The sequence below is a fragment of the Streptodolium elevatio genome (assembly GCF_040649515.1).
Lineage (GTDB): Bacteria > Actinomycetota > Actinomycetes > Streptomycetales > Streptomycetaceae > Yinghuangia > Yinghuangia elevatio.
In genome coordinates this window covers 1-56835 of record NZ_JBEZFP010000045.1, presented here as the reverse complement: position 1 = coordinate 56835, position 56835 = coordinate 1, and the positions used below count along the sequence as shown (strand labels likewise).

Annotated in this window: 54 protein-coding genes and 2 pseudogenes (1 of these 56 only partly in view); 37 read left to right on the top strand and 19 right to left on the bottom strand. The window is 70.6% G+C overall.

The genetic code is table 11. The annotated features are described in order from the left end of the window. On the top strand, positions 1-285 hold the 3' portion of the coding sequence (locus AB0C36_RS18955) for a TetR/AcrR family transcriptional regulator (RefSeq protein ID WP_358355445.1). Its footprint begins 294 nt before the window's first position; only the last 285 of its 579 coding nucleotides appear in the window; its start codon lies beyond the left edge, outside the window; it ends in the stop codon at positions 283-285. 125 nt (positions 286-410) lie between these two features. Here AB0C36_RS18955 and AB0C36_RS18950 read toward each other — a convergent pair whose 3' ends face one another. After that, the gene (locus AB0C36_RS18950) at positions 411-2657 is read right to left on the bottom strand and encodes a glycoside hydrolase family 3 C-terminal domain-containing protein (protein ID WP_358355454.1); all 2247 of its coding nucleotides are present in this window, start codon (positions 2655-2657) and stop codon (positions 411-413) included. A gap of 341 nt (positions 2658-2998) precedes the next feature. Between AB0C36_RS18950 and AB0C36_RS18945 the strand changes: the two genes are divergently transcribed. Genes AB0C36_RS18945 through AB0C36_RS18930 form a run of 4 tightly spaced genes read left to right on the top strand, consistent with a single transcriptional unit; the run spans position 2999 to position 8188 of the window. Continuing rightward, complete coding sequence (locus AB0C36_RS18945; RefSeq protein WP_358355443.1) at positions 2999-4531, top strand: ABC transporter substrate-binding protein; 1533 nt, start codon at positions 2999-3001, stop codon at positions 4529-4531. Between the two features lie 21 nt (positions 4532-4552). After that, positions 4553-5497, top strand: coding sequence for an ABC transporter permease (locus tag AB0C36_RS18940; protein WP_358355441.1), 945 nt, complete (start codon positions 4553-4555; stop codon positions 5495-5497). Beyond that, positions 5494-7335 carry a dipeptide/oligopeptide/nickel ABC transporter permease/ATP-binding protein gene (locus tag AB0C36_RS18935; RefSeq protein ID WP_358355439.1) on the top strand — a complete coding sequence of 614 codons (1842 nt, stop codon included), beginning with the start codon at positions 5494-5496 and terminating at the stop codon, positions 7333-7335. Before AB0C36_RS18940 ends, AB0C36_RS18935 begins: the two co-directional genes overlap by 4 nt. 55 nt (positions 7336-7390) lie before the next feature. Continuing rightward, positions 7391-8188 (top strand): ABC transporter ATP-binding protein, encoded by a 798-nt coding sequence (locus AB0C36_RS18930; RefSeq protein WP_358355437.1) that lies wholly within the window; start codon positions 7391-7393, stop codon positions 8186-8188. On the opposite strand, the gene AB0C36_RS18925 is transcribed toward AB0C36_RS18930, so the two are convergent. After that, complete coding sequence (locus AB0C36_RS18925; protein ID WP_358355452.1) at positions 8103-8600, bottom strand: toxin TcdB middle/C-terminal domain-containing protein; 498 nt, start codon at positions 8598-8600, stop codon at positions 8103-8105. The two genes, AB0C36_RS18930 and AB0C36_RS18925, sit on opposite strands and share 86 nt — an antisense overlap. Before the next feature lie 267 nt (positions 8601-8867). After that, positions 8868-11057, bottom strand: a complete 2190-nt coding sequence (katG, locus tag AB0C36_RS18920) for a catalase/peroxidase HPI (RefSeq protein WP_358355435.1) — start codon at positions 11055-11057, stop codon at positions 8868-8870. Positions 11058-11951: 894 nt separating this feature from the next. On the opposite strand from katG, the gene AB0C36_RS18915 reads away from it, so the two are divergent. Further along, complete coding sequence (locus tag AB0C36_RS18915; protein WP_358355433.1) at positions 11952-12212, top strand: hypothetical protein; 261 nt, start codon at positions 11952-11954, stop codon at positions 12210-12212. 821 nt (positions 12213-13033) lie between these two features. On the opposite strand, the gene AB0C36_RS18910 is transcribed toward AB0C36_RS18915, so the two are convergent. Then, entirely contained in the window at positions 13034-14125 is a 1092-nt protein-coding gene (locus AB0C36_RS18910; RefSeq protein ID WP_358355432.1) for a serine hydrolase domain-containing protein, read from the bottom strand. A gap of 116 nt (positions 14126-14241) precedes the next feature. Between AB0C36_RS18910 and AB0C36_RS18905 the strand changes: the two genes are divergently transcribed. The 3 genes from AB0C36_RS18905 (at position 14242) to AB0C36_RS18895 (ending at position 17857) form a co-directional block, all read left to right on the top strand. Beyond that, entirely contained in the window at positions 14242-14898 is a 657-nt protein-coding gene (locus AB0C36_RS18905; RefSeq protein WP_358355430.1) for a response regulator transcription factor, read from the top strand. Further along, positions 14895-16067: a sensor histidine kinase gene (locus tag AB0C36_RS18900; protein WP_358355429.1), complete on the top strand. Its 1173-nt coding sequence runs from the start codon at positions 14895-14897 to the stop codon at positions 16065-16067. Before AB0C36_RS18905 ends, AB0C36_RS18900 begins: the two co-directional genes overlap by 4 nt. Positions 16068-16546: 479 nt before the next feature. Further along, entirely contained in the window at positions 16547-17857 is a 1311-nt protein-coding gene (locus AB0C36_RS18895) for a serine hydrolase domain-containing protein (protein ID WP_358355427.1), read from the top strand. 229 nt (positions 17858-18086) lie between these two features. On the opposite strand, the gene AB0C36_RS18890 is transcribed toward AB0C36_RS18895, so the two are convergent. From AB0C36_RS18890 to AB0C36_RS18880, 3 genes are all read right to left on the bottom strand, one after another. Beyond that, on the bottom strand, positions 18087-18209 hold the full coding sequence (locus AB0C36_RS18890; protein ID WP_358355425.1) for a hypothetical protein: 123 nt from the start codon (positions 18207-18209) through the stop codon (positions 18087-18089). A gap of 170 nt (positions 18210-18379) precedes the next feature. Then, positions 18380-18850 (bottom strand): hypothetical protein, encoded by a 471-nt coding sequence (locus tag AB0C36_RS18885; protein WP_358355424.1) that lies wholly within the window; start codon positions 18848-18850, stop codon positions 18380-18382. A 203-nt stretch (positions 18851-19053) separates the two neighbouring features. Next, a complete protein-coding gene (locus AB0C36_RS18880) occupies positions 19054-20265 on the bottom strand; it encodes an FAD-dependent monooxygenase (RefSeq protein WP_358355422.1) in 1212 nt (403 codons plus the stop codon). A gap of 178 nt (positions 20266-20443) precedes the next feature. On the opposite strand from AB0C36_RS18880, the gene AB0C36_RS18875 reads away from it, so the two are divergent. Beyond that, the gene (locus tag AB0C36_RS18875; RefSeq protein ID WP_358355420.1) at positions 20444-21481 is read left to right on the top strand and encodes a TetR/AcrR family transcriptional regulator C-terminal domain-containing protein; all 1038 of its coding nucleotides are present in this window, start codon (positions 20444-20446) and stop codon (positions 21479-21481) included. 541 nt (positions 21482-22022) lie between these two features. Continuing rightward, positions 22023-22223 (top strand): annotated as a pseudogene (locus AB0C36_RS18865) (hypothetical protein); the annotation flags it as partial. Between the two features lie 16 nt (positions 22224-22239). Here the strand turns inward: AB0C36_RS18865 and AB0C36_RS18860 are convergent. Together AB0C36_RS18860 and AB0C36_RS18855 are read right to left on the bottom strand one after the other, a co-directional pair. Then, entirely contained in the window at positions 22240-23229 is a 990-nt protein-coding gene (locus AB0C36_RS18860) for an L-threonylcarbamoyladenylate synthase (RefSeq protein WP_358355418.1), read from the bottom strand. A gap of 1389 nt (positions 23230-24618) precedes the next feature. Continuing rightward, a complete protein-coding gene (locus AB0C36_RS18855; protein WP_358355417.1) occupies positions 24619-25212 on the bottom strand; it encodes a hypothetical protein in 594 nt (197 codons plus the stop codon). Positions 25213-25455: 243 nt separating this feature from the next. Here AB0C36_RS18855 and AB0C36_RS18850 point away from each other — a divergent pair, with 243 nt between their 5' ends. The 5 genes from AB0C36_RS18850 to AB0C36_RS18830 all read left to right on the top strand — a co-directional run bounded on the left by AB0C36_RS18850 (position 25456) and on the right by AB0C36_RS18830 (position 32337). After that, the gene (locus tag AB0C36_RS18850) at positions 25456-26205 is read left to right on the top strand and encodes an outer membrane protein assembly factor BamB family protein (RefSeq protein WP_358355415.1); all 750 of its coding nucleotides are present in this window, start codon (positions 25456-25458) and stop codon (positions 26203-26205) included. Further along, positions 26189-26725 (top strand): NADH-quinone oxidoreductase subunit E, encoded by a 537-nt coding sequence (locus tag AB0C36_RS18845; protein WP_358355414.1) that lies wholly within the window; start codon positions 26189-26191, stop codon positions 26723-26725. Before AB0C36_RS18850 ends, AB0C36_RS18845 begins: the two co-directional genes overlap by 17 nt. Further along, a complete protein-coding gene (locus tag AB0C36_RS18840; RefSeq protein WP_358355413.1) occupies positions 26726-28864 on the top strand; it encodes a bifunctional polysaccharide deacetylase/glycosyltransferase family 2 protein in 2139 nt (712 codons plus the stop codon). It begins immediately after the preceding gene. Positions 28865-29159: 295 nt separating this feature from the next. After that, entirely contained in the window at positions 29160-29927 is a 768-nt protein-coding gene (locus AB0C36_RS18835) for an LPXTG cell wall anchor domain-containing protein (protein ID WP_358355411.1), read from the top strand. A 268-nt stretch (positions 29928-30195) separates the two neighbouring features. After that, positions 30196-32337 carry a PIG-L family deacetylase gene (locus AB0C36_RS18830; RefSeq protein WP_358355410.1) on the top strand — a complete coding sequence of 714 codons (2142 nt, stop codon included), beginning with the start codon at positions 30196-30198 and terminating at the stop codon, positions 32335-32337. Between the two features lie 164 nt (positions 32338-32501). Here AB0C36_RS18830 and AB0C36_RS18825 read toward each other — a convergent pair whose 3' ends face one another. Next, positions 32502-32972, bottom strand: a complete 471-nt coding sequence (locus AB0C36_RS18825) for a GNAT family N-acetyltransferase (RefSeq protein ID WP_358355450.1) — start codon at positions 32970-32972, stop codon at positions 32502-32504. A 103-nt stretch (positions 32973-33075) separates the two neighbouring features. Between AB0C36_RS18825 and AB0C36_RS18820 the strand changes: the two are divergent. After that, a pseudogene (locus tag AB0C36_RS18820) lies at positions 33076-33192 on the top strand (methyltransferase domain-containing protein); the annotation flags it as partial. Positions 33193-33219: 27 nt separating this feature from the next. Here the strand turns inward: AB0C36_RS18820 and AB0C36_RS18815 are convergent. Together AB0C36_RS18815 and AB0C36_RS18810 are read right to left on the bottom strand one after the other, a co-directional pair. After that, a complete protein-coding gene (locus AB0C36_RS18815) occupies positions 33220-33576 on the bottom strand; it encodes an ArsR/SmtB family transcription factor (RefSeq protein ID WP_358355409.1) in 357 nt (118 codons plus the stop codon). Between the two features lie 278 nt (positions 33577-33854). After that, on the bottom strand, positions 33855-34265 hold the full coding sequence (locus AB0C36_RS18810) for an arsenate reductase ArsC (protein ID WP_358355407.1): 411 nt from the start codon (positions 34263-34265) through the stop codon (positions 33855-33857). A 148-nt stretch (positions 34266-34413) separates the two neighbouring features. Between AB0C36_RS18810 and AB0C36_RS18805 the strand changes: the two genes are divergently transcribed. Then, positions 34414-34728 (top strand): ArsR/SmtB family transcription factor, encoded by a 315-nt coding sequence (locus AB0C36_RS18805; protein WP_358355405.1) that lies wholly within the window; start codon positions 34414-34416, stop codon positions 34726-34728. Beyond that, the gene (arsB, locus tag AB0C36_RS18800; protein ID WP_358355403.1) at positions 34725-35828 is read left to right on the top strand and encodes an ACR3 family arsenite efflux transporter; all 1104 of its coding nucleotides are present in this window, start codon (positions 34725-34727) and stop codon (positions 35826-35828) included. Before AB0C36_RS18805 ends, arsB begins: the two co-directional genes overlap by 4 nt. A gap of 52 nt (positions 35829-35880) precedes the next feature. On the opposite strand, the gene AB0C36_RS18795 is transcribed toward arsB, so the two are convergent. Further along, on the bottom strand, positions 35881-36255 hold the full coding sequence (locus tag AB0C36_RS18795; RefSeq protein WP_358355401.1) for an ArsR/SmtB family transcription factor: 375 nt from the start codon (positions 36253-36255) through the stop codon (positions 35881-35883). A gap of 273 nt (positions 36256-36528) precedes the next feature. Here AB0C36_RS18795 and AB0C36_RS18790 point away from each other — a divergent pair, with 273 nt between their 5' ends. From AB0C36_RS18790 to AB0C36_RS18775, 4 genes are all read left to right on the top strand, one after another. After that, positions 36529-37020 (top strand): ArsI/CadI family heavy metal resistance metalloenzyme, encoded by a 492-nt coding sequence (locus AB0C36_RS18790; protein ID WP_358355399.1) that lies wholly within the window; start codon positions 36529-36531, stop codon positions 37018-37020. Between the two features lie 720 nt (positions 37021-37740). After that, positions 37741-39093 (top strand): glycosyltransferase family 2 protein, encoded by a 1353-nt coding sequence (locus AB0C36_RS18785; protein ID WP_358355397.1) that lies wholly within the window; start codon positions 37741-37743, stop codon positions 39091-39093. 1 nt (position 39094) lies between these two features. Then, on the top strand, positions 39095-39250 hold the full coding sequence (locus AB0C36_RS18780) for a hypothetical protein (RefSeq protein ID WP_358355395.1): 156 nt from the start codon (positions 39095-39097) through the stop codon (positions 39248-39250). A 74-nt stretch (positions 39251-39324) separates the two neighbouring features. Further along, complete coding sequence (locus AB0C36_RS18775) at positions 39325-40062, top strand: polysaccharide deacetylase family protein (protein ID WP_358355394.1); 738 nt, start codon at positions 39325-39327, stop codon at positions 40060-40062. A gap of 69 nt (positions 40063-40131) precedes the next feature. On the opposite strand, the gene AB0C36_RS18770 is transcribed toward AB0C36_RS18775, so the two are convergent. Further along, positions 40132-41010 carry a DUF72 domain-containing protein gene (locus AB0C36_RS18770; RefSeq protein WP_358355392.1) on the bottom strand — a complete coding sequence of 293 codons (879 nt, stop codon included), beginning with the start codon at positions 41008-41010 and terminating at the stop codon, positions 40132-40134. On the opposite strand from AB0C36_RS18770, the gene AB0C36_RS18765 reads away from it, so the two are divergent. The 7 genes from AB0C36_RS18765 (at position 41009) to AB0C36_RS18735 (ending at position 47703) form a co-directional block, all read left to right on the top strand. After that, the gene (locus tag AB0C36_RS18765) at positions 41009-41149 is read left to right on the top strand and encodes a hypothetical protein (RefSeq protein WP_358355391.1); all 141 of its coding nucleotides are present in this window, start codon (positions 41009-41011) and stop codon (positions 41147-41149) included. The genes AB0C36_RS18770 and AB0C36_RS18765 overlap by 2 nt on opposite strands. 497 nt (positions 41150-41646) lie before the next feature. Next, on the top strand, positions 41647-43218 hold the full coding sequence (locus AB0C36_RS18760; RefSeq protein WP_358355390.1) for a hypothetical protein: 1572 nt from the start codon (positions 41647-41649) through the stop codon (positions 43216-43218). Positions 43219-43314: 96 nt separating this feature from the next. Continuing rightward, positions 43315-44304, top strand: a complete 990-nt coding sequence (locus tag AB0C36_RS18755) for an SDR family NAD(P)-dependent oxidoreductase (RefSeq protein WP_358355388.1) — start codon at positions 43315-43317, stop codon at positions 44302-44304. A gap of 190 nt (positions 44305-44494) precedes the next feature. Then, positions 44495-45334 (top strand): DUF4397 domain-containing protein, encoded by an 840-nt coding sequence (locus tag AB0C36_RS18750; RefSeq protein ID WP_435839072.1) that lies wholly within the window; start codon positions 44495-44497, stop codon positions 45332-45334. A 101-nt stretch (positions 45335-45435) separates the two neighbouring features. Then, on the top strand, positions 45436-46275 hold the full coding sequence (locus AB0C36_RS18745; protein WP_358355387.1) for a class F sortase: 840 nt from the start codon (positions 45436-45438) through the stop codon (positions 46273-46275). Then, the gene (locus AB0C36_RS18740; RefSeq protein WP_358355385.1) at positions 46272-46874 is read left to right on the top strand and encodes an RNA polymerase sigma factor; all 603 of its coding nucleotides are present in this window, start codon (positions 46272-46274) and stop codon (positions 46872-46874) included. The genes AB0C36_RS18745 and AB0C36_RS18740 overlap by 4 nt, the downstream gene beginning before the upstream one ends. Beyond that, complete coding sequence (locus tag AB0C36_RS18735; RefSeq protein WP_358355383.1) at positions 46861-47703, top strand: anti-sigma factor; 843 nt, start codon at positions 46861-46863, stop codon at positions 47701-47703. Before AB0C36_RS18740 ends, AB0C36_RS18735 begins: the two co-directional genes overlap by 14 nt. A gap of 64 nt (positions 47704-47767) precedes the next feature. On the opposite strand, the gene AB0C36_RS18730 is transcribed toward AB0C36_RS18735, so the two are convergent. From AB0C36_RS18730 to AB0C36_RS18715, 4 genes are read right to left on the bottom strand one after another with little or no spacing between them, the layout of a single operon-like run. Further along, on the bottom strand, positions 47768-48205 hold the full coding sequence (locus tag AB0C36_RS18730; RefSeq protein ID WP_358355381.1) for an SRPBCC family protein: 438 nt from the start codon (positions 48203-48205) through the stop codon (positions 47768-47770). Positions 48206-48247: 42 nt separating this feature from the next. Then, entirely contained in the window at positions 48248-48979 is a 732-nt protein-coding gene (locus AB0C36_RS18725) for a DUF1365 domain-containing protein (RefSeq protein WP_358355380.1), read from the bottom strand. Continuing rightward, entirely contained in the window at positions 48976-50319 is a 1344-nt protein-coding gene (locus tag AB0C36_RS18720) for an NAD(P)/FAD-dependent oxidoreductase (protein WP_358355379.1), read from the bottom strand. Before AB0C36_RS18720 ends, AB0C36_RS18725 begins: the two co-directional genes overlap by 4 nt. Continuing rightward, the gene (locus tag AB0C36_RS18715) at positions 50316-51044 is read right to left on the bottom strand and encodes an alpha/beta hydrolase (RefSeq protein WP_358355377.1); all 729 of its coding nucleotides are present in this window, start codon (positions 51042-51044) and stop codon (positions 50316-50318) included. The genes AB0C36_RS18720 and AB0C36_RS18715 overlap by 4 nt, the downstream gene beginning before the upstream one ends. 411 nt (positions 51045-51455) lie before the next feature. Between AB0C36_RS18715 and AB0C36_RS18710 the strand changes: the two genes are divergently transcribed. Beyond that, positions 51456-52289, top strand: a complete 834-nt coding sequence (locus tag AB0C36_RS18710) for a class II glutamine amidotransferase (protein ID WP_358355375.1) — start codon at positions 51456-51458, stop codon at positions 52287-52289. Positions 52290-52293: 4 nt separating this feature from the next. Continuing rightward, positions 52294-52782, top strand: coding sequence for a hypothetical protein (locus AB0C36_RS18705; RefSeq protein ID WP_358355373.1), 489 nt, complete (start codon positions 52294-52296; stop codon positions 52780-52782). A gap of 123 nt (positions 52783-52905) precedes the next feature. On the opposite strand, the gene AB0C36_RS18700 is transcribed toward AB0C36_RS18705, so the two are convergent. Beyond that, entirely contained in the window at positions 52906-53526 is a 621-nt protein-coding gene (locus AB0C36_RS18700) for a GNAT family N-acetyltransferase (RefSeq protein WP_358355371.1), read from the bottom strand. Positions 53527-53651: 125 nt separating this feature from the next. Here AB0C36_RS18700 and AB0C36_RS18695 point away from each other — a divergent pair, with 125 nt between their 5' ends. The 5 genes from AB0C36_RS18695 to AB0C36_RS18675 form a co-directional block, all read left to right on the top strand. Further along, a complete protein-coding gene (locus tag AB0C36_RS18695) occupies positions 53652-53831 on the top strand; it encodes a ribbon-helix-helix domain-containing protein (RefSeq protein WP_358355370.1) in 180 nt (59 codons plus the stop codon). Beyond that, complete coding sequence (locus AB0C36_RS18690) at positions 53821-54198, top strand: VOC family protein (RefSeq protein ID WP_358355368.1); 378 nt, start codon at positions 53821-53823, stop codon at positions 54196-54198. Before AB0C36_RS18695 ends, AB0C36_RS18690 begins: the two co-directional genes overlap by 11 nt. Continuing rightward, a complete protein-coding gene (locus tag AB0C36_RS18685; RefSeq protein ID WP_358355367.1) occupies positions 54191-55060 on the top strand; it encodes a class I SAM-dependent methyltransferase in 870 nt (289 codons plus the stop codon). The genes AB0C36_RS18690 and AB0C36_RS18685 overlap by 8 nt, the downstream gene beginning before the upstream one ends. Positions 55061-55265: 205 nt before the next feature. Further along, positions 55266-55508 (top strand): hypothetical protein, encoded by a 243-nt coding sequence (locus AB0C36_RS18680; RefSeq protein WP_358355366.1) that lies wholly within the window; start codon positions 55266-55268, stop codon positions 55506-55508. A gap of 507 nt (positions 55509-56015) precedes the next feature. Next, positions 56016-56835, top strand: an 820-nt coding sequence (locus tag AB0C36_RS18675; protein WP_358355364.1) for an alpha/beta hydrolase, incomplete at its 3' end; no start/stop codon positions are given.

Here is a 56835-nt window from a genome sequence, read left to right as displayed (position 1 = left end):
GAGTTGTTCGTGTCGATGTCGGCGGCGGGAAGCGACCCGGAGCATCCGGCGCACGCCTTCTTCGCCGAGCGCTATCCGCAACTGCGCGCCCGGATCGCCGAGATGGTGGAGGAGAGCGTCGCCGGGGGCCGGATGAAAGCATCGCTCCCGGCTGACCGGCTTGCCACCATGCTCCTCGCGGTGGTCGACGGCATCCAGTTGCAGTGGCTCAACGACCGCTCGGTGGACATGGAACAACCGCTCAAGGACGCTCTCAGCCTGCTGGAACGCCGCGACGACGACTGACCGGCGGGGGCCCGGGACAGTTCGCGCAGGACGGTCGGCGACGGCGCGAAGCGGCGGGACCCCCGGGGGTCCCGCCGCTTCGTGGGTTCCGGGCCGGGCGGAACGGCCGCGGCGAGTACGCCGAATCAGCGGCTGCCCGGACTCCCGACCTCCCTGTCGGGGGTGGCCGTTGCGGCCGCCGCCGCGGCGACCTCCTCCTCCAGTTCGCGCAGTTGCGCCTGGGAGATCAGGCCGTGGGCGAAGTCCGCGATCACCTCCACCGGCACTCCGGCCGCCGCGCGCAGCAGCATGGGGTTTTCGGCGAGCGGTGAGGCGCCGCCGGACACCGCGGCGAGTCGGGCGAGAAGCAGCGGACCGCCCGCGGGATGGTCGAGCCACTCCCCGAGTGTGTGACGGGCGGTCAGGGGTCCGCGCGGCGGGTCGCCGTCGACCGGGACGTCCACGGCGAGACGGATGTCGCGTGAGGATGCGGCGGCTTCGACCCGGTACGTTCCCCCTTCGACACGCCAACCGTCGTCCCGCACGCTGTGGTACGCGAGATCGGTGCGCGGGAACGCGATGTCCACCTCCCGGCTTTCGCCGGGCGAGAGCGTCACGGACGCGAAGCCGCGCAGTTCGCGCACCGGCCGCTCGATCGTGGAGTCGGCCGGGGCCGCCGAGTAGATCTGTACGGTCTCGCGCCCGGCGCGGGAGCCGGTGTTCGTCACGGTGAGACGCACGACAAGGTTCGCCCCCGCCTCGTCGAACTCCACGGTCATGTCCCGGTAGGCGAACGTGGTGTAGGACATGCCGTGCCCGAACGGGAAGGAGACCGCGCGCCGGGCGGCGTCGTACCCCCGATATCCGACGAAGACGCCTTCGCCGTACCGCACATGCCCCTCGGAGCCGGGGAAGGACAGGAAGCTCGGGCTGTCCTCAAGGCGTTCGGGGACGGTCTCGGCGAGTTTGCCGGACGGGTTGACGTGGCCGAACAGCACACGCGCGATCGCGCCGCCGCCGGCCTGGCCCAGGAGCCAGCCCTCGACGACGGCCGGCACATCGTCATGCCACGGACTGGTGCGGACCACCCCGCCGTTGGACAGCACCACCACGACCCGCGGATTGGCGGCCGCGACGCGCCGCAGCAGGGCGAGCTGCGTGTCGGGCAGGTCGAGGTGGTCGCGGTCGTAGCCCTCGGACTCGTCCTGCCGGGGCAGTCCCAGGAACAGCACGACGGCGTCGCTGTCGGCGGCCAGGAGTGCCGCGTCGGACGCGAGCCGTTCGGGGTCGGCGTCGGGTTGGGGACCGTCCGCCAAGGGGTATCCGGGGGCGAATTCCACGGTGGCGCCGCACGCCAGGGCGCGCAGTCGGTCGAGCGGCACGTCGACGCGGGTGGCGCTGACCTGGGAGCTACCGCCGCCCTGATAGCGCGGGGTGCGGGCGAGTTCGCCGATGACCGCGACGGTACCCGCGGACGGGTTCAGGGGGAGGAGTCCACCGTCGTTCTTCAGCAGCACCACGCAGTTGTCGGCGACCTCGCCCGCGAGGCGGTGGTGGTCGTCGTACGGGATGCCGGTCCCGTCTCCGGTCGGCCGGGCGGCCCGGCGGGCGAAGCGGACCACCCGTTCGACGGCGCGGTCGAGAACGGCCTCGTCGAGGTCGCCCGCGGCGACGGCGGCCTCGACCTCCCGGTCCGTACGGCCGCCGGTGGGCGGCATCTCCAGGTCGAGTCCGGCGCGGAGCGCGGCGACGCGGTTGCGCACGGCGCCCCAGTCGGACATGACGAGCCCGTCGAAACCCCACTCGTCGCGCAGTACGTCGGTGAGCAACCGGGCGTTCTCGGACAGCGGCACCCCGTTGACGCCGTTGTAGGCGCACATGACCGCCCACGGCTTGTCGCGGCGGACGATGCGTTCGAACGCGCGCAGGTATATCTCGCGAAGGGGGCGCTCGTCGATGTCCGCGCTGATCCGCATGCGGTCGGTTTCCTGGTTGTTGGCCGCGTAGTGCTTGAGGGTCGCACCGACGCCGGCGTCCTGCAGGCCGCGCACCATTGCGCCGCCCAACTCGGCCGAATGCCACGGGTCTTCGGAGAAGTACTCGAAGTTTCGCCCGCACAGCGGTGAGCGCTTGAGGTTGACGCCCGGTCCGAGCAGGACGCCGATGCCGTGGGCCGCGGCTTCGGCGGCGATGGCCGCCCCGACGCGGTAGGCGAGGTCGACGTCCCAGCTGCTGCCGAGGGCCACGGCGGGCGGGAAGCACGTGGCCGGGGTCGCGGCGCGCAGGTTCAACTGACCGGCGTCGGCGTCCTCACCCTGGAGGCGCAGCCCGTGCGGCCCGTCGGACATCGTGACCGAGGGAACTTGGGCATGTGGCACGGGTTTGCTGGTCATCTGGCCCAAACCGCTGGTCAGGGACGCTTTCTCGGCGAGCGTCAGCTCGTGCTGGGCCACGTCGGCTCCGTTCCGTGGGCGGTGGCTACCGGCGACTACCGGTGGGCAGGCCAAAACCATAAGTTGATCGGTTTTCTGGGTCAAGGATGCCCGGAGGCCATTGACTCGTAGAAACCGATCGACTTACTGTTTTGGCGCCTTGCCGGGTGGTCGAGTCGGAGTACGGCCCTCGGGCTGCCTCCTGCCGCAACATCGCTCGCCCGCGTCCGTGCCGCGAAACCGGCTTCTGCGAAATCGGCCCATCGTTCGGGACCTGGTCCCCCTCCCGTCGGAGCGAACACATGACGAACCACGCCCGGAAGGCCTCTCTGGCGGTCTTCGTGACCTCCGCGCTGACCGTGTCGGGCTGCGCGGGGGGATCCGGCGGCCACTCGGCCAACACCGACAGCCTCGCCATCGCCACGCTCTCCGTGCCGCAGAGCTTCGACCCCACCACCGCGATCGGCAGCACGCTGCCGTTCTTCCAGACGGTGTACGACACGCTCCTCAAGCGCGAGCCCGACGGCACCTACAGTCCCATGCTCGCCACCACATGGGAACTGGACGCGACTCGCACGCAGTTGCGCCTGACCCTGCGCGAGGGCGTCAAATTCGCCGACGGCACACCATTCGACGCCGCCGCCGCCAAGGCGAACCTGGACCGGTTCAAGGCGACCCAGGGGTCCAACACCCGCTGGTTCAACGACCTGGACGCGGTCGACGTCGTCGACGGCACACATGTGAACCTCAAGCTCAAGCAGCCCAACCCCGCCATGCTCTACTACCTGAGCGACGCCGCGGGTCTCATGGCCAACCCGGCACGGTTCGCGCAGCCCGACAGCCTCAAGGGCGCGCCCGACGGCACCGGGCCGTACACCCTCGACAAGGGCAAGACGGTCATCGGCACCAAGTGGGCCTACGAGCGCAAGACCGACTATTGGGGTGCCCCGCTGCCCTACAAGTCCGTCAGCATCAGCGTCTTCGACAACGAGACCGCTATCGTCAACGGCGTCAAGACCGGTCAGATCGACGCCGCGCTGCTGCAACTCGCCGACCAGCAGATCGGCATCGAGTCCGACAACCGCATCAAGGCCGTGAAGCAGGAGTTCGACTTCCAGGGGATCCTGCTGTTCGACCGCGACGGCAAGATCACGCCGCAACTGAAGGACCCGCGCGTCCGGCAGGCGATCAACCTCGCCGTCGACCGGGCCACCATGGTCAGCCAGCTCCGACAGGGCCGCGGCACCGCCACCGCCCAGGTCTTCGGACCGACAAGCCCCGGCTACAAGCCGGAACTCGACAGCTACTACGCGCACGATCCCGCCAAGGCCAAGGCACTCCTTGCCGAGGCCGGCCACCCCGACGGCTTCACCCTCAAACTCCCGCGCGTCGCCACCATCGTCAACGACGCACTTGCGGCCTCCCTGCAGACCGACCTCAAGGCCGTCGGCATCAACCTGGTGTGGGAGCAGGTCGAGCCCACCAAGGCCATCGACCGCATCATCCGGGGCCGGGAGTTCTCCGGCATGGTCATGAACCTCGGCCAGTCCTCCAACGACTGGGTCATCGCCAACGACCTGGTCTCGCCGGGCCCGTTCAACATCTTCGGCACCACGGATCCCACGGTCCAGGACCTGCTCGCCAAGCTCAAGACGGAAACGGGCGACCAGGAGAAGGCCGCCGCCCAGGCACTGAACCGGCACCTGGTCGAGAACGCGTGGTTCGTCCCCTTCTATCGCATGACGTACCTGCACGTGTCCGACGGCTCCGTCGAGATCGCCCCGCAGGACGGCATGGCCGTCCCCTCGATCTACAACTACAAGCCGGCCAAGTAGCCCCGACCGAAGGCCCGTGCCATGCCCCGCTTCATCGCGGCGCGGATCGCGTCGGGGGTCCTGCTCCTGTTCGTGATCTCGTTCCTGTCCTTCCTGCTGCTTTCCATCGCCGACACGGACGCCGGCCGCCAACTCCTCGGCCCGGCCGCCACCCAGGAGGCCGTCGACGCCAAGAACGCCGAACTCGGCCTGGACCGCCCGGTGGTCGAGCAATACACCGACTGGCTCGGCAACGCCCTGCGCGGTGACCTGGGCACCTCCTGGTTCACCAGCGAGGACGTGAACACCGCGATCGGCAACCGGCTGCCGGTCACCGTCAGCCTGGTCGTCGGCGTCACCGTCGTCACCACGGTCGTGTCCTTCCTGTTCGGCGTGTGGGCCGGAGTCCGAAGGGGCGGGGCGATCGACCGGACGGTGCAGCTCGTCGGAGTCCTCGGACACGCCCTGCCCGGGTTCCTGGTGACCCTGGTCATGGTGCAGCTCTTCGCCGTACAGATGAACTGGTTCCCCGCGATCGGCTACACCCCGTTCGCGGAGTCACCGAGCGGCTGGCTGTCGACGATCACGCTGCCGGTCCTGTCCCTGTCGGTCGGCACGGTCGCCGGGGTGTCCCAGCAGGTCCGCGGCGCGGTCGTCGACGCGTTGCGGCAGGACTACGTACGCACCCTGCGCGCACGCGGACTGCCGCAACACCGGGTCGTGCTCAAGCACGTCCTGCGCAACGCCTCGGCGCCCGCGCTGTCGGTCCTCGGCATGCAGTTCGTCGGCCTGCTCGGCGGTGCCGTCCTCGTCGAGCAGATCTTCGCCCTGCCGGGTATCGGCAGCATGGCAATCAGCTACACCACCCGCGGTGACATCCCGGTGATCATGGCCCTGGTCATGTTCACCGTGGTCGGAGTGGTCCTGATCAACCTGCTCGTCGACGTGCTGATCGGCTGGCTCAACCCGAAGGCGAGGGCCGCATGACCGCCGTTCTGCCCACCGACGGCGTCGCGCCGGCAGCCGCGTCCGCCACCGCCGCGCGGCACGGCGTGCTGCGCCGCCTCGTCCGGAACCCGTTGGCGCTCGGCGCGCTCGTGGTCTTCGCTCTCATAGTGCTGGGCGCGTTGTTCGCGCCCTGGATCGCTCCGGCCGACCCGAACACCGCCGTACTGCGCGATGCGTTCGCCGGGCCCGGCGGGGCACACCCGCTGGGCACCGACTCCGCGGGCCGCGACCTCCTGTCGCGCATCCTCTTCGGGGGCCGCAACACCCTGGTCGGCGCGCTCATCTCCCTCGTCGTCGCCCTGGTGCTCGGTGTCCCCTCGGGGCTCTTTGCGGGCTACTACGGCGGAAGGTTCGACGCCGCCGCGAACTGGGCGGCCAACCTCGTCATGGCGCTGCCGGCGATGGTCGTGCTGCTCGCCTCGCGAGCCGTCCTCGGCCCCACCGTCTGGGTGCTGATGGTCGTCCTCGGGTTCCTCGTCGCCCCGGCGTTCTTCCGACTGGTGAGGGGCATCGTCGCCGACGTCCGCAAGGAGCTGTACGTCGATGCCGCCCGGGTGTCGGGCCTGTCCGACACCCGCATCGTCGGCCGGCACGTGCTCATCGTCGTCCGCGGCCCGATCATCATCATGGTCGCCCTCGTCGCCGGAATCGCCATCGGCCTGCAGGCCGGACTGGAGTTTCTCGGTATCGGCAGCGGTGACACCCCGACCTGGGGCGCCATGCTCAACGAGGCGTTCCAGAACATCCAGCGCGAACCGACCCTCATGCTCTGGCCCGGACTGGCGCTCGGCCTGACCTCCAGCGCACTGGTCCTGATCGCGGCGGGGCTGCGCGACGCGCTGGAGGAACAGCGCACGCCCCCGCCCCGGCGGCGCCGTCGAACACGTCGAGTCCTTTCCGGATTTCGTCCGGAACAGGCGGCGGGCAGCCCCCGCACCGACGACGCGCCGGGCAGTGCCACGGACCGCCCGCACGCCGGCGAGCGCGCCACGCTGCTGTCGGTTCGGGGACTCTCCGTGGGATACGACCTGCCCGATGGCACCCGCGAGGTCGTGCGCGGCATCGACCTGGACGTCGCCCCCGGCGAAATCGTCGGACTGGTGGGCGAGTCCGGGTCGGGGAAGACCCAGACCGCGTTCTCCGTACTCGGCCTGCTGCCCGAAGGCGGGCGCGTGCTCACCGGGAGCATCACGATCGCGGGGCGCGACATCGTGGGTCTGCCGGAGTCACGGCACCGCGAACTGCGCGGCCGAGTGGTCGGCTACGTACCGCAGGAACCGATGAGCAACCTCGACCCGTCCTTCACGATCGGCAGCCAGCTCGTCGAGCCGCTGCGGGTCGTGCTCGGACTGTCCCGCAAGGACGCCCGGGCGCGGGCGACCGAACTGCTTCGACAGGTCGAAATCCCGGAGCCGGAACGGGTCATGGGTCTGTACCCGCACGAGGTCTCGGGCGGCATGGCGCAACGGGTGCTCATCGCCGGGGCCGTCTCCTGCGATCCGGACCTGTTGATCGCCGACGAGCCCACCACCGCGCTGGACGTCCGGGTTCAGGCGGAGGTCCTGGAACTGCTGCGTCGGCTCCAGCGGGAACGCGGCATGGGCGTACTGCTGGTGACCCACAACCTCGGTGTCGTCGCCGAAATCTGCGACCGGGTCGCCGTCATGCACGACGGACGCATCGTCGAGAGCGGCGACGTGGCGCGGATTCTGCGCGCGCCGAGCGTCCCGTACACGCGTACGCTCCTCGACGCGGTCCTCGACAACGTCCCCGCTCGTGCCCCCTGGCAGCCGCACAAGGCCGGGAGCGGCGCGTGAGGCCCGCCCTGCCGACGACCATCCAGGCCATCCGTGGCACCATGAGGAGCGCCGCATGAGCGAGACGATGCTGGACATCCGGGACCTTCGGGTGTCATACCCGGGCAAGGGCCGGCGAGCGCCGCGGGCCGAGGTGCTCAAGGGCATCAGCCTCGACATACGGCCGGGGGAAACGCTGGGCCTGGTCGGCGAATCGGGCTCCGGCAAGACGACGATCGGACGTGCCGTGCTCGGCCTCGTACCCGTGCATTCCGGCACGATCGTCTTCGACGGGGAACCGATCGAGCACGCGACGCGACGCCGTCGCCGCGAACTGGCCCGCGAACTCCAAGTGATCTTCCAGGACCCCTACACGTCGCTGAACCCGTCCCGCACCATTGGCGACACACTCGCCGAGCCGCTGTACGCCCTCGGGCTCGACCGCCGCGACGCCAGAGCGCGGATCGGCGACCTGTTGGACCGGGTACGCCTGCCCGCCGACGCCGCCGAGCGCCTGCCCCGCGAATTCTCCGGCGGCCAACGCCAACGCGTCGCCATCGCCCGCGCCCTGGCTCCGCGCCCACGGCTGGTTGTGTGCGACGAACCGGTCTCCGCGCTGGACCTCACCACCCAGAAGACCATCCTCGACCTCCTACTGGACATCCAGGAACAGACCGGTGTGGCATACCTGTTCGTTTCCCACGATCTGGCGGTGGTCCGCGTCGTCAGCCACCGCGTCGCGGTCCTGCGGCACGGCGAGATCGTCGAGACCGGCACCACGGCCGCCGTCACCGAAGAACCGCGGCACGAGTACACCCGTGAACTCCTGCGCGCGGCACCGAAGGTGGTCGCCGCGCACCGGCCGTACAGGTGACAGTCAATTCACGCTGTGCGGCGGCGAGTTCCGGTGGCGTCCCGGCCGGGATGACGCGGCGGGGACGGATCACCGCGGCGGCGAGGGTGACGCAGCCCAGGTCGTCGGCGGCGAGCACCAGCCTTTGGGTGACCCGAGGGTCGCTCGGGTCCCGCTCGGCCGCGTAGTGCGGCTCGGCGGCGGGCAGCACCTGGAAGACCGGCGCCTCGCCGGAGGCCGCCGGTTGCAGGAGTCTCAGGCCTGACGTGTGCTCGGTCACCGCGTACAACACGACGTTCGGCTCCGGCCCCTCGGGCTGCGGCCCCTCCGGTTCCGGTCTCTCCGGCCCCGGCGACCCCAACGAGAAGGTCTCGGTTCGCAGTTCCAGGCCGGTGAAGGCCCGCGCAGCGTGCCGGAGTTCGTCCGCTTTCAGGTCCGGCGTCAGGAGCGGCCCTCGGTCGTGTGCAGGTCGATGGTCGCCGCCTTGAACGGCCAGAGGACGGTCGTCGCCGCGACGGTCGTGAGGAACTCGCCGACGCCGTCGACCGCGCGGCTTGCGGGCCGGCAGGGCTTTTCGCCGCCGGCGGGTGTATGCAGCCGGCCGGCGGCGAAACGAGAGGCGATCGGTGGTGCGGTGCGCTGGGTAGTGGCTACTACATGCTGAGCGCCGGTGCCGGTGTCGGTGCCGGCGTGGGAGGACTCAGCGCAGGTCGAACCGATCGAGGTTCATCACCTTGTCCCAGGCAGCGACGAAGTCGCGCACGAAGCGCGCGCCGCCGTCCTTGGAGGCGTAGATCTCGGAGATCGCCCGGAGTTGGGAGTGCGAACCGAAGACGAGGTCGACCGCGGTGGCCGTCCACCTGACCGAACCCGTGCCGCGGTCCCGACCCTCGAACACGTTCTCGGCAGTCGTGGAGGGCTTCCACTCTGTGCCCATGTCGAGCAGATTGACGAAGAAGTCGTTCGTCAACACCCCCGGGCGGTCGGTGAGCAGCCCGTGCGAGGACTGCCGGAACCCGGTGCCCAGGGCGCGCATACCTCCAACCAGCGCCGTCATCTCCGACACAGTGAGCGTCAGCAGGTTGGCACGGTCCAACAGCAGCGTCTCCGGCGAGAGCTTCTCACCGGGCCGCAGGTAGTTGCGGAACCCGTCGGCGCGGGGTTCGAGGACGGAGAACGATTCCACGTCCGTCTGTTCCTGCGAGGCGTCCGTACGACCGGGCGCGAACGGGACCGTGACGTCGTGCCCGGCATCCTTCGCGGCCTGTTCGACCGCCGCGCATCCGCCCAGGACGATCAGATCGGCGAGCGAGACCTTCTTTCCGTCGGATCGCCCGTCGTTGAACTCCTGGCGGATCCGGTCGAGGGACCGCACCGTGTCGGCCACCTCGGGCAGGTCGTTGGCCTCCCAGTCCTTCTGCGGCGCGAGTCGGATGCGCGCCCCGTTGGCCCCGCCGCGCTTGTCGGTGCCGCGGAAGCTCGCCGCCGCGGCCCAGGCGGTGACGACCAACTGGGGGCCGGAGAGGCCCGCGTCGAGGATCTTCGCCTTGAGGGCGGTGACCTCGGCGTCCCCGACCAGTTCGTGGTCGACCGCGGGTACGGGGTCCTGCCACAGCTGCGGTTCCGGGATCCACGGGCCGAGGTAGCGCGAGAGGGGCCCCATGTCACGGTGCAGCAGCTTGTACCAGGCCTTGGCGAAGGCTTCCGCGAGCCTTGCCGGGTTCTCGTGGAAGGACTTCGAGATGGGTCCGTAGACCGGGTCCAGTTTCAGGGCCAGGTCGGTCGTCAGCATCATCGGAGCGTGCCGCTTCGACGGGTCGTGGGCGTCCGGCACCGTGTCCTGGGCCGACGGATCCGTGGGGGTCCACTGCTGTGCGCCGGCGGGGCTCGTCGTCAGCGTCCAGTCGTAGCGGAAAAGGTTGTCGAGGTAGCCGTTGTCCCACTTCGTCGGTTCGGAGGTCCAGGCACCCTCCAGCCCGCTGGTCATCGCGTGGACCCCGCTGCCGGTGCCGTACGTGTTCCGCCAGCCGAGGCCCTGCTGTTCGAGCGGGGCGCCCTCGGGTTCCGGGCCGAGGTACGAGGGGTCGACCGCGCCGTGGCATTTGCCGAAGGTATGGCCGCCGATGATGAGAGCGACCGTTTCCTCGTCGTTCATCGCCATGCGCGCGAAGGTTTCGCGGATGTCCCGCGCGGCGGCGATCGGGTCCGGATTCCCGTTGGGCCCTTCGGGATTAACGTAGATCAAACCCATCTGGACGGCGCCGACCGGGCCGGCGAGTTCCCGGTCGCCGCTGTAGCGCTCGTCTCCGAGCCAGGTGTCCTCAGGCCCCCAGAAGATCTCCTCCGGCTCCCACACGTCCGGGCGGCCGAAAGCGAATCCGAATGTCCTGAATCCCATCGACTCCATGGCGCAGTTGCCGGCGAAGACCAGCAGGTCGGCCCAGGAGATCTGTTGCCCGTACTTTTCCTTCACCGGCCAGAGGAGACGGCGCGCCTTGTCCAGGCTCGCATTGTCCGGCCAACTGTTGAGGGGTGCGAAGCGCTGGGCGCCGCCGCCCCCGCCGCCCCGGCCGTCGGCGATACGGTACGTTCCCGCGGCATGCCAGCTCATCCGGATGAAAAGCGGTCCGTAGTGGCCGTAGTCCGCAGGCCACCAGTCCTGGGACGTCGTCATCACCGCGAAGACATCCGCTTTGAGGGCGTCGACGTCGAGCTTCGCGAACTCTTTCGCGTAGTCGAAATCCCCGCCCAATGGCTCGGACCGGGTGGAATGCTGGCGGAGTACCTGAAGGTCCAGCTGTTGCGGCCACCAGTCCCGGTTTGTTCTCGGACGCGTGGTCGCGGGGGTGGGGGAGGGGATCGCTGGATTTTCGCTCTCGCTACCGGACACGCCCGCCTTCTTCCTCACTCGGTGCTTGTGTGCGGCCGCAGCGCCCACGCCTCCCGGGATTTCCTTCCGGCCCGGGGCGGACACGTGCCTGCTGCCCCGATATTCGCGCACCAAAAGCCGTGCGCCTGGGAGGACACGCAGAGCGTGTCCCGCCCGATGAGCGTTCGCTGGTTCGTTCCTCGGAAAGGCGGCAGGGTGCGACGCGGCGCAACGAAAAGGGTGCAACGCCGCAGGCTTCGTGAGTGGCCACTGCGCGCGGCATGGCGCCCCCGTCGGCGTCGTCATGGGGAAGCCGCCCTCGCGTGCTTGCCGGCGTCGGGTTGAGGAGACCGGCCCGTTCTCCACATCCGCCACGGGATCCGTCAGGATCGTCCCCCCGGACGGAGCACCCGCGAAACGAGCCGACGATGACTCCGGTCGTTCCCAGCCCGACGTCAACGGGCATTTCCGGCCGCGGGTGACGCGCGAGCAGCCTGCCTGACCGCGCTGCGCGTCCGCACCGCGGCGAGAACGACGCGCTCCCCCTCGCCGGGATCGGCCTCGTCCCGAGCCGCCTGCGGCATGACCGCGGACATGCTGCAAGTCTGTTCGAACGGTGCCAGGACCCATGCCGAATGCGCTCCCGCTCCTCTACCGCCGACGGGCCCGCTGCCGCGGGGTTCCGGATCCTCGCCGAGTCCTCGTTGGTGCCGCTCGCGACGTGATCAGGCAGTCATTCGGGCAGTTCGATTTCGGGGCGGAGACGCCGCCTTGCCCATGAACCAGGCGTTCCGTCTCCGGGCGTCTCCGCTGGAGCTCCGGGTCGCGTGACCCCGGCCGGGGAAATCAGTGGAGGGGTGAGCGGAATGGATCAAGGGCTGATGGTGTGCTGAGGTATGGCGATCCAGGTGTGGCGTGCTCGGAGGAGTGGTGGTCGTGGGGGAGTTGGAGAAGTTGAAGATGGACCTGGTCGAGTACGGCGTGCGGTACCAGGAGGCGAGGAACGCCGAACTGGAAGTGCTGCGTCAACTCAAGGTTGCAGTCGTCGCCGCGATGGCGGCCGGACTCACGCCGGGACAGGCAGCCGAATTTGCGGGCATCCGGGCGGGAACGGCGCGGCGGTGGCGTACCGAGGAACGGGCCGATCAAGGACGAACACCTCCTGATTCCATCTGAGTTCGCACCTTGCGGTGGATCGGGGCGCCCAGGAAGTCCACGGTCGTTCGTCTGAACTCAAGAGCTTTGAAAGCGGCCGTACGAGTGCCGGGGACTCCTGCGTACGAGCCGTTCGCGAGCGTGGCGGCCGGCGCGGCGGCGTCTTCGCGCTCGTTGCCGTCACGCCCGATGGACCATACGAGTCGGCATCGGCAGGGTCTGTAGGGATGTCAGAACGGCACGTACGGGGCCCTCCACGTCCCTCGGCGTAAAATGGCCGTCCACCCCATCTCGCCGATGATCGCCCAACCAGCCCTGATCGGCTCGGACATGGTCATGGCATCCAGGGCCACACGCGAGCCAAGCGAGCAGGCAGCCAGGTCGGATGTTGCCGTGGCGGATCTCGGTCACGGCGCCCGCGACGACTCGGGTGCGGGGCAGATGTCGGCACAGCGACACCGCGGGGAGAATTCGGTGCTGCCGCCGCCGACGCTCAGATCTCACGTAGGGCGTCCTCTGTTCTCTCGTGCTCTCAGTAGAGAGAAGACCGAGCGGCGCGCCGGCAGTGACAGTCGTCGACGGCGCGCGGACGGGGGCCGCCCTGTCCTGGTGAGCAGTCCCTTTTGGAAAAAGCCCATGAGAGTTGAGCACCTACCCCCGGTGTAGAGGTGGTCTCGAGCCTGCCGGACGCGGGGGTCCGGATACCGGCCGAGGCCGAGGCGCGACGATCCGCGGAGGCGCGGGTGGATGTTGTCGTGGGTGGGTGTGGTTTGGGTGGCCCCGTTCCCGCGCGCGTGTTGGCGTGTGCGGGAGCGGGGCTGGGTTCGGAGGGGCGGCTGCGTTTATTGGTCGGGGCAGAGGACGGCTTCCGCGGCCTTGGTGATGGCGTCACCCACGGCCATGGCCTGCTCGTTGTCGATCTTCAGCGTGGCAGCCACAGCGAATTGGATTCGGCCGTCGGTCGTGGAGAAGGTGGTGGAGGTAATCCCGGGCATGCCACCCGCCGCGGAGGAGACCGTCCCGCCGCACAGGTTGGGGAACGGCCGCGGCAGTTGCCGTTGCAGGTCCGCGGGCAGCAGCGTGCCCTTGTTGAGCGCGCGGTAGAAGGCGCTGACGTCGCGTGCGGTGGAGATCGCTCCTTCGGCGCCGATGGTGGCGTTGAGCTGATCGACGTCGCGTGGTGCTCCGTTGACGTCGGGGTGGTAGCCGTGCCCGTGCGGACCCTTGATCTGGTCGGAGACCTTGGTGGCCAGGTAGGTGTCCTTCATGCCGAGCGGGGCGAACAGGCGCTGGTTGAACTCGGTGGCCCGACTGTTGCCGGTCACCCTCTCGATGATCATGCCGAGGAGGACGTAGTTGGTGGTGGAGTAGCGGTACTCTCCCGGATCGCTCTGCCGGGGCACAGTACGCGCGGCCTTCACCAGGTCGATCAGCTCGTAGGCGGTGGTGAAGTCGAATACGTCGAACTGGCCGCTGTCGATGAATTCGGGGATGCCCGAGGTGTGCCGGATCAGCTGCGCCACGGTGATCTCGTCGGCGCGCTCCACGTAGTCGTTCTCGGCCATCTCGGGCAGGACGTCGCCGAGCTTGTCGGTCAAGCTGATCTTGCCCTCCGCGACCAGTTGCAGGATGACCGTGGCCTCCATGAGCTTGGTCTGGGACGCGATGCGGTACCGCGAACTCGAAGGGATGCGCCCGCCCTTGCCGTCCAGCAGACGCGACCCGGATGTGCCCTTGTCCCACCGCTTGCCGTCCACGTACACCTCGCCGATGGCCCCGACCACGCCGTACGCCTTCGCCACCTCCGCTATCGCCTGCTGGACGTCGCCGAGCACGGGCCGGTCGGCGGTGGCGTGCGCCGGTGCCGGAACGTTCAGCACCAGCACCGCACTTGCTACTCCCAGGGCTGGGCCCATCGTCTTGCCGCGCCTCATCGTCGTGATCCTCTCCGCATGACTTTCCGGGAGACCAGATGTACGGGCCGGCGCCGATGCGCCGCCGATCGGCGGACCATACGCGTTTCATATACGAGCGTTGCGATGATCCCCAGATGCGTGTGCTCCTGGTCGAAGACGAGCAGCCCCTCGCCCGGTACATCGAAGCCGGGCTGCGCAAAAACGGGTTCACCGTCGACGTAGCCGTGGACGGCCGTAGTGCGCTGGACAAGTGCGAGGTCACGCCGTACGACGTTGTGGTCCTCGACCGGGACCTGCCTGTCGTGCACGGCGACGCGGTGTGCCGCCGACTCGCCCGGCAGGGCAGGTCGCGGGTGCTGATGCTGACCGCGTCCGATGCCGTCGAGGACCGCGTCGGAGGTCTGATGCTCGGCGCCGACGACTACCTGGGCAAGCCGTTCGCGTTCTCCGAACTCGTCGCACGGGTGCACGCCCTGATCCGGCGCAGCGCCCCGGCCCGCCCACCGGTGCTGCAGGCCGCCGGACTGGCCCTGGACCCCGCCCGGCGCAGCGCCGAACGAGACGGACGCCTGCTGCGCCTGACCCCCAAGGAGTTCGGCGTGCTCCACCAACTGCTCGCCGCGAACGGCGACGTGGTCAGCGCCGAAACACTGCTGGACAAAATCTGGGACGAGCACGCGGACCCGTTCACCAACGCGGTGCGGATCACCGTCGGCACGCTGCGCCGCAAGCTCGGCGAACCTCCGCTGATCGAAACCGTCACCGGGGCCGGCTACCGGATCGGTTCGTGAGGTTGACCGCGCGGACCCGGCTCGCGCTGCTCCAGACGGTGTTGGTGCTGGCTGCCGGTGGGGCGCTGACCGGGCTGACCTACCTTCTGATGCGGCGCCGCACGATCCACACCTCTTTGGACCCGGCCGGTTCGCCGCCGGGCACGCCGGAGCCGGCGCCGCCGCAGGCCGAGGGAGTGCGTGGTCTCGCGGACCAGGTGCAGGCCGACACCCTGTCCGCACTGCTGGCCCGGGCCGGCTTGGCGCTCGTCGTGGTGACCGTCCTGACCGCTGTTCTCGGATGGCTGGTGGCCGGGCGGGTGCTGCGGCCGATCCGCGTGATCTCCGCCACCGCCCGGCGGCTGTCCGCCGAGAACCTCACCGAGCGGGTCCCCGTCACGGCCCCGACCGACGAACTGTCCGCACTGGCCGGCACGGTCAACGACATGCTGGACCGCATCCAGCACGGCGTCGCCGAACGCGACCGGGTCCTGGACAGCCAGCGGCTGTTCACCGCCAACGCCGCCCACGAACTGCGCACCCCGCTGACCACCGCCCGCACCGCCATCGACGTCACCCTGGACGGACACCCGCCCCGTGACGAACTCCTGGCGATGGCCGCCGACGTACGCAACGCGGTCGAGCACATGCAGCGCGTCTTGGACGGACTGCTGCTGCTGGCCCGCAGCCAGGCCGGGGTCACCACCCGAGAACCGGCCGACCTGGCCGCCATCGCAGCCGCCGCCCTCGCCACCGCCCAGGCTCGGGCGGCCGCCGCCGGGTTCACCGTGCGATCCGAGCTGCGGCCGGCGCCGGTCACCGGGGAACCCGTCCTGCTGGAACGCATGGTCGGCAATCTGGTCGACAACGCCGTCCGCTACAACCGCCCGGGCGGGCACCTGACCGTCGGCACGGGTACGGAGGGCAAACGGTCCGTCCTGCGGATCTCCAACACCGGCCGGGACATCCCGCCCGAGCAGGTGGAAACGCTGTTGGAACCCTTCGTACAGGGGCAGGGCACCCGCATTCGCACTGACGGACTGGGGCTTGGACTGTCCATAGTGCGTGCGGTCGCACTCGCCCACCAGGGGCACATCGCCGTCACCGCCCGGGCCGGCGGCGGCCTCACCGTGACCATCGACCTCCCGCACGGCGCGATACGGATGTCCTCCCGAAGCCACGACTACTGACAAGCAGCTCTCTGTGGCGCGGCGGCGCTCGGCGAGGTTGATCCGGTCATGACGACCGGGAGGAGCCCGGGGTGCACAGGACCGGGAGCCGGAGGACCTGATCGAGGCCCGGACGCTGTTGGACGAGGATCAGGAGCGACCGCGGAACACGTCGGGAGCGATCCGGTCGGGGTTCGCGCTGTTGCTGAAGTTCTTTGAGTTGGCGGCGAGTTCCTTCCGATCGTTCCGGCGACGGCGTTGCCGGTTCGGGGCGAGGGGCGAGGGGCGAGGGGCGAGGGGCGGGGGACGAGGGGCGAGGGGCGAAGGCGCCCGGGTAGAGGCGATGCTCGGCGCGTGCGGCAAAGCCGGGGGAGCGGCCTACCCGCGCAGTATCGCAACGGCCATCTATGGAACGCATATGGATCGCCGATCGGCCGCCCATCGGTTCCGGCGGATAAACCTGGTCACCGTCAAATCGCAGTCGGAAAGGGTGGTTTCACATGGCGTCTCGCCGAGCGGTTCTGGGCATCCTGGGTGCTTCCACAGTCGCTGCGACCGGAGCAGTGGCGGCCGGGGCCACATGGTCGGCCGCGAAGGACGACGCGCCGGCGATGGGGGCGGTGCCAAAGGGGCTGCGGCCCGGCGGTGAGTTGGACCGGCTTGTCACGGACGAGGCGGCCAAGGACGCCTTCTCCGGCTCTCTGCTGGTCACGCATCGGGGACGGACTGTGCTCGCCCGGTCATGCGGCTGGGCCGACAAAGCCCGGTCGGTCCCCAACGGGCCGGACACGCTCTTCGGCCTGGCCTCGGTCGCCAAGCTGTTCACCGCTGTGTCCGTGGCACAACTGGCGCAGCACGGGAAGCTGAGGTACGACGACAAGCTCGGCGCACACCTACAAGGATTCCCGGCCGATATCGCGGACCAGGTGACGATCCATCATCTGCTGACCCACACCTCGGGTCTGGGCGACCACCACGGAATGCCCGGGTTCTGGGAGACCGCCCGTACGTGGACCAGCGAGACCCAGGTGTTCGAGGGCATCGGTGGCTTCATCCGGAAGCAGACACTGGCCTTCCCGCCGGGCGCGGGCAGCGGGTACAGCAACTCGGCGTACCACTTGCTCGACGAGATCGTCGCGCGGGCGTCCGGGCAGCCGTTCCACGACTACCTGCGACAGCACGTCTTCCGAGCCACCGGCATGGCCGGTACCGATTACTACACGCTGCCGCAGATGCGCGAGGACCGCCGGATCGCCCACTCCTACTGGCGCCCACCGGGGTCGGCGGACCGGGTCGAGTCGTTGGACGAGCAAATCTTCGTCCCCGGTGCGTTCTCGACCTGCGCCGAGATGGAACGGTTTGCTCGCGCGCTGTCGGAGGAGAAACTGCTGAATCGGGCGTACACCCGGCTGATGCTCAGCGGGAAGACGCCGATGCCGCCGATGTCTGCCGGCCCGCCCGGTGGGCCGGCGGGTGCGCAGGCACCGCAGCCCGGTGGGCCGACGGGTGCGCAGGCACCGCAGCCCGGTGGGCCGACGGGTGCGCAGGCACCGCAACCCGGGGCACAGGCCGGTGCGCAGGCACCGCCACCCGGCCCCGCGCCGGTCGCGTTCCAGGGGTACGGTCCGACCGTCACGATCACCGGCGACCAGACGTGGTACGGGCACAACGGCGGAGCGAGCAACGGCGCCGCGACCGAGCTGGCGATCTACCCCGACAGCGGGTACGTGACGGTGATCCTGTCCAACTACGAGATGGAATCCACCCGTCCGATAGTCCGTCTGACCCGCCAACTGATCACTGGGGGCTGAGAGAAGCGGAAACAAGGCCGCGCCTTTCCCGGAAGAGCCGCAAGGATCGGCAATGCGATGACGCCGGGTGCATTGCGTCCAGTCATGGCATGGGTGCAGCCGCCGCACCAGGGAACACGACAGGTCGTGCATGACTGGGTGACCGGGCAGCGCGGCGGCCGGCCCAGCCGGACTCTCGTCGGCGCCACCGCCGTCGATGCCTGGGCCCGACGGGCCGGCCAACGTGCGGTCAGTTGACCGCGCGGTCGCGCGCGCCGAGGTGCCGGCCGGGACCGACGGTGTCGCCGTCGGCATTGCGGGACACGCGCTCGATGTCGGAGATCGCATCAGTGCTGAAGCTGTTGTCAGTCACCGCCTGGCATATCTGCCGGCGCCGGCGCGGCGACGAGTCTTGCTCCCGAGCGCGGTGTACGACGGGATCGGACAGCTGCGATGTCCAACGTACGGACAGGCAACATCGGTTCGGTGTCGCGACGCCACAGAGTGCTCGGGCCGCCGGGCCGCCGATGCGCCGATGCGCCGTCATGGTGTCGGCCCGTCGCTGCGGACGCTGCGGAATCCGCGGTGCCGACTCGGCGCGTCGACCAGGCGGGTGCCATCCTCTTTGCACAGCCGAGAAACGCCCTGCAGGACCCCCGCCAGCCCGAAGACGCCGACCGCCCACACCGAGCCCGACACGACAGTGTGCCCGCCTGCGGACGCCTCCGGATACCTGTTCAGCAGAAGGACCCACACCACCAGTACGGCGATGCCGGTATGCAGGACGGCGGTCCACGCGACGCGTCGCCTCCGCAACGCCGATCGCGACCACACCCGGTAGACGAACCGCGCACCGCACGCGGAGCACCGCCCCTCGACGTCGTCGGCGCCACGTTCAGGACGAGGCGACACCACTGCCGTCATGGCGTAGGTGATGCGCTCGAACATGCCTGCGCCGCGCGGGTTTTCATGGCCCAGCCGCAGCGTGACGCCACTGTGCGCGTCACTGCCCACCGGAGCCTCCGCTGCACACATCACGCCCGTACTCCGCCGTGCTGTCCAACCTTCGCCGGCCCACGTCACCGCCCCCTGTTCGGCCTCTGCTGTGGAGCACGCTCTGTCCGCCACTGTCGGCCACTGTCCGCGCATCCGCGTCCCAGGCACCAGGGACCGCCGTCCCCGAAAGCCGGGAACGCCGGCCCGTGGCTGGGGGCCGGTCAGCGTATGTCTGCGGCGAGGCTGTACTGCGGCAGTGCGATGTGCCCGGCCTTGGCGAACTGTGCGGCGAGCAGGTTCCGCATCGGCCAGCGGGTCGTCGACCGCATCGAGAGGTCGCGCAGCCGGATGCCGAGCCGACTCGACGGTGCGTACCCGGCGGCTCCGCCGGGCGGCAACTGCTGGGCCTGGCGTACGTACGGGCGCATCACCGTGTCGTAGCGGCGGAGGGCGGCACCGTGGTCGCCTTTGGCGGCGGCGAGTTCACCGGCCAGGACGTAGGCGCCGACCAGGGCAAGACTGGTCCCGAGGCCGGTCAGCGGGGTCGCGCAGTATCCGGCGTCGCCGAGCAGCGCCACGCGGCCGCGCGACCAACTGTCGAGGCGGACCTGACCCATGGAGTCGAAGAGGAAGTCCGGGGCGGTGTGCATCGCCCGCAGCAGGCGCGGGGTCTCCCAGCCGACGTGGGCGAAGCGCCGGGCTACGAGTCCCTGTTGGGCGGTGGTGTCGCGGCTGTCGTAGGTCAGCGGTGGTGAGCGGAAGCTGAAGCCGGCGTTGATCTCGCCGGGGACGCGGCCGGGTCGGGCAGAGACAACCAGGCCGCCGGGCGCGTTGTGCATCAGGAACCAGCCGTCGAGGTCCAGGCTGTCGAGGGCGGTGAACCAGGCCGTGTACAGGCCGATCGGGTGGACGAACTCCCGCTCCGGGCCGAAGGCGAGCGCGCGGACCACGGAGTGCGGTCCGTCCGCGCCGACGACCAGCCCGAAGCGGCGCGGCGCGGCGTTCTCGAAGGTGGCGGTGACCGTGTCCGCGTCCTGGTGGATGTCGGTGACGGTGTCGCCGAAGAGGTATTCCGTGTCCGGCAGGGTGGCCTCGTACAGCAGACGGGCGAGGTCGCCGCGGAGGATCTCGATCTCGGAGACGATTCCCTCGCCGCCGAAGCTGTCGGCGGGCAATCGCGCGGTGGTCCGGCCGGAGGCGTCCACGAGGGCGAGGCCGCGCTGGTCCACGCTCTGCGCTCTGGCCTGGTCCATCAGCCCCATTCGTTCGACCACAGTGCGGCCGGCGCCGCGCAGATCCACGGTCTGCCCGCCCGGCCGGGGTGCCGGCGCGCGTTCCACGATGGTGACCGTGAAGCCTCCCCTGCGTAGCCAGTACGCCAGCGCGGGACCTGCGATACCGGCGCCGCAAATGAGTATCTCGTTGTTCGGCATGGTGGGAAAGTACGCCGTACGCAGAGCGATGCGCAATCACGAAATGCCTTTTCAAGATGAGGTGTTGGACAACGATGCACTAGTGCGCAGAGGCAAGAAAGGACGCTGGTACCCGGGGCAGCCCGGTGTCGGTGGCTAGGATGACGCCGTACAAGTGCACTAGTGCGGAGGGGTGTCAGTGAGCGGACAGGCGGTACCGCGCTACAGCCGGATCGTCGCCGAACTGCGGCGGCGGATCGAGACGGGCGAACTGGCGCCGGGCGATCGCGTGCCCTCGACCCGGGAGATCACGCGGCAGTGGGGCGTCGCCATGGCGACCGCGACCAAGGCACTCACCGAACTGCGCCGTGAGGGCACGGTCCGCGCCGTCCCGGGCGTCGGGACGGTAGTGGCGGCCCCGAGCCGCCCGGGACGGGCAGCCCGGCCCACGGCCGCGGTACGCCCGGGTGGGCCGTCCGACGAGTCCTCGGTCCAGGCGGCGCTCACCCTCGGACGGATCGTCGACGCAGGCGTCACGGTCGCCGACACCGAAGGATTGGCCGCGGTCACCATGCGCCGGGTGGCCGCCGAGCTCGGGGTGGCGACCATGTCGCTGTACCGGCACGTGGCCGACAAGGACGACCTGCTGACGCGGATGATGGACAGCGTCATCGCGCAGCACCCGCTGCCCGCCGACCCTCCGCAGGGCTGGAGGGAGGCGATCGAACTGGCTGCCCGGCAGCTCTGGGAGCTGTTCCGCCGCCACCCCTGGCTCGCACCGGCGCTGTCCATCACACGTCCGCCCGTGATCACCTCGGCACTGCCGTACGGCGAGTGGATGTTGGCGATCCTGCACGCCCACGGACTCGACCTGCATTCCGCTTTCACCGCGCACCTCGCGCTGCTCAACTACGCTCGCGGCATCGCCGTCAACCTGGAGACGGAGCGGGAGGCCGAGGCGCACAGCGGACTCGACAGCGAGGAGTGGATGGACACCCAGGAGCCCGCGCTCCTGGCGGTATTGGCCACCGGCCGGTTCCCCGCACTCTCCAACCTCGCCGCGGCCGGCTACGACCTCGACCTCGATGCCCTCTTCGAGTTCGGCCTCCAGTGCCTCCTCGGCGGCCTCGCCTCACTCCTCAACCAGCGTTCCGCCGGCCGGCCTGGCCAGGCGCTTTCCGGTGGATCATCGTGCCGCCCAGACGCGGATGGCGGCGATGGCGAGCCTGCGCGGTAGATGTTGGCGTTCTTGTCGTATCGCGTCGCCCCCACGCCGCACCACTGCTTGAGCTGTTGATACAGCGTTCGACGGTGTTGCGCTGCTTGTAGGCCTCACAGCGGTGTCGGTGCGGCCGACTGCCGCGTCGGCCGCGCCGCTTGCGGTCGGCTTTGCTGGTACGCCGGTTCGGGGATGACCGCGGATCCCGATAGCGCCGCGCGCCCTCTCACCTACCGTCAGGAACCGCCGCACCGGCACTGCTTCGGCACGAGCCTGGGCCGATCACGCCGAGCGGGAGGGGGCGGCCGCATCCACCGTCTCGCCACCCTCCACGGGGCTCTGCTGTGGACGCTCGGCGGCGATTACCGGTGGGAGTTGGTCCGAGCCGGCGGCCGATGTCTGACCGACTCCGGCGTAATGACAGCGACCCGGGGTGACGGCAACAGGGACCTGCCCGCACACGCGGCAGGCTGACTACACGGCTCGCCACACAGGGCCCCGTACCGCGGTTCCCCGCCGCGAGCGCCGAATCTCTCCGTGATCGCGCCGGCCTCCGGATCTCGCCGTCCACGTCCGGCACACTGTGGACCTGCTCCTCGACCGCTCGCGGGTCCTTGCCGCGCGGGTCGACGCAGGGCAGAGAGCCGTCGTGGGCCTGCGCTACCGCCTCACCGACGGCAGCGCCCGAGTGGTCGCCGCCCGCGGCCTCGATGCCACCGCCGACAGTCTGGGGGCCGTGGGCACTGCCGCCGGGTCGTGAACGGCGTCTGCGCCGGTCACGGGGAGGGGCGCGGGCCCGCGGCGCGGCCGAGGCGGTTGGCGATCGCAAGTCCCAGACCGTCCTCGGCCGGGAGCGAGGCGACGATGAGGTCGCATTCGTGCCGGTCGAGTTCGCGGAGGAAGGCGTACAGCCCGCGCGCGTAGGCCGCCGCCGAATCGGGGACGGCCACCACTGCGTGGGCTTTCACGTGGTTGTCGGCGAACGACGGCGGCAGCAGGACGCCCACCCGGTGCCCGAGCTCCTGCGCGAGCGCCGCCTCCGCAACAACCTTCTCCGGCTCGACCAGGACGACCCGGGCCCGCGGCGCGTAGTGGGACGGATGCCGGCCCGGCACGCGAACTCCGCCGGCGGAGTGCACCGCCAGCCGCCGGTCCAGTGCCGCTTCGAGGTCCTCGCGCGTCACCCCGCCGGGGCGCAGCACAGCCGCAGCCTCGGCGGTGGTGTCCACGATGGTCGACTCCACTCCGACCGTGCACGGGCCGCCGTCCAGGACGACGTCGACGGCGTTGCCGAGCTCGGCACGGACGTCGTCCGCGGTCGTGGGGCTGACCGAACCGAAGCGATTGGCGGACGGCGCCGCGACGCCCCCGCCGAAGGCCGACAGCAGCGCGAGCGCCACCGGGTGGTCCGGCACGCGCACCGCCACCGTGTCCAGGCCGCCCGTCGCTTCGAGGGACACCCGGCGGCCGCGCCGCAGGACGAGGGTGAGCGGACCCGGCCAGAAGCGCTCCGCCAGCAGCCGCGCCGTCTCCGGTACCTCCCTGGCCCAACCGTCGAGGTGCTCCGCGTCCGAGAGGTGGACGATCAGAGGATGCGAGGGTGGGCGCCCCTTGGCCTGGTAGATGCGCGCGACCGCGGCGGGGTCCTCCGCGTTCGCTCCCAGGCCGTAGACCGTCTCGGTCGGGAACGCCACCAGGCCCCCGGCGCGCAGCACATCGGCGGCCTTCTCGATGTCAGTGATGCTTGCCGTCACGCGCGCAATCATCCCACCCTGCGCCGCGCGCGCGTCCCATGGCGCCGTCGGAACCCGGCGGATTGCTGCGGCGTGCCGCGGGTGGGCAGGCGCTTCGCAGCGCGAAGCGCCTGGTCGGCGCGACCGCCCGCCGCTTCGGACGGATCGACGGTGCCTTGGAGACCGGGCGCAACTCCCGCGGTGCCGGCCTTCGTGAGCGTGTGGACGCGTCCCCCGGTACTTGCGTCAGCGCGGATGCTCGGGGCGGCACGCAGCACCGCACGGGCGGCAACCTCCGGCTGGTGGTTCGGCGGTACCGGCTGGGCGTGCCGCGGCAGACGACTGCGCAGCCGGCCGAACTGCGGAGCGTTGACGGAGAGACCCGGACGTGCGCCTTGTCGTGCGGCAGTTCGCGGCGGAGCGATTCCGTCGGCCCTGGATGGCGTGTTTGCACGGCAGCACGCACTCTGCAGCGGGATCCCGCAGCGGGGACAAACTTGTGAACCTGCCGAACGCGGGGTGAAGGCGTTGTTCACCCACAGGTTGATCGCACCGAATTACCGCCCACCACATCGGCGGCCCGTTCCCCCGGGCTGGACCGCCCGGGGGCCCAGGTGTGCGGGCGACGGCGGCGTTTTCCGGTGCTTCTGAGACGAGGGTGTCCTGGCGGCGGGTTGCGGGGGCGTCACAAGCCCTGCTGCCGGGGGCGGGCGATCTCGGGCACATCGCGCTCGATGGTCGCGGTGCGGGTGGCAATACGCTGCTCGAGATCCGCGGACGTGCCTGCGGCTTCGGGTGAAGCGGCGCCCGCGGCCTGCCTCGGCCGTCGTTGAGCGGTGGCATCTGCCGGTCGCGGGTGGTGTGCGTTGCGGGGACCGTCGGCGCGAGGTCGGGGACCTGCGCGACCTGCGGGGCTCCGGCGGGTGGGCCGGTGTTGGCGGCGGCTGAGTGACCTGGTTCCGGCCGGTGAGATGCCCCAGGACGGTGGACAGGACAGCCTGTTCGTTCCCGCCCGGAAAGTGCCCGCTGCCTTTCTGTTCGATGAGCCAGGTGCCACCGCCGGGCTTCGCCTTGTCTCTGTACTGCTCGGCGCGGGCCTCGTCGAAGGCCGCTGCGGTCATGCGTACCGATTAGTCCGGGATGCGGGGATCGGCGGCCGCGAGGACGAAGACCACGTTGCGTGGCGGGGGCTCGGCGAACCCCGGCGCTCACCGTCCGCCATGGCACCGGCGCCGATTCGGTGTAGCCGTATGGGCCGCCGACCGGGGTTTTTCCACGTTCGCTTCCGCGCTGAGCACGAACCACACCGCCGATTGCCGCAGCGATGATCGAGCGGTTCCGCGAGGCCGGGCACGGGTCGGCCGGGACGAGTCCATGAAGGAAGGCCGTTACACCCGTGCGCACCGGCGTGCTGCTGAATCCCTATTCCCACACGGTGACTTGGAAGCGGACGGGTGCGCTGATGGACACGCCGCTGACGACGCGCAGGTAAGCCATGTGGCCTTCGTCCGTCTCGACGCACAGGCGGGTTCCGCGGGCGAGTTCGCCGCTGTTGTAGGTGCCGCGCTTGTCCACGGCCTCTTCGCAGTCCGCCGGGGCGGGGTCGGCGCCTTCGGGGGGCAGGAGGCCGATGGTCTTGGTCGAGCCTTCGGATTGCAGGCTGGGGTCGCCGACGTTGACGAGCGCTACGACGTCCGCGCTCTTGTTGGACTGCGTCGCCATCGGCGGCACGGTGTCCAGTTCGAGGTAGCTCTTGGCGCCGTCGATGGTCACCTCGACGGGACCGACGAGCACCTTGCGCGGTACGTCCGCCGCCGGCGGGGCGGCCTGCGGCGGCCCGGTCGGCCCCGGCCGGGAACCGGAACCGGTCCCGGTCGCGGCCGGCGGCCGGTCGGTCCCGGCGTCCGCCGTGCCGGAGTCCGACGAGGGGTTGGCGGCCCAGATGGTCACCACGATCCCGATGACCGGAATGACGATCCCGACGATCCACCACGCCCACTTCGGCTGGCTCTGCATGGTTCGAACCCCTCGTACGCATTCCCGGAAGCGTCGCGACGCTACCAGCGAAAGCACGGCACCGATGCCAGGGAATCCCTCAAACGCCGCGTGTTCGGCTGTGGGCCGCACCTCACACACGGTGTGCGACCTCGAGCCACCGGCTGCGGCACCACCGCGTTCACCGTCGTGAGGTGCCGCGAACTCGTTGCCGGTGCCGGGCTCTCCCGACATTGAGATCACCACGAACCACCGGGCGGTACCGTGGCGGCCGTCCCGGGGCCTTCGCGGCGGCGGGTGTTGCTGGGCATCCTTGCGACCGGCGGCGCGTCGGCGGTGGCATGTGGCAGAGGAACTGCGCGGCGCGAGCCGGTATCGGCGGGGAGGTCTCCTGTGGAGTTGCGCCAAGGGGCGGTGCGTTGGACGTTCGACAGCTATGGAACCGCGGCCGTCAGCCCCGCGTTCGCACACGGCAGGATCTACGTGGGGGGCGCGGGTATATCGGCACTGGACCCTGCGACGGGGGACGTCGTATGGGAACAGCCGACCGCCGACATCGCGGACTGCACACCGGTGGTCGTCGATCGGACGGTGTTCGTGACCGGCGGGGATCTCATGGCTCTGGACGCGGACACCGGGACGGTGCGGTGGCGCAGGCAACCCGCGCCCGAAGGGGGGTTCCATCATGCGACCTGCGCGAACGGGGCCATCTATGTCGGAACGGGGGCAGGTTCGGTGAGTGCCTGCGATCCGGCAACCGGACGCGAACTGTGGCGGATGGCCGTCGACCGCCATGTCACCGCCCCGCCGCGCTTCGCCGGAGGTGCCGTCTACGTGAGTTGCGAGGGTGGGCTGCAATCTCGGGTGCTCCTGCGGCTGCCTGCTCCGCGGAAGTCGGCATCTGCCGGGCATGCCTGTGGAAGCGGTGGAGCGCGCCCGGCAAAAGGCTGCCCGGTTGGGGTGGTGGGGTTGCCCAAGGTGGTTAAACTGCGGCGCCATGGGGTCAGCGGATGATCAGATTTTCGTCGACGAGACGGGTCGGCGGAAGCGGTGGACGCGTCGCGTCGCCCTCGGTGCCTGCATACCCCTGGTGGGCTACCTGGGAATGCTGGCCACCGGCGTGGTCGCGTCGTCGCCGATCGGGACGCCCCCTTGGGTCGCCGAGGAACCGGCCAAGGACAAGGGCAACAGCGGCGGTACGGAAAGTGGTTCGGGGAAGGACGAGCAGCCTTCGTCCCCGGGTGCCACGCGCGGGCCCGGGGGAGCGACCGGCAAACCCTCGGCAGGCGCCGGGCGTTCCCCCGTGGTCCCGGTCACCGCACCGGGCGGCCAGGCGACCGTCCCCACGAGCCCCGTGACGACAGCAGCCGGCGGTCCCGTGACGACTCCCGCCGCGCCCTCGGCAGACGCGTCAACCTCCGTCGGCCCCACCCCTGCGACCGCGACGACGAAGCCGGGCAACGCCCCGTCGGCTCCGCCGGGGCAGACCCGCCGTCCGAGCGCGGCGAACAGCAACAAGCCCGGCGGGAACTGAGTGGCCGGGCGTCGGGCGCGGCGCCGCGAGGCCCGTGCTCACTGGGTTCTGCTGGCCTTCGTCCTTCTCGTGGTGGCGTGCGCTCTGTTGCTGGAGGGCTTCACCCGTCATGCGGTGGGCCGTTCGGGGACCAGTGCCGAGAGTGCATCGTGTGTTCCCGCTCCGGACACAGTCCGCGCGGGCGGCCCGGTAATACGTATCGACGGCGAACGCACCGAATCGGCCGCACTTCCGGCCAAGACGGTCGCGCTCACCTTCGACGACGGCCCGGATCCGACCTGGACGCCCCGCGTCCTGGAGGTCCTGGCACGGCACGGGGCCAAGGGGACGTTCTTCATGGTCGGCGCGGACGCCGCGGCGCACCCTGACGTGGTGCGCGATGTCCGCGACGCGGGCCACGAGATCGGCTCCCACACCTACACCCACGCGGCACTCGGCGACGTGCCTCCGTGGCGCGCCGACCTGGAACTGTCCCTCACCCGCAATGTCCTCGCGGGCGCGGCAGGCGTCCAAGTCCGGTTGCTGCGCCCGCCGTACTCCTCGGTTCCCGCGGCACTGTGCGGCGGTACGTGGGAGGCGGTCCGCCGGGCGGGGCAGGACGGCTACCTCACCGTGGCCACCGACCTGGACTCCAAGGACTGGACCCGACCGGGCGCCGACGCCATCGCCGCGGCCGCGACCCCGCGGGACGGGCGCGGTGCGGTGATCATGTTCCACGACGGCGGTGGCGACCGCGCCCAGACCGTGGAGGGGCTGGACCTGCTCCTGGCGAACCTGGAAGGCCAGGGCTACCGGTTCACCACCATCTCCGCGGGACTCGGCCTGCCGCCCGAGCCACAGGCGGCCGGCCGTGCCAAGGTCAGCGGCATCGCCCTGATCTGGGCGCAGCGCGGAGCGCACCAGTTCACGGTGGCCATGGCATGGGTGCTCACCGTCGCCGGTGCGCTGACCGTGTTGCGGCTGCTGGTCCTGGTCGTCCTGGCCCGGGTGCACGTGCGCCGGGTCCGCCGCGCCAAGCGGCGGCGCAACCGGCTTCCGGAGGTCTGGGACCCGGTCTCGGTGATCGTCCCCGCGTACAACGAGGCGGCCGGCATCGAGGCGACCGTGCGGTCTCTGGTTGCCTCCACGCATCCGGACGTGGAGATCCTCGTCGTCGACGACGGCTCCGACGACGGCACCGCCGACATCGTGGCGGCTCTGGGCCTTCCCGGCGTTGTGGTGATCCGCAAGCCCAACGGCGGCAAGGCGTCCGCACTCAACGTCGGCATCGCCCGCGCCCGCCACGAACTGATCGTGATGATCGACGGCGACACCGTCTTCGAGCCCGACGCGGTGCACCGCCTCGTCCAACCCTTCGCCGATCCGGCGGTCGGTGCGGTCAGCGGCAACACGAAGGTCGGCAACCGCCGCCGCATCCTGGGACGTTGGCAGCACCTCGAGTACGTGATCGGGTTCAACCTCGACCGGCGCATGTTCGACGTTCTGCAGTGCATGCCGACCGTGCCCGGCGCCATCGGCGGATTCCGCCGCACTGCTCTGACCGGTGTCGGCGGCGTCAGCGAGGACACCCTCGCCGAGGACACCGACCTGACGATGGCCCTGTGCCGGACCGGCTGGCGTGTGGTCTACGAGGAGACCGCGCTCGCCTGGACCGAGGCCCCCGAGTCGCTCCGGCAGCTCTGGCGCCAGCGCTACCGCTGGTGCTACGGCACCCTGCAGGCCATGTGGAAGCACCGGCGCGCCGTGCTCGAACGCGGTCCCGCCGGTCACCTCGGCCGCCGCGGCCTGCCGTACCTGTTCCTCTTCCAGGTGCTGCTCCCGCTCTTGGCCCCCGTCGTCGACGTGTTCGCGCTGTACGGAATCGCTTTCCTCGACCCCTGGCGCACGCTGTACATCTGGACCGCGTTCCTGCTCGCGCAGGTGCTCACCGCGGTGTACGCGCTGCGCCTCGACAGGGAAAAGCTCGGTCCGATCTGGACGCTGCCGCTGCAGCAGTTCGTCTACCGGCAGTTGATGTATCTCGTCGTCATCCAGTCGGTGGTCACCGCCGTTCTCGGCAGCCGGCTGCGATGGCACCGGATGCACCGCACGGGGTCCGCCACCGACCAACTCGCCACCGCGCAGCAACCGCCGGGCTGAACTCGGCGAGCCGTGAGGGAGCGTTCCGGGACGATTTCGTTGGGCGTAATCGTTACAGCGCCGATAGCCCGCAAATCGGAATACCGTGCCTGAAGTGGCGAAACCATGCTTGACGCGGTGATCTCGCGGCGGACAATCTTGGCTGCCCTCCACCGAGGGCCCTCGACCCCCGAGCCGCAGACCTGTCGCCGCCCGCGCGCACCACGCAGCGCGCTCGCGTCGGCACGGCCTCCTGCGCCCGGACCGAGACCTCACCAGTATGGGCCGCCACCCGTCCCGACCAGAGGTGCCTTTCGTGTCTTTCCACTCGACAGCCGCGCGCTTCACCGCCGTCCTCGCGGTGCCCGCCGCGGTGTTGGCCACCGCCGCCCCGGCACTTGCCGCCGGCGACACGTACACCGTGCCCCTGCACCAGCCGCTCCCGATCAAGGCCACGGACGACGGAGTGAAGCCGGGCGAGTGTCCTGGCATTCCGGCGGACAAAGACGGCTGGCACTTCGTCCTGCCGACGAACGGCACGGTCTTCGTCAAGCTGACCGTGACCTTCCAGCCCGGCGGCGAGCAGGTCGTCACGTCGTTCGACGCGCCCACCGACAAGCACGCGTACGTGGCCTCGCCCGTCGGTGCCACGCTGACCTCTGCCGTCGCCGAGGTCAAGGGCGGCGAGGTGAAGTGGTTCAACCTGTCGCACGCCTGCCCCGGCACGCCGCCGACCACCACTCCGCCGACGACCGCCCCGCCCACCACCAAGCCCCCCGTCACCACCGCGCCTCCCACCACACCGTCGACGAGCAAGCCGCCGACCGAGGGTACGAAGACCCCGCCTCCGGCCACCACGAGCTCGACGCCACCCGGCACCGAGGCGCCTCCGACGTCCCCGGGCCCGGCCACGACCGACTCGGCGGCGCCGGTGCCCTCGACCCCCGCGACGACCGACGGTGACGGCGGTTCGCTCGCGCAGACCGGTGCCGTCGCGGTGGGCGGAATCCTCGCGGCCGCCGCCGCTTTGATCGGCGGGGGCTACCTGCTGCGCCGCCGGCTCGGCGGCAATCACGCGGCCTGACACCGGCAAGCGTGACTTCGGGGCGGGGTGCGAGCGAGCTACGCACCCCGCCCCGACGCATGCGCAGCCGCGGCGTTCGCCTGGGGCGGTGACGGGTCGGGCCGCCGGGGATGGGGTCGGCACCGGCTCAGGCGGCGCGGGTCCAGATCGTGGTGCAGGCGTCCATCGCGGGCTGCGCGGGAGGCGGTGGCGCCGTGGGGCGGGGGCTCGCCTGCCGACGCGGTGGGGGCGCCACGGGGGTGGGTGGCGACACGCGACAATCGTGCTCGTGAATCCGCCTCCCGGTACCCGGCGCTTCCTCGTCGGCACGGTGCTCGTCGCGCTGCTCGTCGCGACCGCGACCGCCGTGGCCGTGCGCCCGTACCTGCATCCCCGACAGGCGGCGCGGAACGTCGTTCCGCTTGCCGAGTTGGGCAGTGCGCCGCCGCCTGCCGGGACCGCCGTGCAGTTCGTCGCGCACCAGGACGACGACCTGTACTTCATGAACCCGGACGTGGCGCGCACCATCGCCTCCGGCGCGGGCTCCGTCACCGTGTATCTGACGGCGGGCGAGTCGGACGGCCGCAACGGTCCCGGCGCACGTCGCGATCCGAACGCGTACGCGGCCGCCCGCAACAACGGCGCACGCGCCGCGCACGCGGCCATGGCCACCGGCGACCGGAGCTCCCCATGGCACCGGCAGAGCGTGCGTCTACGGGGCGGGGCCGTGGCCGAACTCGACACGCTGGTGGCCGCCCCGCGCGTGCGCCTGCTTTTCCTGAACACGAGCAAACAGGAGAAGTTCATGTCCCGGACGGCGCGGCTGCGCACTCTCTGGGACGGCTCCGGCAAGGAGCTGAGCACCCTGGTGCCGGACGGCAGCCGGGCGGGCGGACCGTACACCTATACCCGGGCCGAACTGATCGCGTCGCTCGCCGACCTGCTCCGCACGGTACGGCCGACCCTGATCCGCACCATGGACCCCGACCCCGACCACCAGGTGCACGACGCCCGGCATCCGCGGGGCACCGACTTCGGCGACCACTCGGACCACCAGGACCACACCGCCGCCGCGCTGTTCGCGTGGGAGGCGCTGCGCGAGTACGCGGGCCCGGGCGGTGGCCGGCATGTGACGGTGACGGCGTACCGCGGCTATTACAACGAACGCTGGCCGGCCAACCTCGGGCCCGGCGCGCTCGCCGCGAAGCGCGGGCCGCTGGACATCTACGGGTGGGCGGACGGCGAGAACTACTGCAAGGACCCCGCGGGCTGCGGCGACCGCAAGGTCGGCGGGCGGGCGCTCGACGGGCCGTGGCCGCGCAGCACCACGTACCGGTATCCCGCGGGCGGCCTCTGGCTGGCCGCCGAACCGGACCGGCGGCTCAGCGCCTGGGCGGTGGTGGACGGCGCCATCGCGCGGTGGCGCGAGTCGGCGCCCGGCAGCGGCGAATGGCACGGCCCCGAGATGTTCGCGGGCCCCGGAGAGGGCGTGCTCGCGCCGGGGCTCGCACTGGTACGCACCCCCGACGGGCGCATGCACGTCTTCGCGCTGCGCATCGCGCCCGGCGGCAAAGGGCGTCCGCAACGGCAGGACATCGTGGGCGCCGTGGAGACCGTTCCCGGCGGTGCGCTCGGCGGCTGGTCCTCGCTCGGCGCGCCCGATCCGACGGGCGGTCCGCCCGGCGCCGCCGACGGACGCGGGGTGGGCGAGCCGGTCGCGGCCGCGGGCGGCGACGGTCGGCTGCATGTATTCGTGCGCGACCACAGCAAGGGCGTGTCGACGCGGGTGATGTCGGCGAGCGGGGCCGGCAAGGACGGCGGCTGGGGTCCGTGGACCGCGCTCGGCGGCGGCGATGTCGTCGAGGGGCTGGCCGCCGTGACCGCGGCCGACGGGCACGTCGAAGTGTTCGGCACCGGGCGGGACTCCGTACACCGCTGGTCCCAGGCCGTCGACGGGACGGTGCGCGTCAACGCCGAACTGCCCGCCGACCGGCCGGTGGGGCCGCCCGCGGTGGCGCGGGACGCGGAAGGGCGCCTGCTGGTGGTGCACCGGGAGGCAGGGTCGGGGCGCGTCGTCGTGGTGCGCCAGCACGCGCCGGGCGCGGGGTGGGAGGAGCCGTTCGTGCTGCCGGCCACCGCGGGGACGGATGCGGACCCGGCCGGGTTCGGGGCGGTGGCCGCGGACGGCGGCGGGGTGGCCGGTCCCGTGGTGGCGGCCCGTACCTGCCACGGGGCGGTGCAGACGGCGGCGCCGTCAAGTGCGGTGTCCGCGGCGGCACTTCCGGCACTTCCGGGGCCGGTGGTGGTCGGCCCGGCGGTCGCCACGGACGCCGGCGGCCGGACGGTCGTCGCCGGGCTGCGTACGGACGGCACGCTGGTGGTCGCGGCCGGCTCGCCGGGGGCGGGTTCGGGTTCGGCGGCGCGGGGGTGAGCGGCGCGGGCGGGCCTTTGTGCCCGGTACGCGTCGCGGTCGCTGGGGCCAGGACCGGGAACTGCCGCGACACCTTGGGTCCGAGGTTGCGTCCGGGAGGCCGCGCGTACGGCGGTTCGAGACCGATCCCCGGCGAACCCGGCTTCCCCCGAACAGGTTTCGGGTCACAAGGCGGCGGAGCGGCGTTCGACCAGGACGACGTCCCGCCATACGCCGCCACGACACCCGAGGCGTTCGCGGACGCCGACGACGCGGAATCCCGCACGTGCGTGGAGGGCGAGGCTGGCAGTGTTCTCGGGGAAGACACCCGATTGGATCGTCCAGATGCCGGCGGCCTCGGTGGAGGCGATGAGCGCATCGAGGAGGGCACGGCCGACGCCGCGGCCCTGGGCGTCAGGAGAGACGTAGACGGAATGGTCGACGACGCCGGCGTATGCGCAGCGCTCGGAGACGGGCGATGCGGCGACCCATCCCAGGACGCGGCCGGAGGTGTCGAGGGCGACGTGCCGGTGGGCGGGGAGCCGGGCGGCGTCGAAGGCGGCCCAGGGCGGAGCGTCGGTCTCGAAGGTGGCGTCCCCGGTGTCGATGCCCGCCTGGTAGATCTCGAGGACCTGGTCGGCGTGTTCAGGGCACATTGCGGCGACGGTGACGGTCGTAGCGGTCGGGGAGGTGGAGGCGGTCACCTCTCCTCCGGCCGCTGGGCGCGGACGCTGACCGCAGTCAGGCCATGGCAGAGAGATGCTCGACCTGGCCCGCAGGCACGCCGCCGAAGTGGGCGTCGACAACGTCGAGTTCCTCCAGGGCCGGATCAAGTACATCCCGCCCCCGGATGCAAGCGTGGACGTGGTCATCTCCAAGTGCGTCATTGTCTTCTTCGTCCATCTACGGCTCCTCGCAGGGGACTGCCGCCGGGTCGGGGGCAGGGTGGCCCATGACGGCGTCAGCGGCGCTGGGGAAGCAGGCCAGGCAGTGTTCGTTGACCTGGTAGTACACGGCTGTCCCGCGCTTCTCGGCGAGTACGAACCGCACCTCGGCGAGCTGCTTGAGGTGGTGGGAGACAGTGGACTGGCCGACCTCGGAGCGTTCGACGATCTCGCCGACGCTCATCGGGCGCAGCTCCACCGCGAGCAGGTTCACCAGCCGGACCCGGGTGGGGTCGGCGAGTGCCTTGAACCAGGACGCGTAGGTCGCGGCCGTGTCCGCGTCGAGGAGTCGCAGCTGGGGCACAGGATCTTTCATCGTCAATCGACGATAGTCGATTGATGGCAGGCAGGCGACCCCTGATGGCGCCTGAACGGCCCCGGTAGATCACAGATGGCGTGTGGAGTCCGCGGCGGTGGGTGTTCGCCGTCCGGCGCCTCTCGAGCCCGCCATGTACGGCCCGGGGCGGGCCGCGGTGCTGGTCGTGTCGTCTGCCCCGGGGCGGCGGTTCATGGGCGGACGGTGGCCGCGAACTGTGCGCCCGTGCCGACGAATTGCCTTGGCGCCCGACAGGGGCGGTTGCCCGGCAGGGGCGGCTACCGCCCCTCGGGCAGGAGTTCGGTCAGCAGGGCGCGGATGCGCTGCTCGATGTCGTCGCGGATCGGGCGTACGGCGTCGATGCCTTGCCCGGCGGGGTCGTCGAGCGCCCAGTCGAGGTGGCGCTTGCCGGGGAAGACCGGACAGGCGTCGCCGCAGCCCATGGTGATGACGACGTCGGACGCCTGGACCGCCTCGGTGGTCAGAACTTGGGGGGTCTGGTCGGCGATGTCGATGCCGACATCCTTCATCGCCTCGACGGCCACGGGGTTGACCTGGTCGCCTGGCACGGACCCGGCGGAGCGGACTTCGACGCGGTCGCCGCCGAGGTGGCGCAAGAAGCCCGCGGCCATCTGGGAGCGACCCGCGTTGTGGACGCAGACGAACAGTACGGACGGCTTCTCCGGCATAGGGGGTGGTCCTCTCGGGAGGATTGCGCGGGTATGGCGTGCGCGGTTCAGGCGGCGGTCGGTTCGGCGGGCAGGGCGCGGTGGTCCATGCCCGGGTGTCCGTCGAGGGGTTCGCTTTCCGGACCCGACCCGCGTAACGTATCAGCACATGGTGATGTCAGTTGATGCTGATATGTTGAAGGTGCTGGCGGATCCGCTGCGGATGCGCATCGCGCAGCTGCTGGCCCGCGAGGCGCTGTGCGTGTGCCACCTGGTCGAGGAGACCGGCGCCAAGCAGACGAACCTGTCCAACCACCTCAAGGTGCTGCGCGAGGCCGGGCTGGTCGACACCGAGCCGTGCGGCCGGTTCCTCTATTACCGGCTCAAGGCCGACGTCGTCGGCAGTCTCGCCGCATCGCTCGGCCGGCTGGCCGAGGCCGCAGCCCAGACCGCTTCCTCGGACCGGAAGAGGCCCTGCTCGTGACCACCACCGATCCCGGACGCGCCGACGCCTCCGCCGACCCGGGCGCCGGCGCGGTTGTTGCGAAGCTGTCCACACTGGACCGGTTCCTTCCGGTGTGGATCGGCGTCGCCATGGCCGTTGGTCTGGGGTTGGGCAAGCTCATCCCGGGCCTGGACGACGGGTTGGGCCAGGTCGAGGTCGGCGGGATCTCCCTGCCGATCGCGCTCGGCCTGCTGCTGATGATGTACCCGGTGCTCGCCAAGGTCCGCTACGACAAGCTCGACGCCGTCACCGGCGACCGCAAACTCATGGCCTCCTCGCTGGCCGTCAACTGGGTCATCGGCCCGGCGGTGATGTTCGCGCTCGCCTGGACGTTCCTGTCGGACCTGCCCGAATACCGCACCGGCCTGATCATCGTCGGACTGGCCCGCTGCATCGCGATGGTCGTCATCTGGAACGACCTCGCGTGCGGCGACCGCGAGGCGGCCGCCGTCCTGGTTGCCCTCAACTCCGTCTTCCAGGTCGTCATGTTCGGCGTGCTCGGCTGGTTCTACCTCGACCTGCTGCCCGGCTGGCTCGGCCTGGGCGACGGCGAGCACCTCGACGTCTCCTTCTGGAAGATCGCCGCCAACGTCGTCGTCTTCCTCGGCGTCCCCCTCCTCGCCGGATACCTCACCCGCCGCCAGGGCGAGAAGGCCAAGGGCCGCGACTGGTACGAAACGGAATTCCTCCCGAAGATCGGGTCGGTCGCGCTGTACGGGCTGCTCTTCACGATCGTGATCCTGTTCGCCCTTCAGGGCGACACCATCACCTCCGAACCCGGCGACGTCGCCCGCATCGCTCTGCCGCTTTTGATCTACTTCGCGGTCATGTGGTTCGGCTCCTATGCAATCGGCCGCGCGATCGGTCTCCCGTACGACCGCACCGCCACCTTGGCCTTCACCGCAGCCGGCAACAACTTCGAACTCGCCATCGCGGTGGCGATCGGCACCTTCGGCGTCACTTCCGGCCAAGCCCTCGCCGGCGTGGTCGGACCGCTCATAGAAGTCCCGGTCCTCGTCGCCCTGGTGTACGTCTCGCTCGCCCTGCGCAAGCGGTACACCGCTCGGCCGCCGGCCTGACCGTGTCGCCCCTCGTCGTGCGCCTTCCGCTGCAGGTGCCCGGGCGGCACGCCTATCGCAGCACGCCGCCGAGGGCGGCGACCACGCTCGGGGTGACCTTGTAGTACACCCACGAGCCGCGCCGCTCGGAGGTGACCAGCCCCGCGTCGCGCAGCTTCTTCAGGTGGTGGCTCACGGTCGGCTGCGAGACGCCCACGTCCTGGATGTCGCATACGCACGCCTCCCCGCCCGGGTGCGAGGCGATCTGCGAGAACAACCGCAGGCGGACCGGGTCCCCGAGCGCCTTGAACATCACCGCCACCCGCTCCGCGTCCTCCGCCCCCAGCGGCTCGCGCGACAACGGAGCGCAGCACGGCACCACGGCTGCCCCCGTCGCGTCGGCGATCGTGCCGGGCTGCAGGACCGGCAGCTCCTTCAGATTCGACATGTATCAATATTGACAGGCGCCGATGCCGGTGGCAAGGTGCCGATATCGACAGACGTCAATACCGAGGTGTCGACCGCACGGACTTCAGGGGACCCATGGGCAACGCCGTCAGCCGCATCCGCCGGACGCTCGCCACAGTCGCGGTCGCAGTCGCAGTCGCACCGTCATTCGCGGCGCATTCTGACGGCCACCCGCATCACAGATGAACCCGGCGCCTTCAATCGCACCGACCGACCCCGACCAACTCCGCATCTGATCCAGGAGGTTCCCACCATGTCCCGTGTCCAGCTGGCCCTGCGCGTCGCCGATCTCGACGCCTCGATCGCTTTCTACAGCAAACTGTTCAACACCGAGCCGGCCAAGCTCCGCGACGGCTATGCCAACTTCGCCGTCGCCGAGCCCCCGCTCAAACTCGTCCTGATCCAGGGCGCGGACGGCGAGCCGACTGTCATGGACCACCTCGGCGTCGAGGTCGAGTCCACCGACCAGGTCACCGCCGCGACCACCCGCCTTGCCGACGTCGGCCTGGCGACCCTGGAGGAGAACGACACCGCGTGCTGCTACGCGGTCCAGGACAAGGTGTGGGTGCACGGCCCCGGTCAGGAGCCGTGGGAGGTCTACGTCGTCAAGGGCGATGCCGACCAGATGGCCAAGAACGAAGACTCGGCCTGCTGCCTGCCCTCCACCGACAGCGGCGTCCCGGTGCCCGCCGAAGCGTCGAACCTGATCGACCTCGCGCCCGCGAACTCCGGTGGCTGTTGCTGATCGCCGACCGCTCCCGCCCGGCCCCCCGTACCCCGGTGCGGGGGGCCGGCGTATGCGCGAAGACCGGCATTGCGCCTTCTCGTGTGGAGCGCGTCCTGAGGCGGCCGGCGTCGTTGACCCCGGTATGACGTTGCCCCCGCCGCATGACCGGCGCACCGAGCGCGCCCGTCGGCGCCGTCTGGCCGCCGCCGATCCGGACACGCCGATTTTCAACGCCTTGGCCGCAGAGTGGGCCGGAACCGACCGGGGCCTTCCCGGTGTCGTCCCGGCCTCTCCGAGACTGGTGATCTCGGACGGGGCCGACTTGCCCGGTTGGAACCCTCCGACCGTCCGGGACTGACGCCCGGCTTGTCCTGGGAGGTCGACCAGTCGCCGTCCCGGTCTGCGGAGATCGGCACGGGGCCTGCGCCGGTTGCGCCCTGCGCTTGCGCATGAACTGCCCGAGAAGATCTTTCACTTGCAGGCGTCGATTGCCATCGCACTCTCCGACCCTGCGGCTGCCGGTGATCGCGATCACGTTTACACGCGCGCCTGTAGCCCCTCATAATTTTCCTGATCGGTGTGCCAGGGGAGCGCCCTATGGGTGTGGCACGTCGTTCCCTCCTACTCGCGCGAGGTGGCGCTTCGGCGCATAATTTCCGCATTCCTGTTTCCCCGGCTTTTCCCAACCGTCTTTCGGCGGGGCGGTCGTATCACCGGGGTGGGGAATTGGACCAACATATGCAGCCGGCGGGCACACGGCCCTTCGCCGACCCGATACCCGACGCCTGGTTCCGGCCGGGCTCGGGCGCGGCCCGCGCCGCATTCACGGGACTGTCCGAGGACACCTCCACAGCCGTTCTGACTCGCCCGGTCGGGCTCGACAGCCCTCCGGCCCAGCCCGAGGCGAAGACGCCGAACTCCCACCAGGCGGCCGCGGCAAGGCCTCGGGGCTCGCGGGGCAAGCACGCGCCACGCAAGGCGGAACCGTTCCGGTTGCGCACCAAGCGCCGTAGGCGGCGCTCGCTGCCCGCCGTCGACGTCGCGGAGATGCGCATCACCGCGCTCGTCCCCGCGCACAACGAACAGGACCAGATCGCCGACACGATCCAGTCGCTGCTGGCGCAGAAGCGCCCTCCCGAGCGCATCGTCGTCATCGCCGACAACTGCTCCGACCGGACCGTCGAGATCGCCCGTGGCATGGGCGTCGACGTCTACGAGACGATCGGGAACAAGCACAAGAAAGCCGGCGGCCTCAACCAGGTCCTGGACCGGATCCTGCCGGAACTCGGCCCGCTCGACGCGATCCTGGTCATGGACGCCGACTCGACGCTCGGCCGCGAGTTCCTCAGCCACGGCCTGGAGCGCCTGGCTACCGGTAACTGGGGCGGTGTCGGCGGCACCTTCACCGGCAAGCCCGGCGGCGGGTTCGTCGGCATGTTGCAGCGCAACGAGTACGCCAGGTACGTCCGCGACGTGCAGCGCCTGCAAGGCAAGGCGCTCGTGCTTACCGGCACCGCGACGCTGTTCCGTGCCCTCGCGCTGCGAGAGGTCGTCGAGGCCCGGCGCTCGCGCGAACTTCCCGGCAGCCCGCAGGTCTACGACACCCGCGTGCTGACCGAGGACAACGAGCTCACGCTGGCCATCCTGCACCTGGGGCTGCGGATCATCTGCCCGCCCAAGTGCACGCTGGAGACCGAGGTGATGCTCACCTGGCGCGACCTGTTCAACCAGCGCCTGCGGTGGAAGCGCGGCGCCTTGGAGAACCTCACCGACTACGGGTGGACACGTGTCACCCGCGGCTACTGGGGGCGCCAGGCCCTGGCCCTCGTCGGCCTGCTGGTCATCGTCATCTACCTGTCGTCGCTCCTCTATTCGCTGATCGCCACCGGGCACGTCACGGTGCAGCCGGTCTGGATGGTCGTGACGGTGATCTTCTCCGTGGAACGCGCGGTGACCGTGCGCAGCCGCGGGCCGCTGCAGATGCTTCTCGGCGCGCTCATCGTCGTCGAGATGGCGTTCGACCTGTTCCTCCAAGCCGCCCAGGCGAAAGCGTTCTGGGATGCCGTACGCAACAAGGAAAGGAAGTGGTGACGTGTACAACGTGAGCACTGGGGCCGCAGCGGCCGGAACCGGCGGTGCCCTGGCCGCGACCGGAGCGGTCAGCCTGGTGTGGGCCTTCGTGGCGGCGTTCACGCTGCTCAGCGCAGGCCTCGCGCTCAAGCGGATCGCGCCCGCGCGCACCCGCTGACGCCCCGTACCGGCCTGCGGCGTCTGCGGACCCGCGGGCCGGTCCCGTCCTCCGAACCCAAGGGTCAGGTACCGATGTCCTCCGCTTCGCGCGCCGGCCTTGTCCGGCGCCGCCTCACGACCGGGCTGCTCGCGCTGTCGGCCGCCGTCAGCCTGCTCGTCACCGGACCGGCGCCCGCCGCGTCGGCCGCGGAACCGTGTGCCAACGGATTCGTCGCGATCAGCTTCGACGACGGCCCCAGCCCGCTGACCCCCGCGTACGTGCAGGCCCTGTACGACGCAGGGTGGGTCAAGGCGACGTTCTTCCTCACCGGCGCACACGCGCAGGAGTACCCGCAGTACGTCGACCAGCTCGCGCAGAACGGGCACTGGATCGCCAACCACAGCTACTCGCACCCGTTCCTCGACGAACTCGGCGAGCCCGACGCGTTCAACGAACTCCTCGGCACCAACCAGATCCTCCAAGCGCAGACCGGGACCGCCCCGACGCTCTTCCGCCCGCCGTATGGCCGTACCAACGCGCAGATCCGAGCTGACGCGGCCACCCTCGGCATGACCGAAGTGCTGTGGACCGCCGACTCGTTCGACTACAACGGCATCTCGGCACAAGAGATCGCGGACAACGCCCTCCAGGTCGGGCCGGGCGGCATCATCCTGCTGCACGAGGGATACGAGACGACGCTCGCGGCGATTCCGCGCATTGTCGTCGGGCTCGCCGAGCGCGGTCTGTGCGCCGGCAAGATCGTGCCGTCGGCGACGCCGGTCGAGGCGTGGCCCGGCACCACATACCACGCCACCGCAGCGCACTGGTGAAGCGCGACGGATGCGTCAAAGTCCCGCTTCAGCTTTGCAGGCTCTGGGAGTTCCGCGCACTCGCCGCTCTCACGCGCTCTTCCGGTCGCCGTGCAGGAGTCGGTCCATGGCTTCGGCCGCCCGCACGGATGCATCGGCGCAGCAGTTGTTGAACAACACGTGCACGTGGTCGGCGCTCTCGGCCAAACCGTGCAACCGTGGGACCCATTCGGCGAGTTCGGCGACCGAGTAGGTGTGGCGGAACCGGTCTTCCTTGGAGCCGGTTCCCCAGGCCGGGCTGCGCCCGTGGAAACGGACCACCGCGAGTCGGGACGCGGTGACCGTCGCGACGGGCGGGATGGATGTGGACAGCGTCTGTGTCATGTCGACGGCGACTGCGCTGACGTCCAAGCGCCTGAGAAGCTCCTGCGTCGTATCGGCGTTGGCGTCGGACCACCAGGCGGGGTGACGGAACTCGACGGCCAGCGGCCAGTCTCCGGCCCGTTCCACGCAATCGACGAGGAATTGCGTGGCATCAGGGCCGGGAGCGAACGAGGGCGGGAACTGGAAGAGCACCGAACCGAGGCGTCCGGCGTCGCGGAGCGGCCGCAGCGCACCGCTGAAACGCTGCCAGATCTCGTCCAGCAGACGAGGGTCGGCCCGGCCCGGCCAGTGCTGCATCGGCGCACGCAACTCCGGCGGCAGAGATCTCGGCCGGGTGGGATGGCCGGTGAGCAACGAGAACACCTTGACGTCGAAGGCAAACGTGTCCGGTGTTCGCTCGACCCACAACTCGCTATTACGTGCACTGGGTAGCGAGTAGTACGTCGCATCCACCTCCACCACGTCGAACTGCTTTGTGTAGTACCGCAGTCGGGCCTCCGCCGTGCTGCATTCAGGTGGATACCAGCCACTGGTTATGAGGGCGGCGTCGGTCCAGGAACATGTGCCCACCGATATGCGATCCATGAGCGCCAACTACCCCGATATTGCTGCTATGCGCAGTCGTGATCGGGCGGCGCTGTTTCACAGGTTTGCCGGTCTGTTCGCCGGACTTGCCGCCTCGCGTCCCGTCATTCTTGTTCTTGGGGCCGTCGGCGGCCGATGAGGTCCATCGGGCTGGACCCGGCTGGTTCTTGACCCTTGCCGCCCGAGCGGCGGCGTCCCGGCACAGCCGCCGGCCGCCTCTTGATCGAGCCCGGTCCGCCCCCGGGCGCCCCGCAGCGCGCGTTGCCAAATAGTCTTCATGCGTCATCCTGATGCTTGAGCAGGCTCCGCATCCGTCCAGCGGTTGCGGAGCCCAGTTGTGCCTGTGAGGAACCTGTCATGAGCGAGCCGCGCGGGGGCGTCGGCCAGGATCGTTTCGCACGACCGCGTCGCCGGAGGTGGGGACCGGTCCCGCGTCGGTCGGCGTTCGGAGGCGAGGGCGGCCGCACCGCGACGGCGCTTGTCGGCGCCGCATCCGGCGAACGGCTCGGTGGTCGCCTGGGCCAGGTGCCCAGCGCGCGTGGCGGCGCGTCCAGTGCGCGTCTCGGCGGGGACCCCGAGCCCGCGAAGCCGTCCGGCGTCTCCCCCTCCCGGTGGCGGATATGCCATGTGGCGGTTGTGCTCGCATTGCCTCTGTACGTGGGATGGGGCCTGCTGCTGGCCACCGGTGGCGGTGATCTCGCGGCTCAGTACTCGTGGGCGGAGTTCGCGGTACGGCATCCGGGCACCCCGTACGGCCTGTTCTGGTACGGCGGGATCCACGTCGGCAGCTACAGCGTCCTCTCGCCGCCGCTGATGGCGTTGCTCGGAGTCCGCACCCTTGCCGCCCTCAGTGGGTTGACCGCTACCTGGCTGCTGGCCGCGCTGTTGGTGCGTACCACCCGGAACGTGCCGACGTGGCCGGTGCTGGCAGGGGCGCTGGCGCTGTGGGCGAACGTCGTCTCGGGCCGCGCCACGTTCGCTCTCGGTGTCGCAAGCGCGCTGGGCACCTTGCTGGTCCTCATGGTGCGGCGTACACCTGTGTGGCGGGTCGTCGCGGGGGTCGTGGGGACGGCGCTGACCGTGCTGTTCAGCCCCGTGGCCGGCCTGTTCCTTCTCGTGGCGGGCGCGGGGTTCCTGCTCGACCGGCAGTGGGCGACAGGCCTGGCCCTGACCGTACCGACAGGAGTGGTCGGCGGGTTGGTGAGCGCGCTGTTCCCGTCCCACGGCCAACAGCCCATGGGGGCCGAGCGGATCATCTTGCCTGCCCTGGCCGGGGTGGTGGTGGCGTTGGCGGCACCGCGCGACTGGCGCGTGCTGCGGGCCGGCGCCGCGGTCTACGCCGTCGGTGTGGTGCTGACCTGGCTGATTCCGTCGCCGGTGGGCACCAACGTCGAGCGCCTGGCCGCGCTTTTCGGCGCGCCCGCGCTGCTCGCAATCTGGTTCGAGCGGCGACGGCGAAGCCCGCATCCTCGGAGGTCCTTGCTCCGAGTCGGTGGTGACGCGTCGTACCGCACACGCTTTTGTGCCGCGGGGCTGGCGATGTGCGTGATCTGGACGGTGGTTGCGACCGCCAGAGACGTGGAGTCGCATACCGAGGTGCCGGGCTGGTCGCGGCACACCGCCGGCGTCATCGCCGAATTGGACCGGCTGGGCGCGTACCGCGGCCGTGTCGAAGTGGTCCCCACCGGCTCGCACCGCGAGGCGCCGGTGTTCGCCCGGCATTTCCAGGCGGTACGCGGCTGGAACCGCCAACTCGACATGGAGCGCGGCCGGTTGTTCTACTCCGAGGAGCTCCACGAGGCGAGCTATCGGGCGTGGCTGAACGAGTGGGCGGTCGGCTATGTCGTCCTGCCGCACGCTCCACCGGACGGCTACGCCAGGACCGAGGCCGCATTGATCCGGTCCGGCCGCCTGAGTTCCTGGCTGGAGCCGGTCTGGAACGACGCCTACTGGACCGTCTTCCGCGTCCGGGACGCCGTGCCGCTGGCCAGCGCCCCCGCCGAGGTGCTCCGCGCCGGCGACGCCGACATCGTGCTCAACATGCCCCGCCCGGGAACGGTCACCGTGCGTGCCGCCTACTCGCGTTGGCTGTACGCCGACGGCGCCTGCCTGCGCGCGAGCGGCCCGTGGATACAACTGACCGCTTCGCGCCCCGGGGTCTACCGGATCACCTCCAGTTACTTCGTCCCGGACGGCTGCGGAACATGAGATTCGCGGCCGAGAGACACTGACGCCGTCCCACCCCGCCGAGCCTCGCCTTCGGGAGGCGGTTTCTCCTGGGTGCGCGGGGGTAATCGGGTGCCCATGAACCTCGCGTCGCTGGTCGACTTGACGCTGGATCGCACGATCGTGCTCGGCTACGGAACCCCGGGATATCACCTGCGTAGGCGCCTGCCGGGGTGGCCGGCGGACGGCGCGCGCATGGACGGCAAGGTCGTGCTGGTCACGGGAGCCGCCTCGGGGATCGGGCTTGCCGCCGCGGTCGGTTTTGCCGAACTCGGGGCGTCCGTGCGGGTACTGGGTCGTACGCCCGACCGTGCGGAGGACGCCGTGCGGCAGGTGAGGGCGACTGCGCGCGGCAAGGTGACCGGCGACGTGCGTCCGGTCGCGTGTGATGTCGGCAGCCTGGAGGAACTGCGCTCCTTCACGGACAGGTTCCTCGGTGCGGAAGAGCAGCTCGACGTGCTGGTCAACAACGCGGGCGTGATGCCCGACGAGCGGACGTACAGCGCTGACGGCGTCGAACTGAACTTCGCCACGCACGTGCTGGCGCCGTGGGTGCTGACGGCTGCCCTGCTGCCGCTGCTGCGGGCGGCGGCTCCGTCCCGCGTCGTCAACGTCACGTCCGGCGGCCAGTACGCGCAGCGACTGCCGGTCGGGGACCCGGAGTCCGCGAACTCGGCGTACTCGCCGAAGAAGTTCTACGCCCGTACGAAGCGCGCCGAAGTGATTCTCACCGAGGAATGGGCGCAGCGGCTTGCCCCGCATGGGGTGCATGTCCACGCCATGCACCCCGGGTGGGCCGACACGAAGGGCGTCCGCACCTGGATGCCGGTGTTCCGGAAAGTCACCCGCCCCGTCATCCGCGACGCGGAGCAGGGCGCCGACACCATCGTGTGGCTGGGCTCGGCTCCTGATGCGGTCGATACCACCGGGCTGCTGTGGCAGGACCGCAGGCCGAGGCCCACGACGTACCTGCTCGGCGCCGGCCGCGACCGTCCGCAGGCGCGGCGCGAATTGTGGGACCACGTGGCTGCCTTGGCCGAACGGGCAGGCATTTCCGACCACATCTGAACGGGCTGCCTCCGCACGCGCTCGGCACGCCGCTGTGCGGGCTGCCCGGGCAATCGTGCGTCAGGTGCATCCAGGAGAGCTTTTGTCACGGAAGGACAGGTGAAGGCTTCAGCACGCAAAAGACCTGGAGAGCCTCATGGATACCAACCTGTTCACCGCCGACGTCACACCCACGGGACGCCGCGTCCTGATGACCGGACGGCGCCGCGCCGTCGCGGCACTGGGCGTCGGGGCGCTGTGCGCATCCTCCATGGCCCTCGCGGCCGCCCCTGCGCAGGCCGCCGACGAGGCGACTGTGTCGGTCCTGCACGGCATCCCCGGCCTGACCGTCGACGTGTACGCCAATGGGCAGCAACTCCTGCCGGACTTCAAGCCCGGTACGCTCACCGACCCGCAGGAACTCCCGGCGGGCAGCTACGACATCAAGGTGTTCAAGGACAACGAAGGCCCGAACGGCACACCCGCCCTGCAGAAGCAGGTCGAGGTACCCGCCGGAGCCAACGCCACCCTGGTGGCGCACCTGGATGCGAACGGCGCACCGATGCTCTCCGCGTTCGTCAACGACACCGCGCCGGTGGCCGCGGGCAAGGCCCGGGTGACCGTCCGGCACGTCGCCGCGGCACCCGCCGTCGACGTACGCGCCAACGGCACGCCGGTGTTCACCGGTCTGACCAACCCCAAGGAAGCCAAGGGGGAGGTCGACGCCGGCATGATCAAGGCGGACGTGACCCTCGCGGGCACCTCGACCGTGGCGCTGGGCCCGGCGGACCTCAACCTCGCGGAAGGCACGAACACCGTCGTCTACGCCTACGGCAGCGCCGCCGACAAGACCCTGGCGTTGAAGACACAGGCGATCACCGGCCTGCACTCCGCGCCGGGCGGCGTCCCGGCGGGCGGATCCGGCGCCGCCGCGAACGCCCGCACCGACGACGGCGGCGGAGCACCGGCCTGGGCGATCGGCCTGGCGGCGGCCGGAGCACTGGGCCTGGCCGCGGGCGGCTACCGCGTCGTCGCGAACCGCCGGAACTGACCACCGACGGCCACCGGTCAACGGCCCGCCCGTGGCGGCATCACGCGAGTCCGTCGCGTTCTCGCGGGCCGTACCACCTCTCGGACGCTCAGGAGGTTGCCGTGTCGCGAGCGGCGCAGGACGCAGCCACTCGGCGGACCGGATGCACGTTCGGCAAGGGCGCCTTCGGCGGGCCCGCCCTCGGCAAGCCCGCCACGGCGTTCGCCGAGAGGCGGGGCAAGTGGCCCCGTCGTCGGCGTGCGGCGCTGATGTGGTGCCTGGCGGCGACGAGTTGCGTCCTCGCCGCCTGCGGCACCGTCGCCGGCACAAGCACCGGCGCGGGCACCGGGACGGGCGTCCCCACGTTGACCGCCGGCGAGACGGCCGCGACGGCCGCGGCCGACACGGCTGAGCCGGCGGCGTCGGCAGGGCCGGAAGCGGGGGCGCCGGCCCCGGGACCGGGCGACACGACCGCCACGTCGCCTCTGCCCGGCGACGCCGGATCGAGTACCCGGATTCCGACGGCGGTGAGTGTCTCCGCGCTGGACCTGTCCGCTCCGGTGGTGCCCGTCGGGGTCGCCCCGGACGGTCAGGTGGAAGTGCCGCCCGATGGCGGCACCGTCGGCTGGTACCGGTTCGGCCCGCCGCCCGGCGCCCCGGCCGGATCAGCCGTGCTGGTCGGACACGTCGACACCGCGGACGGCCGCATCGGCGAGTTCGCCGGGCTCGAACGTGCGGCCCCCGGCCTGCGCGTCTCCGTACAGCGCGGCACCGCGCCGCCGCTCGTGTACCGGGTCGTTCGGGTCGAGACGGTGCCGAAGGGGGCTCTCCCGGGCCCGGCGATCTTCCGGCGTGACGGGCCGCATCAGCTTGTGCTGGTGACCTGCGCCGGCGCGTACGACCGGTCGGCCGGCGGCTACCAGGCCAACCTTGTGGTCACCTCTGTGCCGGAGAACGCATGAACACCGACACAGGCTTCCCCGGATCCGCGGTCCTGGCCACTAGGCTTTCCGCCGTGGAACACCTCGACGACTCCGACGTCGCCAAAGCCTTCGCGGACGGCGACAAGGCGGCGTTCGCCGAGGTGTACCGGCGATGGGGCGCTTTCGTGTACACGTTGTGCGCACGTACCCTCGGCGACCGGACCGAAGCCGAGGACGTCACGCAGCAGGTGTTCGTCTCCGCGTGGCGCGGGCGTGCCACCTACAGCCCCGAGGCCGGGTCGCTGCCCGGATGGCTGGTGGGCATTGCCCGGCACCGTGTCGCGGACGCCTGCGCCGCCCGCGCGCGGCGTGCGCGTCCCACCGACGCCGAGCCGGTCTCGGACCCGGAGCCCTCCCACGACTCCGGGGTCGTGGAGCGGGTCGTGGTCGCCGACGAACTCGCGCGGCTCGGGCAGCCCCAGCGGCGCATCCTGCAGATGGCGTTCTTCGGCGACCTGACGCACAAGCAGATCGCGGAACGCCTCGGCCTGCCGCTCGGCACGGTCAAGAGCCACATCAGACGCGGCCTCGGCCGCCTACGGGGCCGAATGGAGGAGGTGGACGATGAATCACAGTGACCCCGGGACACTCGCGTTGGCCGCACTCGGTGAACAGGTGCCCGAGACGGACCGTGCGCACATCGCCGCCTGCCCGGTCTGTGGAGCCGAACTCGACCAGCTGCGGGCCGTCGTGCGGGCCGGGCGGCAGATCCGCCCCGAGGACGAACCGTCCCCTCCGCCCGCGCGGCTCTGGCGGCGCATCGCCGACGAACTCGACTTCGACGGCGACCTGTCCGTGCCCGGTCCTTCCGAGTCCGACCCGTCCATGCTCGACCCGTCCGCGCTCGACCCGTCCGCGCCCGACCCGTCCGTGCCCGCGGAGGAGGCACCTGCCGACCGCGGCGCCGGCCCGGCGGAGGGGCCCGAGGGTGCCGTGCGTACCGGGGGACCCTGGTTTCGGCTGCGGAAGTCGCTGGCCCTGGCAGCCTCGGCCGCGGTGATCGGTGCCGCCGCCGGGGTCGGCGGCACGCTCTGGGCGACGGACGAGGACGAGTCTCCACGTGCGCGCGTGGATGCCGAGACGCGGCTGGATCCACTGCCCACGCACCAGGCGGCCGGCGCCGCATTCGTCGACACCACTACCGGCGGTGAAGCCGGACGACGCCTCGTGGTCCGCGTATCCGGCCTTACGCCCCAGCCCGGCTTCTACGAGGTCTGGCTCCTGGACCGCGACGCGAAGAACATGATTGCCGTCGGCATCCTGCCCGTCGGAGGGGAAGCCACCTTCGACCTGCCCGCGAACCTCGACCTCGACGGCTACCCGGTCGTGGACGTGTCTGTGCAGCAGTACAACGGCTCACCCGAACACTCCGGCAACAGCGTGGTACGCGGGACCCTGCCCAGCTGAACTCCCAGCTGATTGCCGGACTGATCGCCGAACGGCCACAATCTGGGGATTGCGGCGAGGCACCTCAGCCCTGATGGCCCGTCACGGCGCGCGGCATGGTCTGGACCAGTTCGTCACCGAGGCGTTCGAACTCGCGCCGGAGGAACGGGTCGGCGAGGCGGGCCAAGCCGTGGAAGCGCACGTGGGCCCGGTACGTGACCTCGGTGGATTCCCCACGCGGCACGAACGTGAGATCGTCGGTGGAGGTGGCGGTCTTGTTGGTGCCGACGAACGTCAGCCGGGTCGGCTCGGCGCGGCTCAACTCGTACTCCAATTCCGTGGGCTTCCCGCGGAACTCGGAGACGCTGCGCCACCGGGATCCTTCCCGCACGGGGCCTGAGTCGATGCGCGTGCACCGGCGGGTCCCGGGGTCCCAGTAGACGGCGTTGGCGAAGTCCCGCAGATAGGCCACCACTTCGTGGAGCGGGCGCGGGATGGTGAAGGTGCGTTGTACGTCGACCATCGATTCGGCTCCCTCTCGAACTTGATATGGGCCAGTCGTCGCTCACCGTCGTGCCCGCGCACACGGGAGCGGCTCCCGGGCGACCACAGGTACGCGGCGGAGCCACAGCGCGATGCCGTGCCTGCGGATACCGAGTGCGACTTGGTGGGGCATCAACGGATGGCGAAGCAGCAGGCGGACCAGGCCGCGTGTGCCGACGGGGCGGCGTCGCCCCCGCCACCGCGCGGTGAACGCGACCCGGTCGTCACGCCGTAGGGTGACCGCGATGTCGAGACGGGCCGCGGGTTCGGGTACGTGCAACTCGTACACGCCGTCGACCTCGAGGAACGGGGACACGTAGAACGACTTCGCCGCCCGCGCGCGCCCGGTCGCATCCGGAAAGAGCAGGTAGGGATGGCGCTGCCCGTAGGTGTTGTGGACCTCGGCGATGACGCACGCGAGGGTGCCGTCGCGGCGATGGCACCAGTAGAGGGTCAGAGGATTGAAGACGTAGCCCAGTACGCGGGCGTTCGCCAGCATGAGGACGTGGCCACCGTCCAGTTCGACGCCCTCCTGCGCGAGCCACGCGTCGACGTTCGCGCGGATCGAGCGGGTCGGGTCGCCCAGGTGGTCGCGTGCCTCGAAGCGTACGAACGGCCTCAGCCACCAGGGAAGTTCCGGCGGGTCGTCGAGATCGACCAGCCACGTGTAGCCGCGGTTGCGGAAGGCGCGTACGAAGTGCTCCCTGCGTACGTGGACGACCTCGGTTTCGTACAACGCCGTGCCTGCGCTCACCAGACCACCCCCAGGGACGCGGCCGCGCGTACGCCCGATGCGCACCCGTCCTCGTGGAAACCCCACCCGTGATACGCCCCCGCGAACGCGGTACGTCCGTCCGCGAGCAGTGGCAGCGAACGCTGGGCGGTGACCGACTCCGGTGTGAAGACGGGGTGTTCGTACACCATCCGGTCGACCACGGAATCCTCCCGCGGGCGCTCGGTCGCACCGAGGGTGACGAGGTAGGTGGTCCGCTGGTCGAGGCGCATCAGCCGGTTGAGGTCGTAGCTCACCAGGACGCGGTCCTGGTCCACCCCGTCGTGGCAGGAGGTCTTGAGGTAGTTCCAGGAGGCACGCGCCGCGGCGGCACGCGGAAGCAGGGCGGTGTCGGTGTGCAGGCAAGCCTCGTTCCTCGCGTAGCGGAACGCCCCCAGGACTGCCTGCTCGCGCGGTGTCGGATCCGCGAGAAGACGCAGCGCGTCGTCGGCGTGGGTCGCCAGCACCACGGCGTCGAGCCGATGCGGCCGGTCGGAGTCGTCGCGCACCTCGACACCGTCCGCGGTGCGCCGCACGGCGCGGACCGGGGTGGCGACGTTGACCGACGCGAGGCCTTTCACCGCCCGGTCGACGTAGGTGCGGGATCCGCCGACCACGGTCTTCCAGGCGGGTGATCCGCTGACGGTCAGCATGCCGTGGTTGTGGAGGAAAGCGAACAGGTAGGCGGCGGGGTACATGCGGCTGTCACGCGTGCCTGTCGACCACACCGCGGAGACCAGCGGCATGACGAAGTGGTCGACGAAGTAGGGCGAATACTTCCCGTCGGCCAGAAAGCGGCCGAGCGTGGGCTGTTCCTGCGTGTCGTCGGCCGCGGCGGCCCCGGCGGCCTGTCCGACCCCTGCGGCGCCGGCGGGCACGGCCGATCTGCCGTACTGGGCGGCAAGGAGGAGCGCGCGGGCATTGCGGTGAAAGCGCACGACCTCGCCGAGCATGCGCAGGTAGCGGGGGTTGACGCTGTTGGAGCGCTGCGCGAACAGGCCGCCTGTACGGCGGGCTCCGGCGTACTCCAGACCGCAGCCTTCGCAGCGGACGCTCATCGACATCTCGGTGTCCTGCGTCTGCACCCCCAATTCCCGGAAGAGCCTGATGAGATGGGGGTAGGTCTGCTCGTTGTGGACGAGGAACCCGGTGTCCACCGGGATGGTCCCGCCCGTCTCGGCGGGGACGTCGTGCGTGTGCGCGTGCCCGCCAAGTCGGTCGTCGCTCTCGAACAGCACGACGTCGTAGGAACGTTGCAGGATGTAGGCAGCCGTCAGGCCGGAGACCCCGGCGCCGATCACCGCGACGCGTCGGCGGCTCATGGCGACCGCCTCTCCGTCGTCGGCGCTGCCGTCGGCTCCGTCAGCCGGGCCGGCATCCGGGCTTGGTCGACAAGCATGCTGCCGGCGAAGTCGGCCACCAAGGCGTCCCAGTCCCGACGGCGGCGCAGCATGGCGTGGCCCGCATGGGGGAGTTCGACGCGGCGGACGGGCATCCCGGCGGACAGAGCCCTGAGGGCGTACTCGTGCGACGCCTCGGGCGAGGTGCGCCGGTCGCGCAACCCGTGGACGATGAGCACCGAGCGGTCGGCCAGTTGGCGTACCGGGTCCCCTGCCGGGGTCCAGGGCGCAAGTGCGCACACCCCGGTCACGTACGGGTGATCCGCGGCCCACAGTGCGGCCCGGCCGCCCATCGAGTGACCGACGAGGACCATCGGCGCGCCGGGGAACCGGGTCTGCACCTGGTCCAGGGCCCACCGCACGTCCTGCACCGGATCGGCCGCGCTCCCGTTCCAACCGCGCAGCCGATAGCGCAGTACGGCCACCGCGGCGCCGCGCGGGTCTAGCCGCCGACGCAGCGTTCCGGCCATCGCGGCCATTCTCAGGTACGCCAGGTTGCGCCGCGAAGCCCTTGCCGTGCTGTGCGACCGACCTCCCGGCAGGACCACGACCACGCTGCGCGGCTGATCCGTGGGTCCAGGCGTCCGCAGGGACAACCGGGGCGTGGCATCCACGACGCCGGGCGCCGCCGAACGTGGCACTCTCATGTCACATGCTTCGGCGCGGACAGGCGGGCAGATTGGTACGCACCCACAGCCGGGACCGGCGTCGGGGCCCGCCAGGGACGATCTCTGCGCATCGGATCCTTCCTCCGTCGGTCCATGAGCGGTCCTTCACACCTTCTTCCGGCGCCGGGAGGCATTCGGATGCGGCCGGGACGAAAAATCCTCGGAACCTGCGTCCCTGTGTCCAGGCGGGTCGCCGCGCGGGTGCGAGGGCTCCGCATCGCTGAAATGCTGAGGACCTGGGCCGCCTGTCGCGCGCCGCCCGCCGCCCGTGGTCGGCGAGCGGTGGCTGTGAGCGCCGAAAGCGCATTCCGGGGCTGCCGGCCCCAGGCCGGCGGAGTTGGGATGGCGTCCGCGCGGACGGCGGCCAGACGATCGCGAGGTGGTGGAACCATGTGCCGATGGCTTGCCTACTCGGGCACCCCGGTGCTCCTGGGCACGATTCTCTACAAGCCGTCCCATTCGCTGATCGACCAGAGCCTCCACTCCCGGATGGGCGTGGAGACGACCAACGGCGACGGGTTCGGGGTGGGCTGGTACCGGCCCGATCTGGAGACACCGGCGGTCGTGCGGGAGATCGGCCCGGCGTGGAGCAACCGCAACTTGCGGGAGATCGCCGACCACGTGCGCTCCCCGCTGTTCTTCGCGCACATCCGGGCCTCCACGGGCACGGCGGTGCAGCAGACCAACTCCCACCCGTTCCGCCACGGCCGCTGGATGTGGATGCACAACGGCGCCATCACCGACTTCCACCGGCTGCGGCGGGACCTGGCCCTCGCCGTCGACCCGGCGCTGTTCCCCGACATCGAGGGGTCGACGGACTCGGAGCTGATGTTCTTTCTCGCGCTCACTCTCGGGCTGGAGCAGGACCCACCGGGCGCGGTCGCGCGGATGGCGGGTCTGGTGGAGGGCGTCGGTCGCGAGCACGGCGTGGAGTTCCCCCTCCAAATGACGATCGCGGTGACCGACGGGCAGCGGATCTGGGCCTTCCGCTACTCCACGCAGCGGACCTCGCGCTCGCTCTTCTTCAGCACCCGGGTGGAGGCTCTGCGGGCACTGCACCCCGACGTGGAATTCCTGCGCGAAGTGTCCGACGACACCCGCCTCGTCGTGTCCGAGCCTCTGGGCGACCTGCCCGGTGCGTGGAACGAAGTACCGGAGAGCAGTTGCGGCGTCGTCGGCCCGGACACCGACGAACTCCGCCCCTTCGCCCCCCAGGCGGCATAGCGCGGTGTCGGCGGACTCGGGCTGGAACGCGGACGAGCACGTACGGTTTGCGCGCTACCGGCAGGCGTTCGACGAGGTGGCCCCTGCGGACGCAGCCGCCCTTGTCGCCCGAGTACTCACCGACCCCGACAAAGGGATGGCGAACAGCGCCGTCTGCGAGTATCTCGACAGACGGGCCGCCGAACTGCTCGCGGATCCCGGCTATCCCTCGTGGTGCCTGGAGATGACCCGCGCCGTCATGGCGGACGACTTCTGCACACGACGCCTCAACGAGTGGACCCTGCTACGGGCGATGACCCTCGACGAACCATGGGACGTCGAAAGCCTGCTCACGGCGTCCAACTGGCTCCAACTCCACACCGCCGAGCGGTCCTTGGCGACGTCCCCTCTGCAAATCCTGGCCGAGAACGGCCGCACCCGCCGCATCCGCAACATCGCCCAGTCCCGACTGTCCGCCGCTCAGCGCTCGACGTCGACCGAACCGGACCGCTGAACCGTCGGCTCTCCGGACCGAGCGAGCGCACAAGCCCCGAGGCCCCGCCCACGGTGACCTCCCGCCCCCAGCAGCCGAGCCCATTCCATCCGCCCCCGCGCCACCGCCGCTGATGTCGGTGGTTCAGGGGGTTGCGGACTTGTTGTTGATTCGGGCTTGGAGGGTGGGCTTGAGGGCGGGCCATTCGTCGGCGGTGATGCTGAACATGGCCGAGTCGCGGAGTTTGCCCGCTTCGCCAGGGGCCCAGGACGGCGACCAGTTGCGGAGGACGCCCTCGAAGCGCGCGCCGAGGCGTTCCATCGCGGCTCGGGAGCGGGCGTTGCGGGCATCGGTCTTGAGGTCGACACGGGCCAACCCGAGGTTCTCGAACGCGTACTCGAACAGCAGGTACTTGGCCTCGGCGTTGATGGCCGTGCCCTGCGCGGAGGCGGACAGCCAGGTGCCGCCGATTTCGAGTGCGCAGAGATCCGTGCCGCCTGGCCAGGTCCGTGGTTCCAGGTAGTTGGTGCAGCCGACGGCGGCGCCGTCGGTGGTGCGGATCTGTGCGAAGCAGGTCCAGCCGGGGCGGCCGAGGGTCGTCTCGATGTATGCCGCTACCTCGTCGGCGCGCGGGACGAGGGTGAAGCCGTACGTCTCGCGGCTCTCCTCCGCGGCCTGGACCAGTCCCGGTGCGTGTGCCGGTGACAGCGGCTCCAGCCGTACGTGGGTCCCATGCAATACGGGAGCCTCGAAGTGTGAAGTCATGCCGGTAATCCGTCCTCTGGATGAACCCGTGGATCATCGCGGCGGTCGGCTGGAGGCGTCAAAGGAGTTGTCGCGGCGCCGGGGAGGGGTTTGTCAATCGAGCATAGATTGCTAGCATCCTAGTCATGGCTGCCGGCAAACAGGTCAAGCAGTTCAACGTCTACCTGCCCGTCGACCTCATCCGTGAGGTCAAGCACCACGCCGTCGACACCGAGCGCTCGCTGTCCTCGATCGTCGAGACGGCCCTCACCGAGTACCTCCAGCGTGTGGCGACGACCGAGAAGGAGGGCACCGATGACGACTGAAGGCTTCGACGGCTTCCTCGTCGAGACCCGCAACTACGGGGCGACGGCCGCGTTCTGGAAGTCGCTCGGCTTCGAGAGCGTGCTGGAGACCGGCCACGGCTCCGGCCAGTGGGTGCACCCCGCGGGCGGCCCCTACGTGTTCATCGTCGAGCAGCACGAAGGGGAGCTCACCACTCACCCGATCCTGAGGGTCGCCGACGCGGAGGCGTTCGCTCCCGACCGCGCCCCGGACTTCGCGCAGCCGTTCACCCCGACGCACTGGGGCGTCAGCCAGGCGCTGGTACGCGATCCCGACGGGCGGACGGTCGCTCTCGAAGCGCCTCTCCCCGGAGGGCAGGACGATGCGCAGGGAGGCGGCGATGCGTGACGGCCAAGAGGCCCACCAGCCGTCCGTACCCGACCACACCGCGGTGCGCGTCGCCCTGTGGCGTGCCCTGCACGTCCAGGCTGACGCCCCGCCGCACGTCCTCGACGACCAGGTCGGACTGAAGCTCGCCGACCCCGGGGACGACTGGCGTGCGCGCGGCGACATGACCATGCCGGGTGTCGAAGGCGTCCGCGCGGCCATGGTCGCGCGCGCCCGCTTCGTCGAGGACCTCGTCGCCGAGCACGCCGATGCCGGCGTGACGCAGTACGTCGTCCTCGGTGCAGGCCTCGACACCTTCGCCCAGCGGCGGCCCGAACTGGGCGCCCGACTCCGTGTCTTCGAGGTCGACCAGCCCGGTACCCAGGCCTGGAAGCGCCGTCGTCTGGCCGAACTCGGGTACGACATCCCGTCCTGGCTGACCCTGGTCCCCGTGGACTTCGAGGGCGGCGACTCGTGGTGGGAGCGCCTCACCGCCGCCGGATTCGACCCGGCCAGGCCGGCCGTCGTCGCGTCGACCGGCGTCAGCATGTACCTGACGGACGAGGCGAACACCGCGACGTTGCGCCAGGTCGCCGCGCTCGCGCCCGGCTCGGTGTTCGCGACGACGTTCCTGCTGCCGCTCGACCTGCTGGCACCGGACCAGCGGCAGGTCCAGGAGTTCTCGATGCGCAACGCGGCCGCGTCCGGCACGCCGTTCGTCAGCCTGTACGCGCCCGAGCAGATGCGGCAGGCAGCCCTGGCAGCGGGGTTCTCCAAGGCCGTGCACGTGTCGCCCGACGATCTGGCCGCTCGGTATTTCACCGGCCGAGCCGATGGCCTGCGGCCACCCAGGGCCGAGCAGTTCCTGGTGGCGGAGGTCTGACCAGCCCCTGCCCGGAGTCGCAGCGCATTCGAGCCTGAAAAGTGGTCGCGCAACTCGTGAACAGCTTTGCGCTGATAGCGAGTTCGCCATCCGGTCATGACGAAGTAGTGCATCGCAGTAGTCATCGCTGCGTTCGTGCTCTACTGGGAGCGACGAATGCCTCGCCTGGACCGGATCGGTGGGGCCGTCGGGCCGGGAGCGTGACGTGGCGAAGACATGGCGGTGGGAGAGCGATCACCGGTGCTGCACCACCTGCCCGCCGGACAGCTCGCTGATGTACGAGGGCGGACGCGTGCGCTATCTGGGGTGGTGTTCGGACGTCGGCTTCGGTGGGGGATACACGATCGGGGTCCAGACGATCGACGAGTTCGTGACTCGCGGACCTCTCGACGACACCATGCCTCCGGCGCTCATCGCGGAGATCCGCACGTACCTCACAGCGAAGTAAAGGTCACGTAGCGCGAACGGGTCCAGGAACCAGGCCCGCAGGAACGTCGACGCCGTTCCAATCACGGCCCCGCGGCGTACCGGCCGTCCGGGATGACGTCGTGGTTCAACCAGCCTGGCTCCCCGACTGGAGGTCTCGGGTCGGATCAGCGCCGTCGGTGAGGGCGTGACCGGCTGGCGGGTGGGTGACGAGGCGTGCGCGTTGCTGACCCGGGGCGGGTACGCCCAGAAGCTGCTGACGGTGCCTAGAGGGGTCGGCCTGGTCGAGGCGGCGGCCCTGCCCCGGGGTCGCGGCCACCGCGGGACCCACGGCGGGGGAGACGCTCCTCGTGCACGGCGGCGGGGGTATCGGCACTTTCTGGGCGAACGCGTCGGGTTGCGCCGCCCGGGCCGCGTACCAGGATTGAGCGAGGGGCCTTGTCCCGTGAGCGGCCTCCGCACCCGAGCGGTCGGCAATCGTGCGGGACGCACCTTCCAGGGCACGCGTGTGCCCGCGATTGGAGCCGCCATGACCTCGCTTCCCCCGCCCGTCACGCCCTACCTGGAACCCGCCGCGCAGGAGTTGTGCGACGCCACCGATCCGCATCCGCGGATCTACGAGGTGCCGCCCGAGAAGGGCCGCGACATCCTGCTGAGCCTGCAGAGCGACCCGAGCGTGCCCCGGCCGGACGTCGACGAGGAGTGGGTCGACGTGGATGCCGGCGAGTGGGGCACCGTCCGCACCCGCATCATCCGACCCAAGGGAGCCACCGGTTCGCTGCCGGTCGTCTTCTACATCCACGGCGCCGGCTGGGTCTTCGGCGACGACAAGACCCACGACCGCCTCTTCCGGGAACTCGCCGTCGGCGCGGGCGCGGCGGGAGTCTTCCCGGTCTACGACCGGGCGCCCGAGGCGAAGTACCCGACGCAGGTGGAGCAGAACTACGCCGTGGGCCAGTGGGTGATGGAGCACGGCGCGGAGCACGGCCTGGACACTTCGCGCATTGCCGTCACCGGCGAGTCGGTCGGCGGCTGTATGTCCACGGTGTTCGCGCTGATGAACAAGGAGCGCGGCGGCATCGACCTCAAGGCCCAGGTGCTGCTGTACCCGGTGGCCAACGCGGACTTCGACACGCCCTCCTATCTGCAGTTCGCCGAGGGTTACTACCTGACGCGCGACGGCATGAAGTGGTTCTGGGACGCGTACACCACCGACCCCGCCCAGCGCGCCGAGCACCACGCCTCCCCGCTCCGGGCGAGCCTGGACCAGCTGAAGGGCCTCCCGACGACTTTGGTCATCACCGATGAGGCCGACGTACTGCGCGACGAAGGCGAGCAGTACGCCAACA

Coding starts and splice junctions, on each gene's coding strand:
- AB0C36_RS18685 (WP_358355367.1), top strand. CDS start 54,191: ATGCGTGACGGCCAAGAGGCCCACCAGCCGTCCGTACCCGACCACACC.
- AB0C36_RS18905 (WP_358355430.1), top strand. CDS start 14,242: ATGCGTGTGCTCCTGGTCGAAGACGAGCAGCCCCTCGCCCGGTACATC.
- AB0C36_RS18825 (WP_358355450.1), bottom strand. CDS start 32,972: ATGTGCCCTGAACACGCCGACCAGGTCCTCGAGATCTACCAGGCGGGC.
- AB0C36_RS18855 (WP_358355417.1), bottom strand. CDS start 25,212: ATGCAGAGCCAGCCGAAGTGGGCGTGGTGGATCGTCGGGATCGTCATT.
- AB0C36_RS18785 (WP_358355397.1), top strand. CDS start 37,741: ATGCAGCCGGCGGGCACACGGCCCTTCGCCGACCCGATACCCGACGCC.
- AB0C36_RS18690 (WP_358355368.1), top strand. CDS start 53,821: ATGACGACTGAAGGCTTCGACGGCTTCCTCGTCGAGACCCGCAACTAC.
- AB0C36_RS18945 (WP_358355443.1), top strand. CDS start 2,999: ATGACGAACCACGCCCGGAAGGCCTCTCTGGCGGTCTTCGTGACCTCC.
- AB0C36_RS18795 (WP_358355401.1), bottom strand. CDS start 36,255: ATGTCGAATCTGAAGGAGCTGCCGGTCCTGCAGCCCGGCACGATCGCC.
- AB0C36_RS18720 (WP_358355379.1), bottom strand. CDS start 50,319: ATGAGCCGCCGACGCGTCGCGGTGATCGGCGCCGGGGTCTCCGGCCTG.
- AB0C36_RS18740 (WP_358355385.1), top strand. CDS start 46,272: ATGAACACCGACACAGGCTTCCCCGGATCCGCGGTCCTGGCCACTAGG.
- AB0C36_RS18735 (WP_358355383.1), top strand. CDS start 46,861: ATGAATCACAGTGACCCCGGGACACTCGCGTTGGCCGCACTCGGTGAA.
- AB0C36_RS18715 (WP_358355377.1), bottom strand. CDS start 51,044: ATGAGAGTGCCACGTTCGGCGGCGCCCGGCGTCGTGGATGCCACGCCC.
- AB0C36_RS18895 (WP_358355427.1), top strand. CDS start 16,547: ATGGCGTCTCGCCGAGCGGTTCTGGGCATCCTGGGTGCTTCCACAGTC.
- AB0C36_RS18930 (WP_358355437.1), top strand. CDS start 7,391: ATGAGCGAGACGATGCTGGACATCCGGGACCTTCGGGTGTCATACCCG.
- AB0C36_RS18700 (WP_358355371.1), bottom strand. CDS start 53,526: ATGACTTCACACTTCGAGGCTCCCGTATTGCATGGGACCCACGTACGG.
- AB0C36_RS18765 (WP_358355391.1), top strand. CDS start 41,009: ATGAGCGCCAACTACCCCGATATTGCTGCTATGCGCAGTCGTGATCGG.
- AB0C36_RS18950 (WP_358355454.1), bottom strand. CDS start 2,657: ATGACCAGCAAACCCGTGCCACATGCCCAAGTTCCCTCGGTCACGATG.
- AB0C36_RS18845 (WP_358355414.1), top strand. CDS start 26,189: ATGGGGTCAGCGGATGATCAGATTTTCGTCGACGAGACGGGTCGGCGG.
- AB0C36_RS18810 (WP_358355407.1), bottom strand. CDS start 34,265: ATGCCGGAGAAGCCGTCCGTACTGTTCGTCTGCGTCCACAACGCGGGT.
- AB0C36_RS18770 (WP_358355392.1), bottom strand. CDS start 41,010: ATGGATCGCATATCGGTGGGCACATGTTCCTGGACCGACGCCGCCCTC.
- AB0C36_RS18935 (WP_358355439.1), top strand. CDS start 5,494: ATGACCGCCGTTCTGCCCACCGACGGCGTCGCGCCGGCAGCCGCGTCC.
- AB0C36_RS18940 (WP_358355441.1), top strand. CDS start 4,553: ATGCCCCGCTTCATCGCGGCGCGGATCGCGTCGGGGGTCCTGCTCCTG.
- AB0C36_RS18710 (WP_358355375.1), top strand. CDS start 51,456: ATGTGCCGATGGCTTGCCTACTCGGGCACCCCGGTGCTCCTGGGCACG.
- AB0C36_RS18910 (WP_358355432.1), bottom strand. CDS start 14,125: ATGAGGCGCGGCAAGACGATGGGCCCAGCCCTGGGAGTAGCAAGTGCG.
- AB0C36_RS18775 (WP_358355394.1), top strand. CDS start 39,325: ATGTCCTCCGCTTCGCGCGCCGGCCTTGTCCGGCGCCGCCTCACGACC.
- AB0C36_RS18755 (WP_358355388.1), top strand. CDS start 43,315: ATGAACCTCGCGTCGCTGGTCGACTTGACGCTGGATCGCACGATCGTG.
- AB0C36_RS18695 (WP_358355370.1), top strand. CDS start 53,652: ATGGCTGCCGGCAAACAGGTCAAGCAGTTCAACGTCTACCTGCCCGTC.
- AB0C36_RS18750 (WP_435839072.1), top strand. CDS start 44,495: ATGACCGGACGGCGCCGCGCCGTCGCGGCACTGGGCGTCGGGGCGCTG.
- AB0C36_RS18860 (WP_358355418.1), bottom strand. CDS start 23,229: ATGATTGCGCGCGTGACGGCAAGCATCACTGACATCGAGAAGGCCGCC.
- AB0C36_RS18790 (WP_358355399.1), top strand. CDS start 36,529: ATGTCCCGTGTCCAGCTGGCCCTGCGCGTCGCCGATCTCGACGCCTCG.
- AB0C36_RS18880 (WP_358355422.1), bottom strand. CDS start 20,265: ATGCCGAACAACGAGATACTCATTTGCGGCGCCGGTATCGCAGGTCCC.
- AB0C36_RS18730 (WP_358355381.1), bottom strand. CDS start 48,205: ATGGTCGACGTACAACGCACCTTCACCATCCCGCGCCCGCTCCACGAA.
- AB0C36_RS18805 (WP_358355405.1), top strand. CDS start 34,414: ATGGTGATGTCAGTTGATGCTGATATGTTGAAGGTGCTGGCGGATCCG.
- AB0C36_RS18815 (WP_358355409.1), bottom strand. CDS start 33,576: ATGAAAGATCCTGTGCCCCAGCTGCGACTCCTCGACGCGGACACGGCC.